General features: G+C 35.8%; 63 protein-coding genes and 1 riboswitch (2 of these 64 running past the window's edge). Of the genes, 57 read left to right on the top strand and 6 right to left on the bottom strand.

Annotated elements, in window-relative coordinates:
* The 6 genes from LG276_RS15325 to LG276_RS15300 all read left to right on the top strand — a co-directional run.
* On the top strand, positions 1–566 hold the 3' portion of the coding sequence (locus LG276_RS15325) for a stage V sporulation protein AA (protein WP_224936210.1). Its footprint begins 55 nt before the window's first position; the window shows 566 of its 621 coding nt (coding positions 56–621); the start codon falls outside the window, past its left edge; it ends in the stop codon at positions 564–566.
* Entirely contained in the window at positions 556–978 is a 423-nt protein-coding gene (locus tag LG276_RS15320) for a stage V sporulation protein AB (RefSeq protein WP_095372700.1), read from the top strand. The genes LG276_RS15325 and LG276_RS15320 overlap by 11 nt, the downstream gene beginning before the upstream one ends.
* Positions 979–1,006: 28 nt before the next feature.
* On the top strand, positions 1,007–1,573 hold the full coding sequence (locus LG276_RS15315) for a stage V sporulation protein AE (RefSeq protein WP_251161943.1): 567 nt from the start codon (positions 1,007–1,009) through the stop codon (positions 1,571–1,573).
* Positions 1,570–3,051 (top strand): spore germination protein, encoded by a 1,482-nt coding sequence (locus tag LG276_RS15310; RefSeq protein ID WP_224936071.1) that lies wholly within the window; start codon positions 1,570–1,572, stop codon positions 3,049–3,051. The genes LG276_RS15315 and LG276_RS15310 overlap by 4 nt, the downstream gene beginning before the upstream one ends.
* A 182-nt stretch (positions 3,052–3,233) precedes the next feature.
* Positions 3,234–4,553, top strand: a complete 1,320-nt coding sequence (lysA, locus tag LG276_RS15305; protein ID WP_224936072.1) for a diaminopimelate decarboxylase — start codon at positions 3,234–3,236, stop codon at positions 4,551–4,553.
* Positions 4,554–4,923: 370 nt separating this feature from the next.
* Entirely contained in the window at positions 4,924–5,286 is a 363-nt protein-coding gene (locus tag LG276_RS15300) for a GNAT family N-acetyltransferase (RefSeq protein ID WP_095372704.1), read from the top strand.
* A gap of 13 nt (positions 5,287–5,299) precedes the next feature.
* On the opposite strand, the gene LG276_RS15295 is transcribed toward LG276_RS15300, so the two are convergent.
* Positions 5,300–5,812 (bottom strand): DUF309 domain-containing protein, encoded by a 513-nt coding sequence (locus LG276_RS15295; RefSeq protein WP_224936074.1) that lies wholly within the window; start codon positions 5,810–5,812, stop codon positions 5,300–5,302.
* 112 nt (positions 5,813–5,924) lie between these two features.
* Positions 5,925–6,059, bottom strand: a complete 135-nt coding sequence (locus LG276_RS15290) for a YjcZ family sporulation protein (RefSeq protein WP_224936075.1) — start codon at positions 6,057–6,059, stop codon at positions 5,925–5,927.
* Positions 6,060–6,275: 216 nt separating this feature from the next.
* Here LG276_RS15290 and LG276_RS15285 point away from each other — a divergent pair, with 216 nt between their 5' ends.
* The 19 genes from LG276_RS15285 to LG276_RS15195 all read left to right on the top strand — a co-directional run bounded on the left by LG276_RS15285 (position 6,276) and on the right by LG276_RS15195 (position 23,684).
* Positions 6,276–7,028, top strand: a complete 753-nt coding sequence (locus LG276_RS15285; RefSeq protein ID WP_251161942.1) for a segregation/condensation protein A — start codon at positions 6,276–6,278, stop codon at positions 7,026–7,028.
* Positions 7,029–7,610 carry an SMC-Scp complex subunit ScpB gene (gene scpB, locus LG276_RS15280; RefSeq protein ID WP_095372708.1) on the top strand — a complete coding sequence of 194 codons (582 nt, stop codon included), beginning with the start codon at positions 7,029–7,031 and terminating at the stop codon, positions 7,608–7,610.
* 223 nt (positions 7,611–7,833) lie between these two features.
* Complete coding sequence (locus tag LG276_RS15275) at positions 7,834–8,190, top strand: hypothetical protein (RefSeq protein WP_251161941.1); 357 nt, start codon at positions 7,834–7,836, stop codon at positions 8,188–8,190.
* 72 nt (positions 8,191–8,262) lie between these two features.
* The gene (locus LG276_RS15270) at positions 8,263–8,751 is read left to right on the top strand and encodes a YpuI family protein (RefSeq protein ID WP_251161940.1); all 489 of its coding nucleotides are present in this window, start codon (positions 8,263–8,265) and stop codon (positions 8,749–8,751) included.
* A gap of 168 nt (positions 8,752–8,919) precedes the next feature.
* On the top strand, positions 8,920–9,801 hold the full coding sequence (locus LG276_RS15265) for a superoxide dismutase (RefSeq protein WP_224936211.1): 882 nt from the start codon (positions 8,920–8,922) through the stop codon (positions 9,799–9,801).
* A gap of 292 nt (positions 9,802–10,093) precedes the next feature.
* Positions 10,094–11,236: a D-alanyl-D-alanine carboxypeptidase family protein gene (locus LG276_RS15260; RefSeq protein WP_224936079.1), complete on the top strand. Its 1,143-nt coding sequence runs from the start codon at positions 10,094–10,096 to the stop codon at positions 11,234–11,236.
* Positions 11,229–11,816, top strand: coding sequence for a nucleoside recognition domain-containing protein (locus LG276_RS15255; RefSeq protein ID WP_095372712.1), 588 nt, complete (start codon positions 11,229–11,231; stop codon positions 11,814–11,816). Before LG276_RS15260 ends, LG276_RS15255 begins: the two co-directional genes overlap by 8 nt.
* Before the next feature lie 5 nt (positions 11,817–11,821).
* Positions 11,822–12,352, top strand: a complete 531-nt coding sequence (locus LG276_RS15250; RefSeq protein WP_095372713.1) for a spore maturation protein — start codon at positions 11,822–11,824, stop codon at positions 12,350–12,352.
* Positions 12,353–12,618: 266 nt separating this feature from the next.
* Complete coding sequence (gene rluB, locus LG276_RS15245) at positions 12,619–13,350, top strand: 23S rRNA pseudouridine(2605) synthase RluB (RefSeq protein WP_224936080.1); 732 nt, start codon at positions 12,619–12,621, stop codon at positions 13,348–13,350.
* A 134-nt stretch (positions 13,351–13,484) separates the two neighbouring features.
* Positions 13,485–14,009 carry a thiol-disulfide oxidoreductase ResA gene (gene resA, locus LG276_RS15240; RefSeq protein ID WP_224936081.1) on the top strand — a complete coding sequence of 175 codons (525 nt, stop codon included), beginning with the start codon at positions 13,485–13,487 and terminating at the stop codon, positions 14,007–14,009.
* Positions 14,010–14,028: 19 nt separating this feature from the next.
* On the top strand, positions 14,029–15,672 hold the full coding sequence (locus LG276_RS15235) for a cytochrome c biogenesis protein ResB (protein ID WP_285840839.1): 1,644 nt from the start codon (positions 14,029–14,031) through the stop codon (positions 15,670–15,672).
* Between the two features lie 2 nt (positions 15,673–15,674).
* Positions 15,675–16,862 carry a c-type cytochrome biogenesis protein CcsB gene (gene ccsB, locus LG276_RS15230; protein ID WP_404292272.1) on the top strand — a complete coding sequence of 396 codons (1,188 nt, stop codon included), beginning with the start codon at positions 15,675–15,677 and terminating at the stop codon, positions 16,860–16,862.
* 122 nt (positions 16,863–16,984) lie between these two features.
* Positions 16,985–17,701, top strand: coding sequence for a response regulator transcription factor (locus LG276_RS15225; RefSeq protein ID WP_095372717.1), 717 nt, complete (start codon positions 16,985–16,987; stop codon positions 17,699–17,701).
* Positions 17,698–19,473 (top strand): ATP-binding protein, encoded by a 1,776-nt coding sequence (locus LG276_RS15220; protein ID WP_224936084.1) that lies wholly within the window; start codon positions 17,698–17,700, stop codon positions 19,471–19,473. The genes LG276_RS15225 and LG276_RS15220 overlap by 4 nt, the downstream gene beginning before the upstream one ends.
* A gap of 157 nt (positions 19,474–19,630) precedes the next feature.
* On the top strand, positions 19,631–19,780 hold the full coding sequence (locus tag LG276_RS15215; protein ID WP_404292270.1) for a hypothetical protein: 150 nt from the start codon (positions 19,631–19,633) through the stop codon (positions 19,778–19,780).
* A gap of 117 nt (positions 19,781–19,897) precedes the next feature.
* Positions 19,898–20,449 carry an RNA polymerase sigma factor SigX gene (gene sigX / locus LG276_RS15210; RefSeq protein WP_095372719.1) on the top strand — a complete coding sequence of 184 codons (552 nt, stop codon included), beginning with the start codon at positions 19,898–19,900 and terminating at the stop codon, positions 20,447–20,449.
* Positions 20,424–21,722: a hypothetical protein gene (locus tag LG276_RS15205; RefSeq protein ID WP_251161937.1), complete on the top strand. Its 1,299-nt coding sequence runs from the start codon at positions 20,424–20,426 to the stop codon at positions 21,720–21,722. The genes sigX and LG276_RS15205 overlap by 26 nt, the downstream gene beginning before the upstream one ends.
* 296 nt (positions 21,723–22,018) lie before the next feature.
* Complete coding sequence (locus LG276_RS15200) at positions 22,019–22,666, top strand: peptidoglycan DD-metalloendopeptidase family protein (protein ID WP_373370921.1); 648 nt, start codon at positions 22,019–22,021, stop codon at positions 22,664–22,666.
* 205 nt (positions 22,667–22,871) lie between these two features.
* Positions 22,872–23,684 carry a histidinol-phosphatase gene (locus LG276_RS15195; RefSeq protein WP_224936087.1) on the top strand — a complete coding sequence of 271 codons (813 nt, stop codon included), beginning with the start codon at positions 22,872–22,874 and terminating at the stop codon, positions 23,682–23,684.
* A gap of 149 nt (positions 23,685–23,833) precedes the next feature.
* Here the strand turns inward: LG276_RS15195 and serA are convergent, their stop codons facing one another.
* Positions 23,834–25,408, bottom strand: coding sequence for a phosphoglycerate dehydrogenase (gene serA / locus LG276_RS15190; protein ID WP_404292268.1), 1,575 nt, complete (start codon positions 25,406–25,408; stop codon positions 23,834–23,836).
* Between the two features lie 262 nt (positions 25,409–25,670).
* Positions 25,671–25,836, top strand: a riboswitch (FMN riboswitch).
* A 158-nt stretch (positions 25,837–25,994) separates the two neighbouring features.
* Here serA and LG276_RS15185 point away from each other — a divergent pair.
* Positions 25,995–26,579 (top strand): ECF transporter S component, encoded by a 585-nt coding sequence (locus LG276_RS15185; RefSeq protein ID WP_224936089.1) that lies wholly within the window; start codon positions 25,995–25,997, stop codon positions 26,577–26,579.
* Positions 26,580–26,877: 298 nt separating this feature from the next.
* On the opposite strand, the gene LG276_RS15180 is transcribed toward LG276_RS15185, so the two are convergent.
* Positions 26,878–27,126 (bottom strand): ferredoxin, encoded by a 249-nt coding sequence (locus LG276_RS15180; protein ID WP_095372725.1) that lies wholly within the window; start codon positions 27,124–27,126, stop codon positions 26,878–26,880.
* 312 nt (positions 27,127–27,438) lie between these two features.
* On the opposite strand from LG276_RS15180, the gene LG276_RS15175 reads away from it, so the two are divergent.
* From LG276_RS15175 to LG276_RS15135, 9 genes are all read left to right on the top strand, one after another.
* Positions 27,439–28,494 carry a helix-turn-helix domain-containing protein gene (locus tag LG276_RS15175; protein WP_224936090.1) on the top strand — a complete coding sequence of 352 codons (1,056 nt, stop codon included), beginning with the start codon at positions 27,439–27,441 and terminating at the stop codon, positions 28,492–28,494.
* Positions 28,494–29,996, top strand: coding sequence for an ATP-dependent DNA helicase RecQ (locus LG276_RS15170; protein ID WP_224936091.1), 1,503 nt, complete (start codon positions 28,494–28,496; stop codon positions 29,994–29,996). Before LG276_RS15175 ends, LG276_RS15170 begins: the two co-directional genes overlap by 1 nt.
* On the top strand, positions 29,986–30,576 hold the full coding sequence (locus tag LG276_RS15165; protein ID WP_224936092.1) for a CPBP family intramembrane glutamic endopeptidase: 591 nt from the start codon (positions 29,986–29,988) through the stop codon (positions 30,574–30,576). The genes LG276_RS15170 and LG276_RS15165 overlap by 11 nt, the downstream gene beginning before the upstream one ends.
* A complete protein-coding gene (locus LG276_RS15160; RefSeq protein WP_224936093.1) occupies positions 30,573–31,298 on the top strand; it encodes a LysM peptidoglycan-binding domain-containing protein in 726 nt (241 codons plus the stop codon). The genes LG276_RS15165 and LG276_RS15160 overlap by 4 nt, the downstream gene beginning before the upstream one ends.
* A 62-nt stretch (positions 31,299–31,360) precedes the next feature.
* Entirely contained in the window at positions 31,361–31,819 is a 459-nt protein-coding gene (locus LG276_RS15155; RefSeq protein ID WP_095372729.1) for a YpbF family protein, read from the top strand.
* A gap of 292 nt (positions 31,820–32,111) precedes the next feature.
* On the top strand, positions 32,112–32,933 hold the full coding sequence (locus LG276_RS15150; RefSeq protein WP_251161935.1) for a metallophosphoesterase: 822 nt from the start codon (positions 32,112–32,114) through the stop codon (positions 32,931–32,933).
* Between the two features lie 35 nt (positions 32,934–32,968).
* Entirely contained in the window at positions 32,969–33,547 is a 579-nt protein-coding gene (locus tag LG276_RS15145; protein WP_251161934.1) for an adaptor protein MecA, read from the top strand.
* Between the two features lie 366 nt (positions 33,548–33,913).
* Positions 33,914–35,191 (top strand): Glu/Leu/Phe/Val dehydrogenase, encoded by a 1,278-nt coding sequence (locus LG276_RS15140; protein ID WP_224936212.1) that lies wholly within the window; start codon positions 33,914–33,916, stop codon positions 35,189–35,191.
* A 120-nt stretch (positions 35,192–35,311) separates the two neighbouring features.
* Positions 35,312–36,280 carry a YpdA family putative bacillithiol disulfide reductase gene (locus LG276_RS15135; protein ID WP_251161933.1) on the top strand — a complete coding sequence of 323 codons (969 nt, stop codon included), beginning with the start codon at positions 35,312–35,314 and terminating at the stop codon, positions 36,278–36,280.
* Between the two features lie 270 nt (positions 36,281–36,550).
* Here LG276_RS15135 and LG276_RS15130 read toward each other — a convergent pair whose 3' ends face one another.
* Positions 36,551–37,474: an asparaginase gene (locus LG276_RS15130; protein ID WP_233435385.1), complete on the bottom strand. Its 924-nt coding sequence runs from the start codon at positions 37,472–37,474 to the stop codon at positions 36,551–36,553.
* Positions 37,475–37,624: 150 nt separating this feature from the next.
* Here LG276_RS15130 and prsW point away from each other — a divergent pair, with 150 nt between their 5' ends.
* From prsW to fni, 9 genes are all read left to right on the top strand, one after another.
* On the top strand, positions 37,625–38,311 hold the full coding sequence (prsW, locus tag LG276_RS15125) for a glutamic-type intramembrane protease PrsW (RefSeq protein ID WP_095372734.1): 687 nt from the start codon (positions 37,625–37,627) through the stop codon (positions 38,309–38,311).
* A 517-nt stretch (positions 38,312–38,828) separates the two neighbouring features.
* Positions 38,829–39,605, top strand: coding sequence for a spore cortex-lytic enzyme (sleB, locus tag LG276_RS15120; RefSeq protein WP_373370920.1), 777 nt, complete (start codon positions 38,829–38,831; stop codon positions 39,603–39,605).
* A 13-nt stretch (positions 39,606–39,618) separates the two neighbouring features.
* Complete coding sequence (ypeB, locus tag LG276_RS15115) at positions 39,619–40,968, top strand: germination protein YpeB (protein WP_251161932.1); 1,350 nt, start codon at positions 39,619–39,621, stop codon at positions 40,966–40,968.
* Positions 40,969–41,197: 229 nt separating this feature from the next.
* On the top strand, positions 41,198–41,851 hold the full coding sequence (locus LG276_RS15110) for a flagellar brake protein (protein WP_251161931.1): 654 nt from the start codon (positions 41,198–41,200) through the stop codon (positions 41,849–41,851).
* 56 nt (positions 41,852–41,907) lie between these two features.
* Positions 41,908–42,093 carry a DUF5359 family protein gene (locus LG276_RS15105; RefSeq protein ID WP_251161930.1) on the top strand — a complete coding sequence of 62 codons (186 nt, stop codon included), beginning with the start codon at positions 41,908–41,910 and terminating at the stop codon, positions 42,091–42,093.
* Between the two features lie 255 nt (positions 42,094–42,348).
* Positions 42,349–43,020, top strand: a complete 672-nt coding sequence (gene cmk, locus LG276_RS15100; RefSeq protein ID WP_224937417.1) for a (d)CMP kinase — start codon at positions 42,349–42,351, stop codon at positions 43,018–43,020.
* Position 43,021: 1 nt separating this feature from the next.
* The gene (locus LG276_RS15095; RefSeq protein WP_251161929.1) at positions 43,022–43,603 is read left to right on the top strand and encodes a 1-acyl-sn-glycerol-3-phosphate acyltransferase; all 582 of its coding nucleotides are present in this window, start codon (positions 43,022–43,024) and stop codon (positions 43,601–43,603) included.
* Between the two features lie 173 nt (positions 43,604–43,776).
* Positions 43,777–44,913, top strand: a complete 1,137-nt coding sequence (gene rpsA, locus LG276_RS15090; protein WP_404292265.1) for a 30S ribosomal protein S1 — start codon at positions 43,777–43,779, stop codon at positions 44,911–44,913.
* Between the two features lie 13 nt (positions 44,914–44,926).
* Positions 44,927–45,988: a type 2 isopentenyl-diphosphate Delta-isomerase gene (gene fni / locus LG276_RS15085; RefSeq protein ID WP_251161928.1), complete on the top strand. Its 1,062-nt coding sequence runs from the start codon at positions 44,927–44,929 to the stop codon at positions 45,986–45,988.
* 230 nt (positions 45,989–46,218) lie between these two features.
* On the opposite strand, the gene LG276_RS15080 is transcribed toward fni, so the two are convergent.
* Positions 46,219–46,356, bottom strand: coding sequence for a YpzI family protein (locus LG276_RS15080; protein ID WP_224937421.1), 138 nt, complete (start codon positions 46,354–46,356; stop codon positions 46,219–46,221).
* Positions 46,357–46,462: 106 nt separating this feature from the next.
* On the opposite strand from LG276_RS15080, the gene LG276_RS15075 reads away from it, so the two are divergent.
* From LG276_RS15075 to LG276_RS15015, 13 genes are all read left to right on the top strand, one after another.
* Entirely contained in the window at positions 46,463–47,074 is a 612-nt protein-coding gene (locus LG276_RS15075) for a hypothetical protein (protein WP_224937422.1), read from the top strand.
* Positions 47,067–47,945, top strand: coding sequence for a YIEGIA family protein (locus LG276_RS15070; RefSeq protein ID WP_095372745.1), 879 nt, complete (start codon positions 47,067–47,069; stop codon positions 47,943–47,945). The genes LG276_RS15075 and LG276_RS15070 overlap by 8 nt, the downstream gene beginning before the upstream one ends.
* A 15-nt stretch (positions 47,946–47,960) precedes the next feature.
* Complete coding sequence (locus tag LG276_RS15065) at positions 47,961–48,146, top strand: capping complex subunit for YIEGIA (protein WP_224937423.1); 186 nt, start codon at positions 47,961–47,963, stop codon at positions 48,144–48,146.
* 156 nt (positions 48,147–48,302) lie between these two features.
* A complete protein-coding gene (gene der, locus LG276_RS15060; protein ID WP_095372747.1) occupies positions 48,303–49,613 on the top strand; it encodes a ribosome biogenesis GTPase Der in 1,311 nt (436 codons plus the stop codon).
* Between the two features lie 243 nt (positions 49,614–49,856).
* Positions 49,857–50,906 carry an NAD(P)H-dependent glycerol-3-phosphate dehydrogenase gene (locus LG276_RS15055; protein WP_251161927.1) on the top strand — a complete coding sequence of 350 codons (1,050 nt, stop codon included), beginning with the start codon at positions 49,857–49,859 and terminating at the stop codon, positions 50,904–50,906.
* A gap of 369 nt (positions 50,907–51,275) precedes the next feature.
* Positions 51,276–51,479, top strand: coding sequence for a DUF2768 domain-containing protein (locus LG276_RS15050; protein WP_095372749.1), 204 nt, complete (start codon positions 51,276–51,278; stop codon positions 51,477–51,479).
* A gap of 50 nt (positions 51,480–51,529) precedes the next feature.
* Positions 51,530–52,240, top strand: coding sequence for a hypothetical protein (locus tag LG276_RS15045; RefSeq protein WP_251161926.1), 711 nt, complete (start codon positions 51,530–51,532; stop codon positions 52,238–52,240).
* Positions 52,241–52,462: 222 nt separating this feature from the next.
* Positions 52,463–53,941, top strand: a complete 1,479-nt coding sequence (gene spoIVA / locus LG276_RS15040; RefSeq protein ID WP_095372751.1) for a stage IV sporulation protein A — start codon at positions 52,463–52,465, stop codon at positions 53,939–53,941.
* A 619-nt stretch (positions 53,942–54,560) separates the two neighbouring features.
* Entirely contained in the window at positions 54,561–54,833 is a 273-nt protein-coding gene (gene hbs / locus LG276_RS15035) for a non-specific DNA-binding protein Hbs (protein ID WP_066200607.1), read from the top strand.
* Positions 54,834–55,338: 505 nt separating this feature from the next.
* The gene (gene folE, locus LG276_RS15030; RefSeq protein ID WP_224937426.1) at positions 55,339–55,905 is read left to right on the top strand and encodes a GTP cyclohydrolase I FolE; all 567 of its coding nucleotides are present in this window, start codon (positions 55,339–55,341) and stop codon (positions 55,903–55,905) included.
* 19 nt (positions 55,906–55,924) lie between these two features.
* Positions 55,925–56,158, top strand: coding sequence for a trp RNA-binding attenuation protein MtrB (gene mtrB, locus LG276_RS15025; protein ID WP_095372754.1), 234 nt, complete (start codon positions 55,925–55,927; stop codon positions 56,156–56,158).
* A gap of 311 nt (positions 56,159–56,469) precedes the next feature.
* Positions 56,470–57,306, top strand: coding sequence for a heptaprenyl diphosphate synthase component 1 (locus LG276_RS15020; protein WP_404292262.1), 837 nt, complete (start codon positions 56,470–56,472; stop codon positions 57,304–57,306).
* A gap of 4 nt (positions 57,307–57,310) precedes the next feature.
* A protein-coding gene (locus LG276_RS15015; protein ID WP_281202323.1) for a demethylmenaquinone methyltransferase crosses the window boundary here: on the top strand, positions 57,311–57,671 show its 5' portion. The gene runs 341 nt beyond the window's last position; only the first 361 of its 702 coding nucleotides appear in the window; it begins with the start codon at positions 57,311–57,313; its stop codon lies off the right edge, out of view.

Here is a 57,671-nt window from a genome sequence, read left to right as displayed (position 1 = left end):
AAACTATCGTTTTATCGGATGTTGCGCAATTGATTGCAGATGACGAAGTTTACGATAAATTAGCTAATCTCTTGTTATACCGTGTGTCTAAGGAAGATAAAAATATTATCATTATTGATGTTATGCAGGTAATTAAGCATATTACAAAATGTTTTCCGAGTTTGGAAATCCAAACGGTTGGACCGACACAGATTATTGTTGAAGTTGCCGTGAAAAGAAGAAAAGTCTCACTTCCATTGTTTATGCTAATATGGTTTTTATTATTTTTTGGTGCCGCTCTCACCATCATGAATTTTCATGAAGACGTTAGTATGCAAGAAGTTCAACTAAAGATTTATACATTGATTACAGGTGAAGTCGATAGTCGGCCATTGATTTTTCAAATCCCATACTCAATAGGATTAGGCTTAGGAATGATTCTCTTCTTCAATCATGTATTTAAAAAGCGTTTAAATGAAGAACCTAGTCCTTTAGAGGTAGAGATGTTTAATTATCAAATGGATTTGGATAATTATGTTGCCCTACATGAAAACAAAGAGAGTATGAAGAATATTGATGAGCGGTAAAATTATCTTTGCCATCTTTATAGGCTTAGCGAGTGGTATAGCTGTAGGTGGTGGAGTAGTTGCTTTCTTATCTGTCTTAGGAATTATTCCACGACTTACACAACTAACAAAAACAATGAAGATGATTCATGCTTATGAATGGGCAGCGGTGTGCGGGGTGATCGCTGGGGCTGTAGCTTCCATGTGGGAGCCAGTACTACAAGCACCGCCCTTTATACTTATTCCGATTGGTCTATTATGTGGAATCTTTGTAGGAATGCTTGCAGCTGCACTCACGGAAGTTCTAAATGTCTTCCCTATATTGGCTAAACGCATTGGTGTAGAAGGAAAAATTGTCTATTTGTTAATGGCTTTTGTTTTTGGGAAAATTATCGGATCTTTATTTCAATGGATATATTATGTCAATCTGTAGGTTTGCTCACTTAGAAAGGGAAATGGCGATGAAAGAACGGAGAAAAGTCATATTGATTACAGATGGAGATGAGTTTGCAAAGCGAACGATTGAACTCATTGCTCATGATATAGGTGGTAGTTGTATTTCTGCTTCTCAAGGAAATCCAACGATACTGTCTGGTGAAGAAATGGTGCAATTAATTAAAAAAGCACAATCAGATCCTGTTTATATCATGTTTGATGATAGTGGTTATATCGGAGAAGGTCCAGGAGAGAAAGCGATGACTTTCGTTGCCAAGCATCCTGATATTGAAGTCATTGGTGCAATAGCTGTAGCGTCAAGGACTCACCACGAGGAATGGACAAAGGTAGATGTAAGTATTGATCGCTTTGGTGAATTGACAGAATATGGTGTTGATAAATCTGGCATAGCAGATATGGATGAAGGAAGAATAGTAGGGGATACCGTTTATTGTCTTGAGATGTTAAATATCCCTTTTATCGTCGGTATTGGTGATATTGGTAAAATGGCAAGAATTGATTCAATTGAAGCCGGTTCACCCATTACGAAACAAGCTGTTGAACTTATATTGGAAAGGAGCGGTATGTTATGAGCGAAAAAGAAAAAATAAGAAAGAGACCATTGCCGACATCCGTCAAAGAAGTTGAAGCGTACATGCAGGACCATGTAGGTCTTGGAACAAGCTTTGACCTTGGAGTGAGAAAGCTTAAAGTATTAAAAAAGGATGTTCATTTATACTTTATTAATGGTTTAACAGAGACACAATTTATCATTGAAATTGTTGAAGAGCTTGTAGGGATCAATGATAAAGAAAAATTATCGACCCATCTCTTTGATATTGTAGAGAACCGTATCGTTCATCAAGCAGTTGATCGTATTAAGACAATTGATGAGCTCGTTGACCAAGTATTATCAGGGCTTATTGTTATCGTGATGGAAGGCGAAGGTACCGCTTTAGTAATAGACGTAAGAAGTTATCCAGGGCGAACACCACAAGAGCCTGATACGGAGAAGGTAATTAGAGGTTCTCGTGATGGTTACGTAGAAAACATAATTGTCAATACCGCTCTAACAAGAAGAAGAATTCGTGATGAACGATTAAGGTTTGAAATGCTCCATGTTGGTGTAAGGTCAAAAACTGATATTTCCTTAGGCTATATTGAAGGGTTAGCTGATCCCAACCTAGTAGAAGTGTTACGTAAAGAACTTAATGAAATTGATATCGATGGGCTACCCATGGCTGATAAAACGGTAGAAGAATTCATCCTTCATCAAAGTTATAATCCATTTCCACTTGTTCGGTACACTGAAAGAGCGGATGTTGCGGCCACTCATTTGATGGAAGGTCATGTCGTGGTTTTTGTGGATACATCGCCTAGTGTGATTATCGCCCCAACGACTTTATTTCATCATTTGCAACATGTAGAGGAATATAGGCAAGCCCCGGCTGTCGGTACTTTTGTTAGATTCATGAGGTTTATCGGACTTGCTGCTTCTTTATTTTTCCTACCATTGTGGTTTTTATTTGTCTTAGAACCGTCTTTGCTTCCGGATGCTATTGATTATATCGGTCCAAATGAACAGACAAATATCCCTGTTCTTATTCAATTATTATTAGCGGATTTAGGAATAGAGTTTTTAAGATTAGCTGCTATCCATACACCGACCCCATTATCAACAGCAATGGGACTAATAGCCGCAATACTTATAGGGGAAATTGCGATCACTGTTGGGTTGTTTGTACCTGAAGTTATTCTCTATGTTTCTGTTGCGGCAATTGGGACTTTTGCCACTCCGAGCTATGAATTAAGTGTGGCAAATAAACTTATTCGTATGCTCTTGTTAATATTAGTTGCAATTTTTCATACACCAGGTTTAGTTGTTGGAATTACGCTATTTATTCTTTTCCTTGTGTCCATGCGTTCGTTTAGAACCCCATATTTATGGCCATTCATTCCATTTTGCCCTGGCGCTATCGTTCATATTATTTTTAGAAGAGCCGTACCAGGGTCAAAAATTCGACCAAGTATTACCCATTCTCGCAATCGTTTTAAGCAGCCACCAAAATAATTGGGTAAATGGCGATTGCAGGCATATGGGAATTATGGTAAAGTATGTTCAACTGAATAAAGGGTTAAAGGATAACAGAATAGACAGTTTCTTAAGGATTCTGTCTATTTCTTCATTTTAGTCCGATAAAAATAAGCATCAATTCTTTGATTAGAGAAGTAATGGACGAAAGAGGGGAAAGCATGTTTTTTCACGGTACATCAAAGGTAAATGACAAAGGACACTTAGAAATTGGCGGTGTTGATACAGTAAAATTAGCTAGTAAATATGGCACACCTGTTTATATTTATGATGTAGAGTTAATAAGAAGAAGAGCACGTGGATTTAAGAAAATGTTTGAGGAAAATAATATGAAGGCACAAGTAGCCTATGCAAGTAAGGCTTTCTCTTCTGTAGCGATGATTCAGTTAGTGGAAGAAGAAGGATTGTCTTTAGATGTTGTTTCTGGAGGAGAACTATACACTGCCATTAGAGCGGATTTTCCAGTTGAACGTATTCATTTTCATGGGAATAATAAAAGCCGTGAAGAATTAGAAATGGCGCTTTCCTATAATATCGGTTGTATCGTCATAGATAATTTCCATGAAATGAACTTATTAGAAGAAGTAGCTTTATCAATGAATAAGCGCGTCGATGTGTTACTACGGATTACTCCAGGAATAGAAGCACATACACATGATTATATTTTAACTGGGCAAGAAGATTCTAAATTTGGTTTCGATTTACAAAATGGACAGGCAGAGGAAGCATTAAAAATCGCCCTTAATTCCCAACACATCCATTTACTTGGCTTCCATTGTCATATTGGTTCACAAATCTTTGAACCAACTGGTTTTATCCTTGCCACACAAAAAATCTTTGCCAAGTTGAAAACGTGGAGCCAAGAATATGATTATGAATCTGAAGTTCTTAATTTAGGTGGAGGATTTGGGATTAGGTATACAGAGGAAGATGAACCACTCGCCCCAGAAACGTATGTAGAGGAAATTATCAAGGAAGTTAAAAAACAAACAAGCCATCACGGGATGACTTTACCTGAAATATGGATTGAACCTGGAAGATCACTTGTTGGTGATGCTGGTACAACCATCTACCAAATTGGTTCATCAAAAGATGTTCCGACTGTAAGAAAATATTTGGCTATTGATGGAGGAATGAGTGATAATATCCGTCCGGCTCTTTACCAGGCACAATATGAAGCTGTTCTTGCTAATCGTGTACTAGATGAAATAGAGGAAAAAGTCTCTATCGCAGGTAAATGTTGTGAATCCGGAGATATGCTTATTTGGGATTTGCCACTTCCGAAGGCTGGAAACAACGATTTGTTAGCTGTTTTTTGTACAGGTGCATATGGTTATTCAATGGCAAATAATTATAATCGTATCCCTCGTCCACCTGTTGTGTTTGTGGAAGATGGAGAAGATCGATTGGTCATTAAAAGAGAATCTTTTGAAGATATGGCACGGCTAGATTTACCTTTAAAAAACAAGGTTAATCAGTAATTAACATGAACCAAGAAATTTAGGTGGGTTTCTAGAATCTTCATAAGGGACTCACCTATTATTCTCCTTATTTGGCTAACTCCTTCTTTTAACATATTGGAATGTAGAAACCTTTCATGTACAATGAAGGTGAATGTATATCAAAAGGGGAGCTACTGAAGAAAGTATGGATAAAAAAAGTAATATTATGTTATTTGTCTTTATTTTAGGTATAGCTTTTATATGGGGGCTTATTTATTGGTTATTTATTGCCCCGCAATCATAACTAGTTCCATTTCAATCCATAGATACATATGATAAAATAGTTTAAGTTAGTTGTGAAATGGAAATAATAGCAAATAAACGGTTTTACTAATAATGAGGGGTTATCATGTTAATACGCTATAAAAAGTCTTTTGAAAAGATTGCTATGGGACTTTTATCTTTTATGCCAAAAGAAAAAGTATTAAAGCAGTTGTTACAGACGATTAAAGAGTATGAAAGTGAAGAAAATCTGCAATTGTTTTTGTGGAAAGAAGACGAAGATATTATTGGGCTAGTTGGTGTATGCTTATCTGATCATCATATTGAAGTTCGTCATATATCAGTCAACCCTTCTCATCGTCAGCAAGGAGTCGGTAAGTCGATGATAAAAGCATTAAATGACACTTATCCACATAAAGAACTAACAGCGGACAATGTAACAGAAGCCTTTTTACAGAAATGTGAAGAGATAAATAAAGGCAGCGAATAATTTTCGCTGCCTTTTAGCGATGTCTTTGGAGGGCTTTCTCTCTCTCTGCGATGACATTTGATCGATCTCTTTTCATATGTCGATGTACAATTTCTGCGTTTTCAAGATTGCTTTCCTGTCCCCATCTGAATCCCTTAGAATCACATGTCTTTTTGACTTCATCTAATAAGGAAATATCGTTTATAGGGAAGTAATAGCTTTTATAAGGAAGGGCCTTATCAATTTCTTTTTGTATTTTGTGTATATCATTTAACAATTGTTGATGGTCAATACCAAGTTGTTTGACTTCATTTGGATATGACGAAAGAATCAATGCTGCTTTTTGCAATGTTTTTTTAGCACCATGAAAATTCCCTCTACGATGATGATAATTAGATACGGCTACTTGAATCAAGCCAACCCAGAGGGATTGCTTGTTTCGATTGTCTACTTCTTTCCAATACTCCTCTAAAATTTCGTGGCATTCAAAATAATCACGATCTCCGTGATAATGAGCTAAATAGTCAATAAAAGCTTGGGGATGCAAAGTTACACTCCTCCTCTCAAACATACAGTCGATTAATTTCATGGTATCATATAATAATGTTGGAAAAAAGAAATGCCTGGCAAATTACAATGCCAGGCAATGTCTATTTACATTAAAATAACCAAGAAGCGCCTACGATAATAAGTAGGATGAATAGAACAACGATTAAAGCAAAGCCTGCACCGAAACCGCCACCATAGCACTCTTCTTCTCTATGATGATTGTCACCACAATTTTCTCTGGACATATTTATACCTCCAATAGTACCTAATTGTCATTACCTTCTCATTGTATGTGCGTAGTTTGTCTCATGTTTGGGCTTAGGATAAAATAAAAAGTAAGTTTCTAAAAGTTGATAAAAGAGTCCGTTGTGGAAGAAAAGAATTATGTTGGATTCGCTACGTTGAATCATCTATACTGTATAGAGTAAAGAAATAATTTTATAGAAATTTTGGTGGAACATATGGAGCATTATAATGTGAAGATTAACGCCTTCGAAGGGCCGCTCGATTTATTACTGCATTTAATTAATCGGCTCGAGATTGATATATATGATATTCCAGTAGCAGAAATTACTGAACAGTATTTAATCTATATACATACCATGAAAGAATTAGAGCTGGATGTAGCAAGTGAGTATTTGGTTATGGCTGCCACGTTACTCGCTATTAAGAGTCAAATGCTACTCCCAAAGCACGAAGAAGATAACTATGACGAAGATATTGATATGGAAATGGAAGAAGATCCACGAGATGAACTCGTTGAAAGATTAATAGAGTATCGCCGTTTTAAAGAAGCAGCCGAGGACTTAAAAGAACTTGAACAAGAAAGAAGCTTATTATACACAAAAGCACCGAGTGACCTTTCTGACATGGCAAAAGAAGTGAAAATGGAACAGACCCATGTCGACGTATCGCTTTACGATATGTTAGGTGCGCTGCAAAAGTTATTAAGAAGAAAAAAATGGAAAGAACCGCTTGCAACGAAAGTAGCCAGGCAGGAAATTCCGATTGAAAAAAGAATAGACGAAGTTATACGTACACTTAGGAAAAGTAATGGCCGTAAAAACTTTAATGATTTATTTACTGCACATTCTAGAGAAGAAGTTGTTGTAACCTTTCTAGCTGTTCTAGAGTTAATGAAAAGACAGGCTGTGCTCGTTACGCAAGATAATAACTTTGCAGAATTGTATGTAGAAGTAGCGGAGGGAAAGTAAGTGAGTAAGAAAGAAAATTGGAAAGCCATTTTAGAAGGGCTTTTATTTGCAGCAGGAGATGAAGGACTTAATTTGAAATCGATCGCTTCGGTATTTGAAGTGAGTGATCAAGAGGCAAGTGAAAGAATGAATCAATTAATGACTGAGTTAGCAAATAACCAAGGACGGGGATTACAAATCATTGAAATTGGTGGGTCGTATCAACTAACAACTAAAAAGGAATTAGCTGACTATTTAAAGAAACTAGTGGAAGCTCCTTCTTCCCATTCTTTATCGCAAGCTTCTTTAGAGACATTAGCGATTATTGCTTACAAGCAGCCCATTACAAGAATTGAAATCGAGGAAATTCGTGGAGTGAAGACAGAAAGACCATTACAAACACTTGTGGCAAAAGCGTTAATCAAAGAAGTAGGAAGAGCTGAAGGTAATGGTCGTGCATATTTGTATGGCACGACAAAGGGTTTCTTAGATACATTTGGATTAAAAAGTTTAAAAGAGTTGCCAAAGCTACCTGATCAAGGAGACGAAGAGTTTGAGCAAACAGAAGCAGATTTGTTCTTTGATACATTAAATAATGTATAAGTGGAATAATTCTGAACAATCAACAGCTCATTTATGTTAATATAAAAACATTAAGGGTGATTTACTTGTTTAGCATAATTAAACATCAAAGGCATATATACATAATGTCAGATGGTACAAACGAAAATGAATCCCTTAATAACAATTATGTCATCAGCAAACTTCATTATTATCAATCACGAAGCTTATCAAAAAGTAGATTGAATCTGAAGGAGGGTTCTGATTGTTCATTCTGCAATTGAAAGGATGGTCGCTTGAAAAAACTCTTCCTAATTCCTTCGAAGATTTTTTTAATAAAAGTGAAGTCATTTATGAGGAAGATGGAGAGGAAAGAAAATTCACATTAACTTATTTGCAGTACTTTGAAGAAAAGCTTGATGAATTGACATCATTTGAACAGTCAGTAAGTGATAGAACTTTTAAGGATATTGCAGCGCTAGCTTCTCTTCTCAATCATCCGGAATTGAAGCTGAGAAAACGGTTATTTATAAGTGATGAGACCGCTTTTATACGCTTATTTGAGGGATTTGATTTTAAGCAAATATCTAACATAATAGAAACAATGATGCAGAATAAATGAAGAGCTGATATAAACAAATTGGCTGAAGAACAAAATGGATAAAAGAGTAGCTAAATACACGGGAGGAAAATGATGGGAAATTCTATAGTTGAATCACAAATGGAAGATGTGCAACAATTCCTTAATAATACGGTAAGCACTTTTGAGAACTTCTTAAATGAAACAACCTTGTCGGTACTTAAAGAGGAAGGACAGGGTGATGAGCGATATTATAAAAGCATTTTATCCAATTTGAGAAAGCTTCTAGTGTTTTGCGAGGAAGGTCATGAAGCATGTCGCATCATACTCATGAGTGATCAATTTCAGCGGGGAGCAGCTGAGCAAACATTGTATAAACTTTACCATCATTGTATTGAAGAGTTTTTTTCACCTAAAAATGATGCGTGGTATGAGAATAGTCGTTCAGCGTATACAGGAAAGAATTCAATTCGTTTTCATCACGAAGTACCCGTTCGCCTTGAGAACTTATTTAGAGGATTAGAAAGCGATTTCCAAAAGATAAGAGAAGAACTAGAATACTACGAAACAGATTATCGTACTAAAATGATGCAATCAAAATAAATATTGAAATACTTTAGAATGAGCTAAGGCACGGACAAATTTGTTCGTGCTTTTTTGTGCCTATAGCGTTCAAATGATAAGCATCAGTAGAATGGCAAAAAACGATATTATTTATCATTACTATACATATGATGTAATGAAGAGGAGGGATGTAGCTTGAATCATCGCATGAATGAATACTTAAAGAATGTGTTTCAATGGAATGAAGATATGAGGGCTTTTTTAGAGAGTGAAAATATTGAAGAGAGCAATGAGCTATGGGATAAACTTGATCATATGACAGCCATTATGGAGACAATTGATCATAATATGGGAGACAAGGAAATAGAAGAAATTCACGAAAAAGTAGAAGAACTTCACGGTGAGATGGAACAGTATTTCAATCACCGATTATCTCTTGGACAAATTTATGTCAATGAAGTAAGTGTTCAAGCAGGAAAGCATGAACTTCCACCTTTACCTTATGGATATAATGCGTTAGAGCCGTATATCTCAGAAGAAATCATGAGATTACATCATGATAAGCATCATAAAAGTTATGTGGATGGACTGAATAAAGCAGAAAAAGAATTAGAAAAGGCGAGGAATTCGGGCGATTTCTCTCTAGTTAAACATTGGTCAAGGGAATTGGCTTTTAATGGATCAGGACATTATTTGCATACGATATTTTGGGGAAATATGAGTCCGCAAGGTGGTGGAGAACCTACGGGGGAATTGAAAAAAGAAATAGTCAAATACTTTGGTAGCTTTGAAGCTTTTAAAAAACATTTTACAGAAGCGGCAAAGCAAGTAGAAGGTTCAGGTTGGGCCATTCTTGTTTGGTCTCCGAGAGCTAGACATTTAGAAGTATTACAATCTGAAAAACATCAAAACTTAACACAATGGGACACGATTCCGTTACTAGTGTTAGATGTTTGGGAGCATGCCTATTATTTACAATATAAAAATGACAAAGGTGCTTATATTGATAGTTGGTGGAATATTGTAAACTGGGACAATGTTTCAAGAAGATTTCAAAAAGCACATGAAATGAAATGGCAACCTTATTAAGAAAGTAGCACAAGAAAACAGGCAGTTGCTTATGTTTTTACACCCCGCAAGAGTATTGAGCTCTCAACTCTTGCGGAACCTCAATCATAGTCAGTCAACAAAGTCCAAGTGATGCAACAGTTTACAATACCCGTATCCTTACCCCAATTTGAATGGATAGTTCAACTCCTTTTGATGAACGGTTGATAAAATACAGACTACTAATTTATGAACCGATCGCCATGAATCTGTCATAACAGAACTTGTCCTGCATAGAATTGTACAAACCATAAAATGAGACGGGGTTTGTGCGATGAAGAAATGGAAAAACCTAATCACTATTCTCATAATGTCCACCTTATTGCTTAGTTTAAGTCCACAACTAGTAGAGGCGAAACCCTCTGTTAGTGCTAGAAATGCAGTATTAATCGAACAGGAATCAGGTAGAATCATTTATGATAAGGCAGCCAATGATAAAAATCGGATAGCTAGTATAACAAAAATTATGACAGCAGTATTGGCGATTGAATCAAATAAGCTAGACGAAGAAGTAAAAGTAACTGATACGATTTTAAAAGCAGAAGGCTCATCCATTTACTTAAAACCGGGGGAAGAAATCAAACTAGAAGATTTAGTTTATGGCTTAATGCTTCGCTCGGGTAATGATGCGGCAGTTGCGATTGCAGAGTATGTAGGTGGAAGCTTAGATGGCTTTGTGTATTTAATGAATCAGAAGGCTGAAGAAATAGGCATGACAAATACGCATTTTGAAAATCCACATGGGCTGGATGATCATGAAAATCACTATTCAACTGCCTATGATATGGCGTTGCTTACTCGCTATGCAATGAAAAATGAGACGTATCAAAAAATAGCAGGGACAAAATCGTATCGATCTGAAAACAGAGATTATAGCTGGAATAATAAAAATCGTTTATTAACCCAGCTTTATAAATATACAACTGGTGGAAAGACTGGTTATACAAAAAGAGCAAAAAGGACTTTAGTAACAACAGCGACAAAAAACAATCTTGATCTAATTGCTGTTACGTTAAATGGACCGGATGATTGGAATGATCATATTGCCATGTATGAGGGAGCATTTGATCAATATGAACAAGTTGAAGTATTGAGCGAAGGGAGAATTAAGGGAGTAGAATATGCTTTCTACAAAGATAAAGTATCACTACACTCTTCCTTTTCGTACCCGGTAACAGAAAAAGAGAAAGAATCTTTTCGGATTAAATATCATTTTATTGAACCGAAAGAGAGTTGGAGAAAAGGTGAAAAATCACCTGAAATAGTAGGAAAAGCAGTTGTTTACTTAAATGATGAAGCAATTAAAACTTTGCCTATTCACTATAATCAGGATGGAGTAAAAGAAGAAAAAGGAAGATTTTTTGATTACTTTAAACATCTGTTTATAAGGATATTAGGAGTACAACAACATGATTAATGTAATATGGGCAGGATTAGCGATCATTGGTATCGTTTTTGCCATGATTAATGGAACGATAAGTGATGTAAATGAAGCGATATTTAAAGGGGCAAAAGAAGCAGTCACATTATGTATTGGTTTAATCAGCATATTAGTCTTTTGGCTAGGAATGATGAAAATAGCCGAACATGCAGGTTTGTTAGACAAGCTGGCTAAACTATTTAAACCATTCATATCAAGACTTTTTCCGGATGTACCGAAAGATCATCCGGCAATGGGCTATATATTATCGAATATGATGGCCAATTTGTTCGGCTTAGGGAATGCTGCTACCCCTCTAGGGATTAAAGCAATGGAACAATTAAAAGCATTAAATGGTGAAAGTACAGAAGCAAGTCGTTCTATGATCACATTTCTTGCCATAAATACATCTAGTATTACATTAATTCCAACAACAATTATCGCCATCCGTATGAATTACGGGTCAGCTAGTCCAACTGACATCGTTGGTCCTACCCTTATAGCGACAATTTGTTCGACCATTTCCGCTATTTTGATTGATAGATACTTTTATTACAGGAGATCACGAAAAGGATGAGATAGATGGAAATAGTATCTTTAATTTCTCTTTGGTTTATTCCCGTACTTATAGGTTTTATATTGGTCTACGCGACGTTTAAAAAAGTACCGACTTATGAGAGTTTTGTAGAAGGTGGGAAAGATGGGATTAAAATTGCTATCTCAATCATTCCTTTTTTAGTAGGTATGATGGTAGCTATTGCAATCTTTCGAGCATCAGGTGCATTAGAATACTTCCTTGATTTCATCAGGCCATTATTTGTGGCTATCGGTATTCCAGCAGATGTTGTTCCGCTCGCTATTATTCGTCCAATATCAGGTAATGCAGCCTTAGGAATGACGACTGATTTAATAGCTGAACACGGACCAGATTCATTAATTGGAAGAATGGCATCTGTCATTCAAGGGAGTACAGATACAACCTTTTATGTATTGACTGTTTATTTTGGCGCAGTCGGTATTAAGAAGATGGGTGATGCGTTGAAAGTAGGTCTATTAGCAGACTTAGCAGGTTTTATCGCTGCCATCCTTATTGTATTACTTGTCTTTTCATAATGTAGTCTTTAATTTATAAAAGAGGAAGCTGAACAAATGAGGATCATTTGTTCAGCTTTTTTTTGTGCAGTGTGATAACAGCTTACTACAACGCTTCTTTTATGTTAGAATTGCCTACTAACTGTTCAAATTCAAAAAGAAGGGAATAACTATTGTATACTTAGTTTAAAAATGTACAATTTGGTTAAAAAATGCGCTCTTTGAAAAAACTTGAACTTATGGCATAATTCATATGGACAGTAATAGAGATTTTGAGGTGACTGATAATGGAAAGATTACAGAAAGTCATAGCCCATGCAGGGGTTGCATCTAGGAGAAAAGCGGAGCAACTAATTGTAGATGGCCGTGTAAAGGTTAATGGTAAGATTGTAAAAGAATTAGGGGTGAAAGTGACACCTTCTGATAAAGTCGAAGTCGATGGTATCCCGGTTGAGGGTGAAGAGCCGGTTTATTTTCTTCTATATAAGCCAAGAGGTGTATTATCAAGTGTTGCGGATGACAAAGGTAGAAAAGTGGTAACCGATTACTTTGAACATGTGAAACAAAGAATTTATCCAGTGGGTCGATTAGATTATGATACATCAGGATTATTATTATTGACGAATGATGGTGAATTCGCGAACTTGCTTATGCATCCAAGAAATGAAATTGAAAAAGTATATGTAGCGAAAGTAAAGGGCATTCCTTCTAAAGAAAGTTTAAATCATTTACAAAGAGGTGTCCGCTTGGAAGATGGAAAAACGGCTCCTGCACGAGTAAAAGTGCTTAGTAGTGATAAACAAAAACAAACAGCGATTATCGAATTAACGATTCACGAAGGCAGAAACCGTCAAGTGAGAAGAATGTTTGAGGCTGTAGGTCATCAAGTGCAAAAGCTCAAACGAGAAAGATATGGATTCCTTCAATTGAACGGGCTGTCAGCAGGTGACGCAAGAGAACTTACAGCACATGAAGTAAAGCAATTTAGGGCATTAGCTAAAAAGAGTACAGGTAAATAAATGAAAAAGTCATAGAGTTGTCACATTTCCTTCACACCGTTTACAAGGACTGTTTTCATACTAGTGATATAATAAATACCAAATTGTTAAAATAATGCTAAAAATTTGTGTCTTAACTTTGGGAGGAATTTTTTATGAAAAAACGACGGCTCGTTATGAGGACAGCGATATTAGTGATTCTATTTGCAGCCGTTGCTTACACGCTATATGCAAACTTTAATAAGGATAATGTGCATAAAGTACAAATAGGTAAAGAAGCTCCTGATTTTGTATTAGTCGATATGGATGGAAAAGAACATCAATTATCTGACTATAAAGGCCAAGGCGTTTTTTTGAACTTTTGGGGTACTTGGTGTAAGCCTTGCGAAAAAGAAATGCCATTTATCAACAATCAATATGAGCAATTTAAAGATCAAGGGGTTCAAACAATCGCAGTAAACATAAGTGAATCGAATCTAGCAGTGAACAAGTTTATTGAAAGACATGGCATGAATTTTCCAGTAGTCATTGATAAAAATGAAGATGTAAAGGCAGCATATGGCATCGGTCCATTGCCTGCGACTTTTCTCATTAATCCTGAAGGTGAAGTCGTGAAATATCATACGGGGACTTTGACCGAACCAATGGTAAAAGATTTTATGACGCAAATCAAACCGTAATTATTGGGGAGTTTTTATGATGAAACAAGTAAAGTGTGAATGTGGCCATGTAAATCCTCATGGTACAGTCCTATGTGAATCATGCGGTCGTGTGTTAGTAGAAGAAGAGAAAAGTAAAAAGCTCGTTGATATGCGTTATGAAGGCAGTGCGAGAAGGTCACAAACGTACAACAAAACAATCATCGATAAAATATGGAACTTCTTTTCTTCTGTTAAAGTAGGGGTAACTTTAATCATTATTACATTAGCCGCTTCAGCAATTGGTACCATTTTCCCACAAGAAATGTATATACCGCCTACAGAAAATGCATCCGTTTATTATGAGGATCAATATGGGTTTGCTGGGGAAGTGTATTATACGTTAGGGTTTCACAACCTGTATAGCTCATGGTGGTATTTATTACTCATTGCTTCAATTGGCGTATCTCTGGTTATATGTAGTCTTGACCGTGTCGTACCTCTATATCGTGCCTTGAAAAAACAAAGAGTCGATCGGCATGAAGGGTTTTTAAAACGACAAAGATTATATAGAGCCACAACCTTGGCTTCTATTGAAGAGGATTCATTTGAGAAAATCAAGGTGAAATTAAAGGAAAAACGCTACAACATAAGAGAAGAGAATGAGAGTATACTTGCTGAGAAAAACCGATTTTCAAGATGGGGCCCTTATATAAACCATATTGGGTTAATCATTTTTTTAATTGGAGGCATGTTGCGTTTTGTGCCTGGGATGTATGTTGACGAATTGCTATGGATCCGTGAAGGTGAAACAGTCGTTATCCCAGAAACAAAAGGCGAGTATTATCTGGAAAATCACGAATTTATTCTAGAAACTTATGAAAAAGAAAAAGAAAATGAAGCGTTTACAACAGCGATAGAAAACAATGGTACAGTCGCGAAGAACTTTCAAACAAATGTGAGCCTTTACAAAGAATCTGGAGAAACAATTGCAGGACAAGAGCCAGAACTAGAAAAGGTAGAAGATTACGAGTTAAGGGTAAATGAACCTTTAAAGTTTGAACAGTTTGCTCTCTATCAACAAAGCTATAAATTAGGTGAGATAAGCGAAATGTCATTTGCTTTAACGAATAAAGAAACAAATGAAGAATTTGGTCAAATGACGATTGATTTACATAACCCACAAGATGAATATACATTTGAAAATGGATACAGTGTTGAGCTAATGAGCTATTTCCCTGATTTTGAATTTGATGAAAATTCAGAGCCAGTCACGAAATCACGCGTGCCGAACAACCCAGCGTTTATCTTTAAAATGTTCTCACCTGAACATCCTGATGGAGAAGTTAGCTTCGTTGCTATTCAACAAACGATTGAACCATATGGTGATAATGACTTAAAGATGGCCTTTAAAGGAGTAGACACGCAAAATGTTAGTGCTTTGACCGTAAGAAAAGACTTAACACTCCCTATTCTAGCTATAGGTGGTCTCATCTTCATGATTGGTGTCGTGCAAGGTGCATACTGGAACCATCGCAGAATATGGATTAGAAGGTTAGGAGATCAAGTTTTAGTTGCGGGTCATACAAATAAAAACTGGCACGGACTTAAGCGAGAGATCACCCATGTATTTGATGGTAGTGGTATTCAAGAACCGATTGACCAATCAGATGAAACAACAAATAAGAAGGGTAAGGAGGAGTAATAATGGTTGCATTAAGTGGAAATTTATTATTTATCGCCTTTTTGCTCTATTTAGTAGGCACAGCTTTTTTTGCCGGTTCGATTAAGGACAAGAAAGCAAGAGAAAAAGATCATGGACCAAATAAGTGGGCAAAAATAGGTGTTACGATAGCAATTGCCGGATTTATATGTCAAGTAGGTTATTTTATTACAAGATGGGTAGCAGCTGGACATGCACCAGTAAGTAATTTATTTGAGTTTACAACATTCTTTGGCATGTGTTTGGTTGGGGCGTTTATTGTCATTTATTTTGTTTATAAGCTTCCTGCCCTTGGGTTATTTACATTACCAGTGGCACTTCTCCTTATTGGGTATGCTGCCATGTTCCCAAGAGACATAACACCATTGGTCCCTTCTCTTCAAAGTAATTGGCTTCATATCCATGTAACAACAGCAGCGTTAGGACAAGCGATTTTAGCGATTAGCTTTGTTGCTGGCTTAATCTATTTAATCAAAGCAGTGGATCATACGAAAAAAACAAAAGAGGCAATCTGGTTAGAAGTTGTTCTCTTTGGGGTTGTTTGTACACTTGGCTTCATTATCATTTCTTCCGTATTTGGGGCAACAGGCTACAAGTCAGAGTTTCATTGGATTGATAATAATAATGTAGAAGAAACGTTAGAATATCACTTACCTGCTCTCGTTGGGCCTCATGAAGGTGAACATTTAACGCCGGATAAATTTAGCCCATTGGTGGAGACTCCTGGTATCATTAATGCCAAAAAGTTAAATACTGTTTTATGGTCATTGTTTACAGGAGTAATTATCTATTTGCTCTTTAGGTTATTTGTTAGAAAACGAATGACACTAGCGTTGCAACCACTAACGAAGAGAGTAAATTTAGATTTAGTCGATGAAGTAGGTTACCGGTCTGTCCTAATTGGTTTTCCGGTGTTTACATTAGGAGCGTTAATTTTTGCCATGATATGGGCACAGATCGCTTGGTCGCGATTTTGGGGCTGGGACCCTAAAGAAGTGTGGGCATTAATTACTTGGTTATTCTATGCAGCATACCTCCACCTCAGATTATCCAAAGGTTGGCATGGTAAAAAATCTGCTTGGCTCGGTGTAATTGGGTTTATTATTATCATGTTTAACTTAATTGTTGTCAACTTAGTTATTGCCGGGTTGCATTCCTATGCAGGATCGTGAAAATTTTGCTAAAATAGAATTGAGCATTAAGGTAGTGCTAGATTTTATGCCTTCACTTCACATGTAGTGGAGTGAAGGCTTTTTTCTATGAAAATAATCTTCATTCTAAAGGAGTGCTATAAATGGATAATGAAGTAAAAGTTTTAGTTGTTGATGATGAAGAGAGAATTCGCCGATTATTAAAAATGTATTTAGAGAGAGAAGACTATGTTATTGAAGAAGCAGAAGATGGTGACGAGGCACTAGATAAAGCCCTAACAAATGAATATGATGTCATTCTTTTAGATCTAATGATGCCAGGTAAAGATGGGATAGAAGTTTGTAAAGAAATAAGAGAAAAGAAAACAACACCAATCATTATGCTTACGGCAAAAGGAGAGGAAGTAAATCGCGTCCAAGGATTTGAAGTAGGTACAGATGATTATATCGTCAAGCCTTTTAGTCCTAGAGAAGTGGTTTTAAGAGTGAAGGCATTACTAAGAAGGTCGTCTAAATCTTCTTATGTCCCACCAGAAACGACTGCTAAAGATATCATTGTCTTTCCTTATTTAACAATAGACAATGATGCCCACCGTGTATTAGCGGATGGTAAAGAAGTAAGCTTGACTCCTAAAGAATATGAGTTGCTTTACTTTTTGGCTAAAGCACCAGATAAAGTATTTGATCGTGAACAGTTATTAAAAGAAGTATGGCATTATGAATTCTTTGGTGACTTGCGTACAGTAGACACACATGTAAAAAGGTTGCGAGAAAAATTAAACAAAGTATCAGAGCAAGCTGCTAGAATGATTGTTACTGTTTGGGGAGTGGGTTATAAGTTTGAGGTTGTAAATGAATGAGGTTATGGCATAGTGTTGTAGGGAAACTATGGGCAACTTTTCTTATACTGGTCTCCTTTGTCTTATTTATTTTAACGGTTATGTTGCTGCAATTCTTTGAGAATTATCATATTGATCAAACAGAAAAGGGATTGAAGGCAACTGCCAATAAAATAGCATTGATCTTGGAAAAACATGATCGTGAAATAGGACTGGAAATTGCTTGGGAATTAGTAGATGAAGTGACAAAAGTAATTATTATTGCTGATGATCAAGTGTACTATTCTCCCAATGAAAATCAAACATTTGAGTTGCCACTATCCTATTTACATGGTGATCCAGATTTAAAAGCTGTTTTTACAAAAAATGAATCAGTTACTAAGGTTTCTTCTTATTTAACGGATGGTGGAGAAGGAAATATAGATAATCCTGATATACTGATTAGTGGGGTCCCACTTCCGCCATCAAATGAAAATGATGGTGCAGTATTTATATATCAATCTTTGGAGGTTATGCAAGAAACAACAGAGTCAACGACTAAGTTTACTTTATTAGCCGCTGGGGTAGCGATTATTTTAACAACTATTTTTGCCTTCTTCTTGTCAACGAGGATTACTGCACCACTTAGGAAAATGAAAGAAGCCGTCACAGCAGCATCACGAGGGAATTTTGATACAAAAGTACCTTATCTTTCTAAAGATGAAATAGGTGATCTAGCGATTACCTTTAATCGGATGGGCCGGCAGTTGAAATATAATATTGATGCTTTAAGTCAAGAGAAAGAACAATTATCTAGTATTTTAAGCAGTATGGCAGATGGTGTATTCACCTTTAGTAAAGATGGTGAAATTGTGATAACAAATCCACCAGCGGATCGTTTTCTGCGTCATTGGTCCTATGAACGTGAAGATGGTCTCGTTGATAGTGTACCTGCTTATGTAATGGAATTGTTCCAAACAGCTGTAAATACAGAAAGTGAGAGTATAGGTGAAGTAAATATTCAAGGGCGAACTTGGGTAATGGTTATTAGCCCTTTATATAATGAAACCTTTATTCGGGGTGCAGTTGCAGTTATCCGTGATATGACAGAGGAACGGCAACTTGATAAATTACGGAAAGATTTTATCGCCAACGTTTCTCATGAATTACGGACACCAATTGCTTTAATGCAAGGATATAGTGAAGCAATTGTCGATGACATCGCTGGTACTGAGGATGAAAAGAAAGAAATGGCTAAGGTTATTTATGATGAATCGTTAAGAATGAGTAGACTTGTGAATGAACTACTAGATATCGCAAGAATGGAAGCTGGGCATATTCAGCTTATTCGTGAAGCTGTAGAAGTAAAATCATTTATTCTAAAAGTCACCAGAAAGTTTCAAAGACTGGCGGCTGAAAAGAAAATTATATTGGCTGAGTCATTGGAAGATAAAGGGGTTTGGGCAAGCTTTGATCCTGATCGTATGGAGCAAGTGTTGACAAATCTGATAGATAATGCTATTAGACATACTCCAGAAAGTGGACAAGTCACTGTCGTTCAGCGTAGTAACGAAAAAGGACTAATGATAGAGGTTGTTGACTCTGGATCTGGAATCCCAGAAGAAGATTTACCATTTGTATTTGAAAGGTTTTATAAAGCAGATAAAGCACGAACAAGAGGAAGATCTGGAACAGGACTTGGCCTCGCAATCGCCAAAAATATTGTCGATACCCATAAGGGGCAAATCACTGTTCAGAGTAAAATTGGACATGGTACGACATTTTCCATCTTTCTTCCGAAAAGTCATGAATGATCAGCGCTGTTCTTGACGAATTCTCTTGATTCATAAGGAACATTCCAATCATAAAAAGAAAAAAAGTAACTGAAATTCAAAACCGGACATGAAACTCCTAAATGAGAGTGCATGTTCGGTTTTTTGTTTTCCTTTATACGTATGATGTCAATACCACATGGGATTAACAAAAAGCCATCGTTTGAATCCTTTCTCTAACAAGGGTAAAAGAGCTAGATATGTGATGATTCAGACAATAGATTGTATATGGCAAACCATTCATGTCAGAAAACAGCTTGATTCTAAAAGGCAAACAGAAGCGAAATAAGCAAGAAGAGATTTCCTAAAGAAACCCTTCCATTTTAATTTCATTAATACTATAGTTAGAGTGTAACTTTTTTAATTCTAATAACGACTATTATTTATGAACGGGGAGGGGAAGTTATTGGACTCCGTTTTCGATGAATTATATACAAAATACCATCAGGATGTATTTCAATTCTTATTTTATATGGTGAGAGATCGAGAGCTGGCAGAAGATCTTATGCAAGAAGTATATATAAGAGTTTTGAAGTCATATGATAAATTCGAAGGCAAGAGTAGTGAAAAAACATGGTTATTCTCAATTGCAAGGAATGTGGCCATTGATTCATTTAGAAAACAAAAAGGCTGGAAACAAAAAATAATTGAAAAATTTGATTGGTCAAAGCAACAGATTAAAGATGAGCACCCTATGCCAGAGGAAGTAGTTATGCAGAGTCAGGAAATCCAAATGATTTATCGGTGCATGGAAAAGTGTTCAGTAGACCAGCGAACGGTTATTATAATGAGATATATTCAAGAATTATCCATTGCTGAGACGGCAGCAACTCTAGGCTGGACGGAAAGTAAAGTGAAAACTACGCAACACAGAGCATTAAAGGCTCTGAAGAAAAACATGTCTGACATGTGGGAAAAGGAGGGGTTAAATAGTGAAAAAACAAGATTGGAAAGATGATCACATCGAAGAACTATTGAAACAACTTCCTAAAATCACCAACCACATAAGTAAGCAAGATATGTATCAACAAATGATGATATATAAAGAGCAGAAGAAAAGAAAAAGGTGGTTAACCCCATCTGTAGCCTCTGCAGTTGCTGTTTTACTGTTATGTATTCTCGTTCCGACCATGATTAATTTTCAAGATTCAGCCGGAAGTAATATAGATGATAGCGAGCAAGAGAATCAATTGGCATCGAATGCGACTCAACAAAAGGAAGAAAACGATGAGATAACAAATGATGAGAGTAATCATACGCAAGGAAATACAGAAGATATAGTAAAGGATGAAGAGGTAGATCCGCAAGAAGATATAGATCAGACGGGGGATATTTATGCTCAAAATGACCAGTCAGAAGATACCACTGCCAATGATAATAATGAGCAACCAGTGACACAGCAAATTGAACCAACTGCAGTCTATGCGGAAGATATTAAAGATCAAGAGGAAGTTTTAACATATTCTATACCGGATCATAATGTTCAAAATTTTATTCCGATTAGTGTGATGGTAAATAAAGAAGCAGATCTTTCTAAAATGGAATTATTCATAAATCATATGTCAGATTTAAAAGAAGCTGAATGGGGGTTAGGGGAGCTAAACCCATTTAATGCGGACTTTCATTATGATACATCAAATCAAGTGCTAGCAGTAGATTTTCCTGCTGCAACAAATATTTCATCAAGCAGTCAATCAGAAGCTATTAAAGAAATATTAACGGATATGATGGCTGATTTTAATATAGAGAAAATCGATTTATTAACAGATGGTGAACAAGGGGTAGAGATGGGAAATGAAGGCTTTACAGAAAAAATAGATCAAGTTGATACGTCTAATAAATCTGCTTACTATTTTTACTATCCTAACGAAGAATGGACAACGCCTTTCCTTGTTCCGTTTAGAGAAAAAATAAACTCGGTGACAGATGCTTTTGCAGCAATGAAAAAAGGGATTGAAACTTATAACCTGAAAGCTTCTATACCTAATGACATAGACTTTGAAACGGAAGTCGTTTCCGATGAACAATTATTAATTACTTTTGAAGATGATGCCGATATAAAGAATGATGAGGAAACTTTATATACGATTGAAGCGATTCTATTAACGGCCAAGGAATTTGAATATAATGAGGTTAAGTTGGAAAATACCGAAATTGATCAAATTGGTCGATTTGATTTAGAAAAAGAAATTCAAGTGCCAGTAGCACCTAATAAAAGGGATTTACCATAAGAAAGAATCAAGAGTTGGTAATTATGACTGTAAAAGTCTAATATTACCAACTTTTTTTGCGCTTTTGACAAAGGTAATATTGAAAAAAGTAAAATACTCATAACTATAATTTTAAAATAAGGTGCCATTAAAAAAAGAAAAATTAATTTTTATATACATATTTTTTAAAAACTCGTACATAGTAATGGATGTGTTTTTTGGCAGGATTTGTCGTAATCATAGAAGTAATTAATTTGTCTATATAATAGAACGCTTTAGGAGGCAAAGTTTTGAAGTATAAAGTAGGCCGTTTGTTCATGTTCGGAAGTATATGTTTTCTTTTTTTTATATTCAGTAGTGAAAAAAATGCTTTAGCAGACTCTTGGCCAGAAAAAACAAAAAATTGGGTATGGCCAGTAGAAGGGGTCATCACAGATACATATGGAACTAGAGGAGGACATCATAAAGGGATTGATATTGCTGCTGAGATAGGTACACCTGTTCACTCAGTGGATAGTGGAGTAGTTACAAGATCATATTACTCTGATACCTATGGTAATGTTGTGTTTATACAGCATCATAACGATACAGAAACCATTTATGCTCATTTGAAAAAGCGTTTAGTATTGGAAGGTGAAGTGATTTCAGCAGGCGATACAATAGGAGAAATGGGCAATACCGGTGATTCCTCAGGTGTACATTTGCATTTTGAAGTTCACGCAAACGAGTGGACCTTTTCTAAGGAGAATGCGCTTGATCCTTTTTTAGTATTTAATCACGATGAGGATACGATGCTTGTTTCAGGAAAAATGAACGGACCTCATATGGATACGTATGAAGTGAAAACAGGAGATACATTATGGTCGATTAGTGAAAGGTATAATGTGACGGTAGCAGAATTGGTAAATAAGAATGGATTGCGGACAGAAAACATATATCCTAATCAAATATTACAGGTTCCCTAAATGGAAAGGAATACATACAAGGCACGTACATTTAATATGAAAATAAATAAAAGGTTGTTTTTTTAAAAAAAATCGTATCTATTTTTCGATCAAAATAGTTTGACGCCATTTAAGTATTGATTATTCTAAAAAAATAGTTAAATCTCATTGTCCATGCCTCTTTTAAGGCGTATAATTGTTACATACAATTGAGGAGGCAGGCAAAATGTTAACGGATTATCATAATCATTTAGAGAACGGTACACTTACATTAGACTATTTAGAACAATTTACAAACGCGGCTAATAATAAAAATATTGGTTCATTTGGTATTTCTGAACATGCTTATCACTTTTACCAAACAGCAGATATTCTGCAAAATAAATGGGTGAATGAAAGACGATATTATGATATGAAGGATTATGTTTCATTATTTCACCAAGCATGGAATAAAGAAATAGATGTAAAGATGTCCATTGAAATGGATTATACACCTGGAAAGCATAAGGAAATGGAAAAATTCATTCAATCATATGATTTTGATTATGTGATTGGCTCTGTCCATTGGGTAGGTGACTTTGGCATAGATTTAGCTGAATACAAAAACGAATGGGAACGACGCGATCTTTATGATGTATATCGTAAATATTATGATCAGATAGTTACTTTGGCTCAATCTAATCTATTTGATATTGTCGGCCATATTGACTTAGTGAAGATTTTTAAGTATGTTCCACAAGATGAAGAGTTTCTATTAGAACAATACGAAAGAGCAACTGATGCTTTAGCACAATCAAAAACATGCGTGGAAATTAGTAGTGCAGGTTTAAGAAAACCTGTGGGTGAGCTTTATCCAGATCCAAGATTATTACGAAAATGTTTTGAGAAGAATATACCAATCGTTTTATCATCTGATGCTCATTTTCCCGAGCATGTTGGTGCAGACTTTGATCAATCGCTTGCATTAGCAAAGGAAATTGGATATTCATCCATCATGACTTTTTCAAAAGGTGAACGTAAAGAATATCCTTTAGGCTAGGAATAATGATGACTAGTGTTCAATTTAAAAAGTCATTCATAAAATGAACAGGTTCTAATTGGAAACTGTTTGTGTTGTGAATGACTTTTACTTTTATCCAAAATATAAAAAAGAGTGGTCGACTGAGGGCCACTCTCTACAAAAAAGAATTATAAAATAATAGGATTAATAGAAACAATCTCATCTAAGTTGTTCAATAAGGAAAGCTCTTTGTCACTTAGTGGTTTGTCAAAAGCTAGAACCATAATCGCTTCTCCACCTGCTTGTTTACGCCCTACTTGCATTGTGGCAATATTAATATGGTGATCGCCGAGGACTTGACCTACGTGGCCAATAACACCAGGTCTGTCCATATGTTGAATATAAAGAAGGTTACCCTCTGGTAAGAAGTCAATATTAAACCCGTTTAAATAGACAATTCTTGGCCCATAATGATCAATAAAGGTTCCTCTAACTGTAAATGCATTTTCTTCTCCTTTTGCTGTGACCGAAATGCAGTTGTCATAGCCAAATGCATCGGTGGAAATCTTTTCTCCAACAGTGATACCACGCTCTTTTGCAGTGAGTAATGCATTAACCTCATTCACGTTAACGTCAATTCTACCTTTGAAGAAACCGGACAGCATTGCTTTTGTTAAGTATGCAGTTTCTAAATCTGTCACTGAACCAGAGTAAGTAATAGAGAGTTCATGTACCCCTTCTTTAACACATTGAGTTAAAATATTTCCGATTTGTTTAGAGATTTGGTAAAAAGGTTGTATTTTTTCATAAATGTCTTTGGAGATAGCTGGTAAGTTAATTGAATTAGATACTGGATTTCCTTCAAAGTAAGTCCGAACTTCTTTGGCGACTTGTGTTGCTACATTTAATTGTGCTTCTTTTGTTGACGCACCTAAATGTGGAGTTACAATGACATTATCATATTTTAAAAGTGGGTGTTCACCAGGTGGTTCAGTTTCGAATACGTCTAATGCAACTCCTCCGACATGTCCATTAGCCACATATTTAGCTAAATCCTGCTCATCAATGATACCACCACGGGCGCAGTTGAGTAAGCGAACGCCTTTTTTTGTTTTTTTCAATGCCTCTTCATTGATAATCCCTCTTGTTTCGGGTGTAAGTGGAGTATGAACCGTAATAATATCAGATCTTTGCAGTATTTCATCTAATGAACTAGATTCTACACCGAGTTTTGCTGCACGTTCTTTGGTTAAAAAGGGATCGAATACTAACACACTCATGCCAAATACTTTTGCTCGCTTGGCGATTTCACTCCCGATTCTTCCCATACCAACAATACCAAGACTTTTACCGAATAGTTCAGTACCTACATACTGATTTCTTTTCCATTCCAAATTCTTAACTGAGCTATGTGCTTGAGGAATATTTCTCATAAGGGAGGCCATCATAGCAAAAGTATGCTCTGCCGTAGAAATTGTGTTTCCGTCTGGTGCATTTATAACGATAATGCCTCTTTTAGTTGCTGCTGGAACATCAATATTATCGACACCCACACCTGCTCTTGCAATAATTTTTAACTTTGGCATCTCCGCCATTAATTCATCCGTTACTTTCGTGGCACTCCGTACTAACAAAGCCTCAATAGTTGATAAATCAACCTCAGGATCGTCGGTTTTCTTTTGAATAATTTCAGCATTTGTGTCGTTAAGTAAAGGGTATAAGCCTTCTTCACTAATGGCATCAGCCACTAATATTTGATACATGTATGAACCCTCCTAAGTTGGTTACTTAATTATCTGATTATTTTACAAGACGAATATTATTCTGTCAATTGGATTTATTGTTTGTGTTTAAAATGGAAACGCTTTAATGTAGTAAAATAAAACGATCTTCGTGCAAACAAAATTTTATCTCTTGAAGACATATGTGCATAATGAAAGGAATGTTTTTAATTCGAGATATTTACTATTTTAGGCTTCACAAATGAATTATTTTTCAGTATAATGAAGTTGTCAAATAAATATGGTCTATCTTCGGGGCAGGGTGAAATTCCCGACCGGCGGTGATAAGTATTTATACTTTAAGCCCGCGAGCCTAAAAGTGGAGTGCAATTAGCACGAAGCGTTTGTATTGGGCAGGATTTGGTGAGAATCCAAAGCCGACAGTAAAGTCTGGATGGGAGAAGATGGAGGTTCTGCTAACGTTCAAAGTATACACTACAAGAACGTTTATTAAGAATGTCTTTGTTCAATTCTCCCTCAAGTTTACTTGAGGGTTTTGTTATGCAAAGACGCTTATTTGCTGAACCTTTCTTCTATAGGAGAGATAGCCTAAAAGGAGAGAGGAAAATTGAAGAAGTTAAATGTCAAAGCTTTTGTTGCAATCGGTATGTTGAGTAGTATCGCGTATATTCTTATGTTGTTAAACTTTCCATTACCACCGTTTCCGAACTTTTTGATGATTGACTTTAGTGATATTCCTGCTTTAGTGGCTGCGTTAATATTTGGTCCGATTGCGGGAATACTGGTCGAATTGTTTAAAAATGTGTTGGATTATTTTATGACGGGAAGTGCTACTGGCGTACCTGTTGGTCATATTGCTAACTTTGTAGCAGGTTTATTATTTATTTTGCCAACCTATTATGTTTATACAAAGATGAAATCCAAAAAAGGTATGACAATAGGATTAATCGTTGGCACAAGTGTAATGGCTGTATCCATGAGTTTGCTTAATTATTTCGTCTTTTTACCTGCCTATACAATGTTTTTAAATATGCCCGCTATGTCAGGACCAGAAATGCGTTCAACTGCAGTCATGTTTATTCTACCTTTTAACTTTATTAAAGGAATTTTAATGGCATCGGTATTTATGCTTGTATTTGCTAAGATGAGTAATTGGATTAATAAACAAAGATCACTAAATACGATTGCTTAATTTATAAAGGAGGCATCTAACTTTGAAAAGTTAGATGCCTTTTAATATATAATTTTATGCCGCTTAAGTAGAATTGTCATTCTTATCCAACATTTTTCATCATTCGTAAAAGCACCAATGAACTCACTTGCATTCTTCGATAACTACTATTTAAGTTCCAACTGGATAATTGATTGGGAAACGATCTTTATTCGAATGAGTATACGAGTATGTGATTCCTGTAGCTCATAGAAAAACGAGTAAATCCCTAAATTAGGATTTACTCGTTTTCTCTTTTACCATTAGATTTCTTTTTGTTCTATTCGTATTTTAACGGATCACCATCAAAGGCATCGTCTGCGACTTTTATTGAGTCAGTTGGACAGCCTTCAAATGCATCCATCATATCTTCTATAAGAACATCAGGAATTTCAACAATTCCTTCATTATCATCTAGTGTTACAAATGCGATGCCCTCATCATCGTAATCATAAATGTCTGGAGCTGCCGCACCACATGCGCCACAAGCAATACATGTTTCTTTGTCAACAATTGTATACTTCGCCATGGAATAACCTCCTATTTAAAATCTTTTTCATGTTAAAGCACGAAAATATCTGCCGAAACACTTACCACATGTTCTATTGTAAATCTGTCTTGTAAACATTTCAATAAAAATCTACCATCTAGAATAGTCTATGGTGGGACTTTTCATCTGGTTCATGATGAAAAATTGACTGATATTATCACGTATATAACGGTTTCATGATACAATAAAATTCAACAAAAAAAATTAAAATAATGTCGAAAAAGTCTGCAAATTCACCACGGAAATGCTATTCTAAAAACTAATTAGTCAATGAATAAAGGGGAGAGAAATGTGAGCGTTATTCAGAAATTGGTCTTATTTTGTCTAAAATCAATTGAGAATCAGAGAACTGCTTATGCCATTTTACATTTGCTTAATGGCAAAAAGTCTTCTCAAACAATACAAGATGCTCATTTATTTCACTTGAAGCGATACTTTCATGTGTTACCCCATTTGGCAAGAGAGGAATTTAATCAAATATTAGATGATCTTTTAGAGGAGAATTATGTCACTTGTCTTGGTGAGGGGTCTTATCGAATGACGGAAAAAGGGGATATGTATCTCCAAGAGTATGATGAACCAATCATACCTAGATATCTCAATGGCTGGTCATATAACCGGATGGACAAACTTTTTTGGGAGCGCCTTTCTCTTATGGTTCAAGTAATTTCTAACCTAGTCGCATATAACGGGAGGTATCTCCCTATTCAAAATAATAAACCTCATCTTGATTGGTTAAAAAACTTTATTCAAAGGAATAGAATCAATCGTCATGAGTTGGCAACACAACTGTTTAAGGAGTTACAACATATTTTAACGAATAAAAAAATTGACCCCCTTATTCTCATTCTAAGGTTAACAGGAAGTAATCGAATTGGCTTAACACAACAGCAGGCAGCCGAACAGTTGCAAATGTCAGTGTTAACCTATCAGTTACACTTTATAAATGTGATTCACATGATATTAACTGAAGTAAAAGAAAATAACACCTCTTATCCTTTACTCGAGCAAATATTAGAGACAGAAGAGAAAAATGAGTGGTTACAGCTAACACAATCAACAAGAAAAACAGCTATCTATTTAAATCAAGGATACGATATTGAGGATATTATTAAAATAAGAAAATTAAAACAAGGAACAATTGAAGATCATATTGTGGAATTGGCCATTGTTGATTCGTCATTTAATATAGATATATATGTTCCACCAGAAGTACAAAGAAACATTATAAAAACTTCAACGAACGGAATAAAGCAGTTAAAATATATCCGTCAATTAGTTCCCGAAGCAAGCTATTTTCAGATACGGCTTGTACTAGCTAAACAAAAAAGTGCGGTGAGCGTATAATGAAACAATTACTGAGAGAAAAATTTGGTTATACGTCTTTTAGAGATGGACAAGAAGAAACAATAAAAGCGGTAGTGGCCGGTAAGCATACGTTAGCCATGCTCCCTACTGGTTCTGGGAAGTCTTTATGTTATCAACTTCCAACATTTATGCTCCCAGGCACAACTTTAATTATTTCTCCACTTCTTTCCTTAATGCAGGATCAGGTAGACCAATTACTATTGATTGGGGAAAAACGAGCAATCGCATTTAATTCTTTTTTAAATTATCAAAAAAAAATGTATGCACTTAAAAACTTGCACCAGTATAAGTTTATTTTTACTTCACCTGAAATGCTGCAATCAAAATTGTTCATGGAGAAATTAAGTGAGCTTAATATTACATTACTTGTTGTCGATGAAGCGCATTGTATTTCTCAATGGGGACATGATTTCCGACCGGACTATTTAGCTATTGGCTCTGTAATGAAAGAGTTAGGGCATCCGCCTATATTGGCGTTAACGGCTACGGCAACTGATAAGGTGAAACAGGATATTAAAAAATCTTTAAACATGCAAAACAGTATGGATATTCTATATTCAGTTGACCGACCAAATATCTCATTACATGTTGAGAAAGTAGAAAGTTATCAAGAGAAAATAGATGTGTTAATTAAGAAGATAAGAGCCTTACACGGTCCAGGTATTATTTATTTTTCTAGTAAAAAAACGGCAGAAGTTTGCGCACAATCATTAAAAGAGAATGGCATAAAAAGAGTGAGCATCTATCATGGCGGATTGAATCATGAAGAAAGAATACTTATTCAGCAACAATACATTCATAACCAACTCGATGTGATATGTGCAACAAGTGCATTTGGCATGGGGATTAATAAAGAAAATATCCGTTATGTTATTCATTTTCATATGCCTATGAATATGGAATCTTATTTACAGGAAATTGGTAGAGCTGGGAGAGATGGCAAACCTAGTCTTGCTTTACTGTTATATGCACCTTTTGATGAACAGCTGCCGATGCAGTTGGTAGAATCAGAACTAATTAATGATAGTCAAATGGAAAATTTAAAACGTTTTTTTTTAACAGATTCCCTAAGGTGGTGGGAGTTAGAAAAATACGAAGAGGATATTACAGTAATTGCCAACCTTAGCGAAACATCTATGCGAATATTAAAGGATTTTCATCGTCATGCTATCCTTGATTATAAGGAGGCGACCTCCTTAGATGAACTAAAGGTGATTATGAACAAACAATTCCAGCTTAAATTAGAAGCCATTCAGACTGTTTATCAATATATTCATAGTTCCACATGTAGACGAGAAAAAATCTTACACTATTTTGGTGAACTGCCGACAATAAATATAGGAGACTGCTGCGATCATTGTAATGGTAGCAACTACCCTGATCTGCAAACTGAAGAGCTGGAGATAATACCCTTATATGAAAATTGGGAAGAGATTTTAAAAGACATTTTATTAAGTGAGACATCCAAAAATGAAGAGTAAATATGAAGAAACCATTCGTTTGTTATCTGATAAAGAATTAAGATTTCATTTATATTTAACACAATTGTTATTACTTTTCATTGCATTGGTTATTGGCCTATTTCTCTTTCATTCATGGGATTCTTTTTTTGCGCTATTCCAATGGGATGGACCATCTATTGCGATTGGTATAATATCAGGATTAGTCATTGTTATGCTTGATATAATAGGGATGCGGGTCCTACCTCCCTCCTATTATAATGATGGTGGGGTAAATATAAGGATATTCAGCTCACTATCACCGGCCCATATCGTAGTAATTACGTTAATTATTGCCTTTAGTGAGGAAGTGTTATTTAGAGGTGTGCTGCAAACTCATTTTGGGTTGATAGTGACTAGTTTAATCTTTGCTCTTGTCCATTATCGTTATTTATTTCAATGGTTTTTATTTATAAATGTCGTTTTATTAAGTTTCTTCATTGGTTGGATATATGATTTAACAGGTAATTTGTTAGCGACAATTATTATGCATTTTATTATTGATTGTTTATTGGGGTTATATATATATAAAAGTCAAAGAGCAGGAAGGGAAGATAGATGAATAGAGAGGCATCATATCGGGAGAAGGCAAAGAGAGATCGCCAAAGATTACAAAAAGTAAATGTAAGTGAAGAGTTGGCAATGGCGGAAATCAGCAGTACAAAAGAAAAACAAACATTGGATAAAAAGTTGGACTACCCACTCATTCGTTTACTTGCAGCATTTTTTATTATGGTACCAATAGTGGCTTTGTCTGTTTATTATCTTGTTCCTATGCTAGCTGATCAGTCTTCAACATCAGCAGAAAAAGAAGATTTTGAAACGGTTGGTATATCAAATAACAGTAATAATGGGTCATCACAAAATGTTGCAGCTGCCCCTGATGATAAGGAAGAAGAGAAGGAAGAACAAGAAAAGGAGAAAGCAGCTGAAGAGGCAAAATTAAAAGAACAAGAAGAAGCTGAACGAAAAAAACAAGAGGAAGAAGAGAAGATAGCAAAAGAAGAAGCAGCCAAAAAAGAAAAGGAAGAGGCTGAAAAGAAAGCACGGGAAGAAGCTGCACAAAAAGAGAAGGAATTAGCAGAACAAAAGGCGAAAGAAGAGGAAGCAAAAAAACAAGCAACAAAAGTTGTTCAGCATACGGTTCAATCACAAGAAACAATGTATAGAATTGCTATGAATTATTATAAGTCACCCGATGGGATTGCTAAAATTAAGGCTGCTAATAATTTGCCATCTGAGGAAATTTACGTTGGCCAAGTATTAAGGATTCCCCTCGACTAGTCATGAATCTACTCCACCAATCATATAATGTGGGCAAGCATAGCTATGATTGGGGGGAGTTTATGGAAACAGCAATTAATCAACTAGATGAAAGAACAGACCAAGCAACGAGACAAATGCTTCAAAAAGTAGTTGAAAGAAAAGCGAAATATGATCATTTGAAAGAGTGGCATTTGGTTATTATGTGGCTAGTTGTATTTCTATCATTTGCTTATGTTATTTTTGTGTATTATCAATTTTATTTACCTTATTCCTATTCATTTGCTTCTGTTTTTTCTGTTTATATTAATCACCCATTCAATTTATACAGTATGGTAACGTTAATTGGCTTTTATGGATATATGGTTCTGTTACAACAGAAGCGTGATAAAGCGGAAAAAGAATATCATGCACTTAGATGCGAGATTATCGATAAGAGTAAGGACTTGTGGAAAAAAGAGGATGAGTGGAAAAACAGACATCATGTCTTTAATATGATGAAGAAAAATTATGATATTAATCTGTTTCATGAGAACAAATAATCAAAGTTAGGGAATAAAGACATTTAAGTCTATTTCATACGAATGAAGAGAATGAGGAACTGCTCCTAAAACCTACCCCAGTTTGTGACTGTATGACATGAATCATGTGAAAATCTAAGAACTTCTTACAGAACACAAACGGTGATTCAAGGCATCAGTGACAATCGGGCAAGTTCACATGAAATATAAGAGTTGTAGAAACAAAATAAATGATATTTAGGTTGTTCGCTTATAGAGCATCCTTTTTTTATTGACTAACTTAAATTTTAGTACATATAGATGAGGTGGAGTCATGTATATTATTTTAGCAGGTGCATTACTGTTTATTATCGTTGGTGTCGTCGTTTATATGTATAAGGAAGCACATAAAGATACAATTGAAGTGAGAAAGGTTGCAATACAAGGTGTACCAGATAGTCTTGCAGGGTTGAACATTTTTTTCATTTCTGATATCCATCGTAGAGAGCTATCAGGAAAGTTGATTCAAGCTGTTAAAGATAGAAAGGTGGATATCGTATGTATTGGCGGAGATTTAACAGAAAAGGGAGTACCTTTGGCAAGGACGAAACGGAATATAGAAAACCTTGTTTCTATTGCTCCGACTTATTTTGTATGGGGGAATAATGATTATGAAGTGGATTTTCATGAGTTAGATGCATTGCTATTAGATCTCGGAGTGAAAATTCTTGATAATTCAGCAGTCAGTTTTGAAGGCTCAGATGGTAAACGTATCGTGTTGCTTGGAACAGATGATTTTAGTAGAGAAAGAGACCAGATTGATCTTGCAATTGAGGATGCTGGGAATGGCTGTCGTATTCTCATGAGCCATGATCCTGGTATTGTTGACTATTTATTACCAGAATATCAAATCTCGTTTATGATGTCAGGACATACCCATGGTGGGCAAATCCGTATCTTAAACTGGGGACCTTATGAAAAAGGTGGGATGAAACATAAGAACGGTATACCTTATTTTGTAAGTAATGGTTATGGGACAACAGCCTTGCCTTTAAGGCTAGGCGCACCTGCACAAACACATATCCTTTCTTTATATCCAAGTTTAGAAGGAAATGTTAAGGACGACTCACCAACTAAAGTATATACCATACACTAATCACAAGAGTCGGTTCTGGGCAGGGGGCAGGAGAAATGCAATTGGAGCGTTTGAATGATAATAAAATTAAAATTTTGCTTACTTTAGATGATTTGTTTGAGAGAGGCTTGTCAAAGGAAGATATTTGGAAGGACTCTTTAAAATGGCATCAGCTTTTTCAAGATATGCTTGAGGAAGCAAGTGAAGAATTTGACCTTGATATATATGGCACAATCAGTATCGAGATTTTTTCAATGCAAATACAAGGAATGGTTATGATTGTAACGATACAAGAAGAAGTAGAAGAAGAATGGCTTAAGGATGGAATCATTGATTTTCAAGTAGATGTAGACAAACAAGACTATATTTTATATGAATTTGATGATTTTGAGAATATTATTTCATTAAGTCACCGGAAAATATGGAAAGAAGAAGTGGTAAATTCTTTATATGTGTATAACGGACTTTATTATGTATTGATTGAATGCAATAGAAAACAAACGGAAGAAAAACTGATTTCAATTTTAGCTGAATATGGTACCGTTTCTTTTGTGAGTTTATATATTATTAAAGAATACGGAAAAGAATTAATTAGGGACCATGCATTAGAAAAGATCGAACATTATTTTAAATAATGATATTACATTCAAGCAAATAGGATTTAAGTGATCCTATTTGTTTGAATATTCAGGTGCCTTGATGTTTATCGTATTAGTTCTTTGGGAATAGGATGTAATATGGAGCCTATCGCTGAAATGAATTCAACCTAACTCGATAAATACACATGTGTATTTTATGAATGAAATCAGCTATTAAAGGCAAAATAAAATAGATGTAAATATTTTAGAAAATAAGGAAAATACGCAATATTATAGCTTTGGTAGCGTTTACATAAAAATAAGAAAAAATTGCTTTTTCTCCTTGCATAAATAGAGTAAAGGTGTATACTATGTCTTGAAAGCGGACAACTAAAGAATGTGAATTTTTCTAGGAGGTTTCAAATAGTGGCCGATAAAGGTACTGATCATACGAATCAAGAAGATAAAATGGATGTTTTGAAGTCAACTCAAATCGTAATCCACAAAGCGTTGGAGAAACTTGGATATCCAGAAGAGGTTTTTGAACTGTTGAAAGAGCCAATGCGTTTATTAACAGTGAAAATTCCTGTTAGGATGGATGATGGGACGGTGAAAATTTTTACTGGTTACCGTGCTCAGCATAATGATTCAGTCGGTCCTACAAAAGGGGGAATTCGTTTTCACCCTAATGTAACAGAAAAAGAAGTGAAGGCACTATCTATATGGATGAGCTTAAAATGCGGAATAGTCGATCTACCATATGGCGGAGGTAAAGGCGGTATTGTTTGTGATCCAAGGGATATGTCTTTCCGTGAGCTTGAGAGATTAAGTAGAGGGTATGTTAGAGCGATTAGCCAAATTGTTGGTCCTACAAAAGATATTCCAGCTCCAGATGTATTTACAAATTCACAAATTATGGCCTGGATGATGGATGAATATAGTAGAATGGATGAATTTAATTCCCCAGGATTTATTACTGGTAAACCACTTGTACTTGGTGGTTCTCATGGTAGGGAATCAGCAACAGCTAAAGGGGTAACGATCTGTATTCATGAAGCAGTCAAGAAAAAGGGTATTAATTTAAAAGGTGCTCGCGTGGTTGTACAAGGTTTTGGTAATGCAGGTAGCTTCTTAGCGAAGTTTATGCATGATGAAGGCGCAAAAGTCGTGGGTATTTCTGATGCATACGGTGCGCTTCATGACCCTAATGGTTTAGATATTGATTATTTACTTGATCGCCGTGATAGTTTTGGAACTGTAACAAAGTTATTTAATGAGACGATTTCAAATAAAGAGCTACTCGAGCTCGATTGTGACGTATTGGTTCCTGCAGCAATTGAAAATCAAATTACTGAGGAAAACGCACATAATATTAAAGCAAGTATAGTAGTAGAGGCAGCGAATGGCCCAACAACATTAGAAGCGACGCAAATATTAACAGAAAGAGATATTCTTCTTGTGCCTGATGTGCTTGCATCATCCGGTGGTGTAACAGTTTCTTATTTTGAATGGGTACAAAATAACCAAGGCTACTACTGGTCTGAAGAAGAAGTAGAAGAAAAATTAGAAAAAATACTAGTGAAATCATTCAATAATATTTATGAAACCGCTCAAACACGTAGAGTAGATATGCGCTTAGCTGCGTATATGGTTGGTGTACGTAAAATGGCTGAAGCATCAAGATTTAGAGGTTGGATTTAATTTTCACAATTTCTTACATTTGAAAGAAGGTAAAAAATCTCCTATTATATACATTAGGAGATTTTTTTCAATTCTACATATATAAAATATCATACGGGTCAGTCCAAGAGGTGAATCATCATGAATAAAAAAGATGCGATTGTGGTTGGTGGTGGACCATGTGGATTAGCCGCAGCCATTTGTTTAAAAGAGTTAGGGAAAGATGTTTTAGTCATTGAGAAGGGCAACATTGTTAATGCCATTTATCGTTACCCGACTCATCAAACTTTCTTTAGTTCCAGTCAAAAATTAGAAATTGGTAATATACCGTTTGTAACGGTTGAACATAAACCCAATAGAAATCAAGCACTTACCTATTATAGAGAAGTGGTCAAACGAAAAGCAATCAATGTCAATGCATATGAAAAGGTTGAAAGCATCACAAAGAAAAAAGATAATGATTTCTCTGTGCAAACGGACAAAGCGGAGTACCAATCATCTTATGTTATTGTTGCAACTGGGTATTATGATCAACCAAACTATATGGGGATCCCTGGTGAAGATTTAGATAAAGTCTTTCATTACTTTAAAGAAGCCCACCCGTTTTTTAATAAAGATGTTGTTGTTATTGGTGGGAAAAACTCCAGTGTTGATGCGGCCATTGAATTAGAAAAGGCTGGGGCAAATGTGACGGTTCTCTATCGGGGCGAGGAATATTCAAAAAGCGTTAAGCCGTGGATTTTACCGCAGTTTGATTCACTTGTTCGTCATGAGAATATTCAAATGGAATTTAATGCAAATGTTCAGGAAATAAGAGAAACTTCTGTTGTCTATGAGAAAGAGGGGCAAATCAAGGAAATCGCGAATGATTTTGTCTTTGCCATGACTGGTTATCATCCAGATCATCCATTTTTACAATCAATAGGCATTAAAAAAGACGAAAAAACTGGAAAACCTGAGCATCATCCTGAAACAATGGAGACCAATGTAGAAGGTATATATATTGCTGGCGTGATTGCAGCGGGTAATAATGCCAATGAAATATTTATCGAGAATGGTAGGCATCATGGAGAAATCATTGCCAACGCGATAAAAGAGAAAGAACAATAAACAAACAAATTCAGACGAGAATATGAGCTTAAGTAAACCCGAACTTTATGCAAAACACTTTTCAATGGTGCTTTGCTTTGTTCGGGTTTTCAAATGATATGGCATCACTTGTCAATACCATTAGCCTTTTGTAAAGGCTGATTTCTCCATATGTTGAAATTTTGTCGCTTACTATCATTAAGATCTTCACAACTGCCAAAGGAGTTAGCAATCAACTCAGTACACTTTCCATCTAATAGATGCAATAAAGAAATTCAGTAAATCATACTTTTATAGTTGAAACATTTCTTCAAGTTTTTCGAAAGGCATCCTACTTTCCAAAGCGATTAATAGTTTAATACGAGCTTTTTGCCCATTTAATCCATTAGAAAAAATGAGGCCAAGCTCTTTTAATTCTTTGCCCCCTCCAGGATAACCATAAACATCTTGGGCAATGCCATTAAAGCATCTTGATACGATAATAATAGGAATCTTTCTAGCAAGTAAATCTTTTATACCAGGAAGCATGGCTGGAGGAAGGTTTCCTTGCCCAAGCGCTTCAATCACCAATCCATCGCATGTAGTTTGTGCAATGGCTCCTAATAGGGTAGAGTCCATGCCGGCATGAGCTTTAATGAGCATCACTTGTTTATCAGCTTGTTCGATTTCGAAATGTGCATGTTGAACAGGGAGGTGATGAAAAAGTACACCCCTTTTTGTGACTATACCTATGGGTCCATATTGAGGACTTTGAAAGGTCGAGACGTTGCTAGTATGTGTCTTTGTCACATTTTCAGCTGTGTGAATCTCATCATTCAGCACTACTAAAACGCCCTTTCCATCCGCTTCATCACAAATGGCTACACGAATAGAAGAAATCAGATTATATAATCCATCTGAGCCAATTTCATTACTAGAGCGCATAGCCCCAGTCACAACAATCGGCAAAGAACCCTTTACTGTTAAGTCAAGAAAATAAGCGGTTTCTTCCAATGTATCAGTACCATGTGTAATGACAACACCAGATACCTTATCCTTGTAAGAATGAATTAAGTTTCGTAATATAAGCATTTCTTTTTGCGTAATATGGGGAGAAGGTAATTGAAATGGTTCTTCGACGATCAAGTGCGCAAGCTCATTTAACTCTTTTGTTTGTCTTGTTAATGGGTTTTCTTCATTTGTTAATACTGCACCTGTTTCAACATCCTCACTCATTGAAATGGTCCCACCTGTATGAATTAGGAGTATTTTCTTTTTATCCAACTTGGTACCTCCAATTAATATGTAATTATTTTGGTAAATTTATTTTCAATCTTACCTATACATGATACGATTAAAGAAAAGCTTTGAAAAGAGGAACAGCCCATGCTGGGATTAATATCTGCTGCCATTGCTCCTGGCTTGGCATTATTAAGTTACTTTTATTTAAAAGATCAATATGAGACTGAGCCCTTTTCGATGGTTTTTAGAACCTTTTTATTTGGGGCACTTCTTGTGTTTCCCATAATGTTTATCCAATATGTATTTGAAGTAGAACAAGTGTTTACTTCTCATTTTGTTTCTGCTTTTCTTTCTTCTAGTATGCTTGAGGAATTTTTTAAGTGGTTTATCCTACTTATTATTATTTACCCCCATGTGCACTTTGATGAACCGTATGACGGCATTGTTTATGGCGCAGCAGTATCACTTGGGTTTGCAACATTGGAGAATATCTTTTATTTATTGACACTTGGTATAGAGCATGCGCTAGGTCGTGCGTTATTCCCGGTTTCTAGTCATGCTCTTTTTGGTGTAATTATGGGCTATTATTTAGGAAAAGGAAAGTTTTCGAAAAAATCTAGAGGGAAATGGCTATGCCTATCTCTAGCAACTCCTTTTCTTTTGCATGGAACATATGATTATATTTTATTAACATTAGAAAATTGGTTGCTGTTTATTGTTCCATTTATGATCTTTCTTTGGTGGATGGGGCTAAAAAAAGCCAAACAAGCGAGAATACTAAGTGCTAAATATAATCAATCATTAGAAGATACAAGAACAAATTATGGTTAACATAGGTTAAAAAGAGGCTATGAGTAATGAGTTTCAGATAAAGTAAGAAGGTGGATTTGAGTACACTCAAATCCGCCTTCTTTTCTTTTTGTCAAATCACCAAGCTTCCTACGGCTGACGGATACCTTCTAAAGGAAAATAAGTAATCAGAACATTTAACATAGAAGTTGAATTTTATAAAAATCGTTAAATCTCAAGCGTACTAGCCTCTATTTGATGACCACCCTGTAAATGCTATATTTATCCAAATGATTTTCTCATTGAATTTGTATAAAAAGCCAATTGGAACAAAAAATAGATGTATTGTTAGCTTCCTCGCTGATTAGTAAACGTGAAAAAAGATGAGATCGAGGATTAACTGTTACAGCCATCATTTTTTGCCTGCAAAACGCCATATTAGGTTACCTGATTGTTTAACAGATGAAAAGATGTATTTTTGGAGGTTAGTACGATGAAACAACTATTGATGTTTACTAAAGTGATGCTAATACTACTGCTTATAGCGACGACTATTCCAATGGCTGAATTGGATAAGTCGGCAAATGCTTTTTCGAATCAAGTGATTAGACAAGGAGCGATAGGCGATGATGTCATTGAGCTACAAGCAAGATTGCAATATTTAGGATTCTATAATGGTAAAATCGATGGGGTCTTCGGATGGGGCACATATTGGGCATTACGTAATTTCCAATATGAATTTGGCTTGGATATAGATGGGCTTGCTGGTTCTGGTACGAAGGAAAAGTTGGTGAGTGCGTCAAATTATGATAAGCAATATGTGAAGAATCAAATTAATCAAGGGAATTCATTTACACATTATGGCGGCACGGATTTAAGTCAACAAGCACCTGCTAATAATAGTGGATCAAATCAAAATGATGGTAATGCATCAAGTGGTAATTCCGGTGGTACAACTTCAGCAAATGTTCCTAGTGGATTCTCGGAAAACGACATACAAATGATGGCAAATGCGGTATACGGTGAGGCGCGTGGCGAACCTTATATAGGGCAGGTAGCGGTAGCGGCAGTAATATTGAACAGAGTAGAAAGTGCGTCTTTTCCAGATACGGTTTATGGTGTGATCTTTGAACCAAGAGCATTTACGGCGGTTGCAGATGGGCAAATTTGGCTAACACCTAATGAAACAGCGAGGGAAGCAGTGATAGATGCTATTAATGGCTGGGATCCGAGTGGAGATGCCCTTTATTACTTTAATCCAGATACTGCAACAAGTCCATGGATTTGGACAAGGCCACAAATTAAAAAAATTGGACAACATATTTTCTGTAAATAAGGAGTGAAGTCACGTGTTAAAAGGAATACTCATAACTGTTCTTTCAGTTGGTGTTATCGGAACTGCTGTCTGGGGTTATCAAGAACATCGTGAGAAAAATGCGATATTAATTAACGCAGAAAACAATTATCAACGTGCATTTCATGAACTCACTTATGAAATCGATGTATTACATGATAAAATCGGATCTACATTGGCAATGAATTCTAGAAGTTCACTGTCTCCTGCGCTTGCGGATGTTTGGAGAATTACCTCTCAAGCACATTCAGATGTAGGTCAACTGCCACTATCCCTTTTACCATTTAATAAGACGGAAGAATTTTTAGCACAAATTGGTGAGTTTAGTTATAAGGCAGCGATTAGAGACTTGGATAAAGACCCATTGACTGATGAAGAATATCAGTCTTTACAAGGGTTATATAAGCAGGCAGCAGATATTCAATCAGAATTACGGAATGTGCAACATATGGTCGTCAAAAATGACTTACGTTGGATGGATGTAGAAACAGCGCTTGCTACAAATAATGAAGCAGCCGATAATACAATTATAGACGGCTTTCAAACCGTCGAAAAAACAGTTGAGGGATACGATGAAACGGATTTAGGTCCCGCATTTGTAAATATGCAAAAGAAAGATGAGAACTATCAATACTTAGAAGGAAAAGAAATATCTAAAAAAGAAGCTGTATCAGAAGCGAAGAAATATGCGCAATCCCCTGATGATGTTAAAGCAACCGTGGCAGAAAATGGCGAAGGATCGGATTATGGATTTTTTAGTGTATCACTAAGGTCTCCTAAAGAAAGTATAGAAACCAATTTAGATATTACTAAAAAGGGCGGTTATCCTATTTGGCTTATCACAGCAAGAGATGTAAAACAACAAAAAATTAGTCTGGAAGATGCCCATCAATCAGCAGTGAAATTTTTAAAAGATAATGAATTTGAAGATCTTGATCTATTTGAAAGTGTGCAATATGATCAAATGGGCGTGTTTACATTTGTGTCTAAACAGGACGATGTAAGAATTTACCCAGATTCAATTAAGATGAAAGTAGCATTAGATAATGGGCAAATTTTAGGGTTTTCAGCAGAGGATTATTTGAAATCCCATCATAAGCGAGATATTCCTCAAGCTGTGTTAGCAAAAGAGGAAGCAAGAGAAAAAATCAATAGTCAGCTTAAAATTATGGATGACCGTTTAGCGATTATATTGAATGATAGTAATGAAGAAGTACTTTGTTATGAATTTACTGGGACATTAGGTGAAGACACGTATCGCATCTATATTAATAGTGAAAATGGAAGAGAAGAAAAAGTAGAAAAATTGCAAAATGCAGAACCGATTTATGAAGATGTGGTATAAGGCAAATAAGGACCCGAAAAGGGTTCTTTTTGTTTTTTTTATGGAAATCATTGGCTAAATAAAGACATGAAGATGAAATATAAACGCAGAAAAAAATTAGGACTAAATAGAGTAATGCGATTATACCATGATGTTAATAAATCTCATCTCATTCAAATAAAAATATAGTTCTTTTGTAACAGTTAAGTGATAAAATAAGGAAAAGTAGAAAAGATTAGGAGGGAATACATTGTCACCAGGTGATCAATTGTATATAGAACATTATCTATCAAGTGAGGGCAAGTACATATCTAGAATTGCTGAAATTAAAGAGGATATAATACATATTCATTATCCCGTTTGTTTACAAACGAATCGGAAAATGTACTTAGTAGATGGAAGAAGAATTAAGTGTGTTGCTTACAATGCAAATGGGAAAATGTTTTTCTTCTCTGGAAGAGTGGTCGGTCGAATGATGCAGTCAACACCATTATTGAAAATTGCTTATGCAAAAGAATTTACTCATGAGAAGGAACAAATGAGGGAGTATGTTAGAGTTGATTTCAATGAATCTGTTGAAATTCAACCCGTAGGTGAAGGGATGTCTCACTCTATTATAGGGATAAGTAGAAATATAAGTGCAGGGGGAATAGCTGTAGTTGTTAATCATTTCACCTATTTGTATAAACCATCGCCCTATTTATTGCGTTTTACACTTGTGATAGAAGGTAAAAAGCGTTCCTTTGTTTTAGCGTCAGAATATGTAAGGAAAGAGGCATTAGCAGATGGGCGTCTCGTTATATCATTTAGATTTCCACAAATAAATGCAGAAGATAGACAAGCAATGATGAGGTTTTGCTTCGAACAACAGTTACTTCATATGAAGAAAAGTAAACAATCTTAAGCAGAACAGCATAAAATCTCTTTTGTGTCTCCATAATGATTAATGGGGGTGGAAGGGTGAAAGTATTCGAACGTACACTCATACTATTAATCATTTTTCATCTTGGGTTGTTACTATTATTTCAAACCGTTTTTCATCATTTACATCTATTTCCGGATTTTAATGAAGTGACAAGATATGAAGGAGTGAATCATCATTTAGAATATAATGATGAGGAAGTATTTTACTTAAATAGGCCTTAACTTGATTTTATGATGAAAGTCAGGCCAACAGAAACAATAGCTTTACAGACCTTTTGGATTGTTCTTCCTGAGAACATCCTTTTTTAGTGTTTCTCTTATTTTTTTAAAACGACCATATTATTTTAATTAATAAAAAGACTCCTTATTAGAAGAGGGGATTATTAATGACACATAATCATTACAACTAATTAAGTGAATTTATGATAGAATATAAAACGTAAAGAATATATTTGTATAGGTATTTCAGGAGGGTTTATGAATAAAATATCAATTGCCATAGATGGACCTGCAGCAGCGGGGAAAAGTACAGTTGCTAAAATCATAGCTGAGAAGCTTCATTATATTTATATAGATACAGGGGCGATGTATCGCGCGTTAACATTTAAAGCGTTGCAGTCAGAAATAGATATAAATGATGAAGAATCATTAATTCATTTGTTAAAAGAGACAGACATTGTCTTAAATCCTGGAGAATCTGGCCAACGTATTCTTTTAGATGGGTTAGATGTTTCTACGGAAATTAGAACAGCTGAAGTAACTAATTCAGTGTCTACGGTTTCTAAACATAAGCAGGTAAGAGAAGAAATGGTTGCCCGTCAACAACGCTTCGGTCAAGAAGGTGGTGTAGTGATGGATGGCCGTGATATTGGTACACATGTTTTACCTGATGCAGAAGTAAAAGTGTTTCTTTTAGCATCAGTGGATGAACGAGCAGCTCGACGCCACGCTGAAAACTTAGAAAAGGGTTTTCCTTCAGATTTAGCTCTTTTAAAAGAGGAAATTGCTAATAGAGATAAGTTAGATTCGGAAAGGGAAGTTGCACCACTCAAAAAAGCTGAGGATGCAGTGGAATTGGATACAACATCACTAAGCATTCACGAAGTTGTTGATAGAATTATGAAGTTGGTTGAGGAAAGGATTCAATAATATGAGTGTATATACATTTGCACGCTCTTTAGTATACGGCTTATTAAAGCCCGTTTATCGCATGGATGTGAAAGGTAGGGAGAATGTCCCAGCAGAAGGTGGCGTCCTTTTATGTTGCAATCATATTGATAACCTGGATCCGCCAATTGTAGGGATTACAGCGCCACGAGACATTCACTTTATGGCAAAAGAAGAGTTGTTTAACGTGCCAGTTTTAGGGAAGTTATTACCACATCTGAATGCTTTTTCTGTAAAAAGAGGAATGAGTGATCGTGAAGCATTGAGAAATGGGTTAAAGGTTCTTAAAGAAGGGCATGTTTTAGGTTTATTTCCAGAAGGGACGAGGAGTAAAACGGGAGAAGTTGGTAAAGGTCTTGCTGGTGCAGGGTTCTTTGCTCTTCGTTCTGATGTTGCTGTCGTACCTTGTGCCATCATTGGCCCGTATAAACCTTTTAAGAAATTAAAAGTTGTCTACGGAAAGCCTATCCCAATGGATGAAATCCGGGCAAACAAAGTCAACGCAGAAGAAACAACGGATATCATTATGAATGAAATTAAAAAATTAATCGAACAGAATCGCTAAACCTTCTTACTTGACAAAAGGTGCTATTTGTAAGAAGTTTATAAAAAGGCATTTTATATTTCAGGATCAAAGTGGTTTTACAACTCTAGTTTATTTAGTGCAATTTACACTTTGTAAGATTGCATTTTATAAGTGGAAAATGAAATTAGCCATTGGATTAAGGAGGAATACATATGTCAGAAGAAATGAATGAAATTGAAGTAGCAAATTTTGAAGTTGGCGATAAAGTAAATGGTAAAGTGACAAAAGTAGAAGAGAAGCAAGTGATTGTCGATATCGAAAATAGCAAATTAGATGGTATTATTCCAATTAGTGAACTATCAAGTCTTCATGTAGAAACAGCTAGCGATGCTGTTGCAGAAGGTGATGAACTACAATTAGAAGTGTTAAAAGTAGAAGAAGAAGCGCTCGTGCTATCTAAGCGCAAAGTAGATGCTGAAAAGTCTTGGGAACAGCTAGAACAAAAATTTAATGACGGTGAAGTTTTTGATGCTGAAATCAAAGATGTTGTTAAAGGTGGATTAGTCGTAGACCTTGGAGTTCGCGGATTTGTACCAGCTTCTTTAGTTGAAGCACATTTTGTTGAAGATTTCTCAGATTATAAAGGTCAAACATTAGCTTTTAAAATTGTTGAGTTAGATAAAGATAAAAATCGTTTAATTCTTTCTCATCGTGTAGTTGTTGAAGAGGAACAAGGAAAGCAAAAGAAAGAATTACTTGGTTCGCTTGAAGCTGGAAGCGTGATTGATGGAACTGTACAACGTATTACAGATTTCGGTGCTTTTGTTGATATCGGTGGTGTTGATGGTTTAGTCCATATTTCACAACTTTCTTATGAGCATGTTGCTAAGCCTTCAGATGTTGTTACAGAAGGTCAATCTGTCAAAGTAAAAGTACTAAGTGTAGATAAGGATAATGAACGAATTTCACTATCTATTAAAGATACTTTGCCTGGTCCATGGGATGGTATTGCTGAAAAAGCCCCTAAAGGTAGTGTGTTAGAAGGCACAGTGAAAAGACTTGTATCTTATGGTGCTTTTGTAGAAGTATTCCCTGGAGTGGAAGGACTTGTTCATATTTCTCAAATCGCACATAAACATATTGCCACACCGCACGAAGTATTAAAAGAAGGTCAAGCAGTGCAAGTGAAAGTCCTTGATGTGAATGAGAACGATGAAAGACTTTCTCTAAGCATTAAAGATCTTGTTGAAAAAGAAGAAGAAACAATTGATTATGAACTGCCTGAAGAGTCTAAAGGGTTCCAATTAGGTGAAATGATTGGTGAACAGTTAAAGAAATTAAATAAATAATGGTGGTAGTATAGTGACGAGAGCAAAGAGAAAATGGGATCATATTCAATATGCGCTAACAACTGGTCAAACGAATAACGCTGGATTTGATTGTGTTTCTTTTGTACATCAAAGCTTACCTAACACATCTCTCTCAAAGATTCATTTGGGAACGAAAATAGGCGAACTACAACTCAGTTCGCCTATTTTTATCAATGCAATGACCGGTGGCGGTGGTGCAAAGACACTTGAAATTAATCGCCTGCTCGCGCGGGTGGCTAAAGAGACAGGGGTAGGGATGGCAGTAGGCTCGCAGATGGCAGCAATAAAAAATTCAGAAGAACGCTTTTCGTATGAAATTGTAAGGAAAGAAAATCCAGATGGACTAATATTTGCCAATTTGGGTAGCGAAGCCACGGTAAATCAAGCCAAAGATGCTGTAGAGATGATACAAGCAGATGCATTACAAATTCATGTAAATGTCGTCCAAGAGCTAACGATGCCAGAGGGAGATCGTGATTTTTCGCATGCCCTCATGCGTATCGAGAAGATTGTAAATCACTTAGATGTACCAATTATCGTTAAAGAAGTAGGATTCGGTATGAGTCGTGAAGCAGTAGAAAAGCTAAAAGGTGTTGGCGTTAATATTGTGGATGTTGGTGGTTATGGTGGCACTAATTTCTCTAAAATTGAAAACGAACGAAGAGAGAGGGTACTGTCGTTCTTTGATGGATGGGGGATTCCGACTGCTACTTCCATTGTTGAAGCACAATCACATAGTGATATAACGATACTTGCATCTGGTGGAATTCAGACGAGTATGGATATTGCAAAAGCTATTGCGCTTGGTGCTAACGGTGTAGGAATGGCAGGGTATTTCTTGAAGATCTTAGTGGATTCTGGTTATGAAGCAGTAGTAAAAGAAGTGACTTCCCTTCATGAAGAATTAAAAATAATTATGACAGCTATAGGTGCAAGCAATCTTAACGAATTACAACTTGCCCCCCTTATTTTTAAGGGAGAAGTGCTTGAGTGGCTGCAACAGCGACAAATGGATACACATACATACAGTTCAAGAATGATTCATTCAAAATAATGTTTAAAAAAAGAGGCTACTTACAAAAGTAGTCTCTTTTTTTACGTTAAAAGTCTTTTGATTTTTAAACTATATCATTAATCAAAGTCATAAAAAAGAAGAGCGCGACTTTGTTGACTGAATACAAAACAAAAGTCGCGCTAATACCCGAAAAGGACAAAAATACTTAAAGTAAAACAGTTAAATAAAGAGTATTCGCGTTACTAAGAGGTTTACACAATTCTTTTAAGTTATTCATTATTATTTAATTTGCGTGCATTTTCTGGACTTTGCATTGATGTTGCCCCGTCGTATTGAATACTTTGGTCACGATCTGATTCTACTCTCTTACTGCTTTTTAGTTTTTTTTCCTGACGATCTTTTCCCATATCTACACCTCCTAATTATTAAGATAAGAAATCAGACATTTTTTATTCAAATAGATTAAACTACATATTTTCTACCCATAATGGGAATAGTAGGAGGTGTATTTATTTGGAAGGTCTTTTCTTTTATTGGATTGCTTGGTCGCTTTGGATTATTGTCACATTTTTCGTAAGTAAGGCAAATACATACCGTTATTTAGCGTCATTCGCACTATTATTGCTTATTATCATTACGCCTTATCATTTTTCAATTGGAACGACAGAAATTGGTGTGAGTTTCTTTCTTCTCTACATTGCCGCTAGTTTTCTCTTTGTAAAATCGCAATGTGGTCATCCTCTCTATTTGGTTACATGTATGCTCATTGTCTCATTTGCTTACTGTGCTTTTCTCTGCTTTGAGATGTTTGATCCAATTTGGGTTGTTTTTAACCGTGACTGGATGTTAGCCGGTATGTTAGCGTGTTTAGTCATACTTCTTCATAAGCAAGCGTTAAGCCGTATTTGTATATTAATATTTGCTGCATTAAACGGGGAGGTAATATTTGCCCTTATTATTCAAAAGTATGGCTTTCCTTTCCAAATTGGATCTTTTGGCTTTCTTGATGTCCTAAGTATGGCATTTGTAGTTGTTTCTGGATGGAATATGATTGAATATTTGGCTGCTTACCTAGAAAGAAACTTAAACCCATTAGTAAAGGAGAAGCAAAATTATCATGAATGAATATATCTATCCAGTTGTTTTAGGTGTAATTGTTGGCACATTAACAAGGATTTATATGTTAAGAACAGATTATCGACAGTACCCAACCTATCTACATGGGAAGATTATTCATATTGCTTTAGGTTTTATCGCTGCTGGATTAGGCAGTGTTGCCATCCCGTCAATCATGGAGGAGGATTTTACTGCAATTACCTTCTTAACCGTTGCTGCTTCACAGTTCCGTGAGGTTAGAAATATGGAAAGAAATACGTTAACTGAGTTAGATAGTTATGAGATGGTTCCCCGAGGTAGGACTTATATAGAAGGAATTGCTATTGCCTTTGAAAGCAGGAATTATTTAGTCATGTTTACATCTCTTATTACTACATTATTTTACCTCTTATTTAATCTTTGGGTAGCAATTATCGCTGCTGCTATTGCCGTCGTGTTATCAAAAGTAATGATGAGTGGTGGTAAGTTATCAGATATCGTGGAAATCAAATATGTAAAGCCGCATTTCGACGGAGCCGGATTATATGTTGATAACATTTATATTATGAACATTGGACTTCCGGAAAGACAAGAAGAAATTTTAAAGTATGGGATGGGTTTTATTCTGGTTCCGAAAAATTTTAATGTAAATACGACCATTGCAAATTTAGGGCAAAGACAAGCGATATTACATGATGTTTCAACGGCTCTAGGGGTCGTTACGGATTCCGGTGCCCCAGCACTTGTGCCATTAGCTAAACGGGATTTAGATGATGGGCGGGTAGGGGTATTCATTCTTCCTCAGGAAAGAACAGTTGAAAAAGCAATTAAAGTAATTGGTGGTGTACCAACTCTGGAAAATGCAATAAAAATGCCAAAAGAAATGCATGTACCGAAATAAAGGGAGGGACAAATGATGGAAATCAATAAATTTGTACTTGCAGTTATTACAACAAACCCAAAGAAAGTCCCTAGTGGTGCAGCCGTGTTTCATTGTGAGGATAAAAGAGAAATGGAAGTGATTGCTACAAATTTAGAAGCTATTTTAGACGGAATCGCTCATATGCTGACTGAAGAAATGTACGTGATTGTCCGCCATTAAATAATGAATATGCAGCTTCTCCTTGTAAGGAAGGTGGCTGTTTGGTAATATATTATAGTTGAACCCTTCATTAGTTGAAGGGTTTCTTTTAAATCAAATTTGCTTACATTAAATTAATATAAGCAAGTATTTTAATGAAATTGAGGGGTGATGTTCGTGACAAAACCAGTACTGGCAATTGTCGGACGTCCAAACGTAGGAAAATCTACTATTTTTAACAGAATTGTTGGTGAACGAATTTCAATCGTTGAAGATATTCCTGGCGTTACAAGAGATCGCATTTATAGTTCTGCAGAATGGTTAACTCATGACTTTAATATTATTGATACAGGTGGCATAGATATTGGGGACGAGCCCTTTTTAGAACAAATTCGTCAACAAGCTGAAATCGCTATCGACGAGGCTGATGTGATCGTTTTCTTAGTAAACGGTCGTGAAGGTGTGACATCTGCGGATGAAGAAGTAGCGAAAATTTTGTATAAAGCAAAAAAGCCTGTTGTTCTTGGAGTCAATAAAATTGATAATCCAGAAATGAGACAAATGATTTATGACTTTTATTCCCTAGGCTTTGGTGAACCGTTTCCAATCTCAGGATCACATGGTTTAGGTTTGGGTGATTTATTAGATGAGGCAGCTAAGAGCTTCCCTAATCATGAAGAAAATCAATACGATGATGATGTCATAAAGTTCTCGCTTATAGGCCGTCCAAATGTAGGGAAATCATCTTTAGTAAATGCTATTCTAGGAGAAGATCGCGTCATTGTTTCTAATGTAGCAGGAACGACAAGAGATGCGATTGACTCACAGCTTAAGTATAATGGTGATGAGTATGTCATTATAGATACAGCGGGTATGCGGAAAAAAGGTAAAGTGTACGAAACGACTGAGAAATATAGTGTGTTACGTGCTTTAAGAGCCATAGAACGTTCTGACGTTGTTCTCATTGTACTAGATGGAGAAGAAGGTATCATTGAACAAGATAAGCGAATTGCAGGCTATGCACATGAAGCTGGTAGGGCTGTCATCATTGTTGTGAATAAATGGGATGCTGTTGAAAAAGATGAGAAAACAATGAAGAAGTTCGAACAAAATATTAGGGATCATTTCCAATTCCTTGATTACGCACCGATTGTTTTTCTATCAGCATTGACAAAGAAAAGAATTCATACATTGATTCCAATGGTGAACATTGCTAGTGAAAATCATATGATGCGCGTGGAAACAAATGTTTTAAATGATGTTATAATGGATGCAGTGGCAATGAACCCAACACCAACAGATAAGGGAAGAAGACTGCGAATATATTATGCTACCCAAGTAGCAATCAAACCGCCGACCTTCGTCGTATTTGTTAATGATCCTGAGCTTCTACACTTCTCTTATGAAAGATTTCTTGAAAACAGAATTAGAGATGCTTTTGGATTTGAAGGGACGCCAATTAAAATTATTGCAAGAGAGCGAAAATAAACTATTCACTATTAGCATAGTAAAAGCGGACAGCTGTACGATTTGATGTCTCATCATTTCATAATAGCTGTCCCTTACATAATGATGTTTCTAGCTTTATGGGACCAGCGGCTCTTTAGTATATGCCAATTAATAAAGGTAAAAAAACGACTATTCTTCCGCTGTACTAACGTTTTTCTCAGATTGGCGGTTCCTTTCCTTCTTTTAAATAGGCGAAATGAATTGAAATGAGGTGAATGCAAGATGAGTCAAAAAGAAAAAATAGCTGTTATTGGTGCCGGAAGTTGGGGTACAGCCCTTGCGATGGTGCTGGCAGATAATGACCATGAAGTGCGTTTATGGGGTCACAAGGAAAAACAAATCAAAGAAATTAATGAAAACCATACAAACGAGGCATATTTACCTGCGATTTCTTTACCAAAAAATATCGTAGGTTATACAAAGCTTGATCAAGTATTAGAAGGTATCGAAACAATCATTTTAGCTGTACCTACGAAAGCGATTAGAGAAGTTTTACAGAGCATAGCTGAAGTGAGAAAAGAACCACTGACCATCGTACATGTGAGTAAAGGGATTGAACCAGATACTTCAAAAAGAATTTCCGAAATGATTGAAGAAGTGACACCTAAAGCCCTTTTAAAAGATGTGGTTGTTCTATCAGGGCCTAGTCATGCAGAAGAAGTGAGTTTGCGTCACCCGACAACTGTAGCTGTCTCCTCTAAAAATATGAAGGCAGCTGAAAAAGTCCAAGATTTATTTATTAACCAAAACTTTAGAGTATACACTAATCCGGATATTGTTGGCGTTGAAATTGGTGGCGCATTAAAAAACATTATTGCATTAGCAGCCGGCATTTCAGATGGACTTGGTTATGGAGATAATGCTAAAGCAGCGCTAGTAACTAGAGGATTAGCAGAAATCACCAGACTAGGTGTAAAAATGGGCGCAAGTCCGCTAACTTTCTCAGGTCTAGCTGGCATAGGTGATTTAATTGTGACTTGTACAAGTACTCATTCGAGAAACTGGCGTGCAGGGAATCTTCTAGGCAAAGGCAAAAACTTAGATGAAGTATTAGAAAATATGGGTATGGTTGTTGAAGGTGTTCGAACAACAAGGGCAGCCTATCAATTAGCAGAGAAATACGATGTGCAAATGCCCATAACTTCTGTTCTATATGACATTTTATTTAATGATATCGATGCTAAAGATGGAGTTGACCGTCTAATGGCGCGTACAAAAACAAATGAAATGGAAGATATTGCGGATATTTTTATGGCGCAAAATCAAGATTAACTAATAATTTGGTGCTGTTTATAAAAATATAGGCATATGAGGAGACGGGCGGCTTATCCTTTGCATACAATGCCTTTGAAGCAAACTGGTAAAATGAACAGGGTGAATAGGGTATTTTAGTCATTTGCCGAGGATAAGGGAGCCCCTTCTTATTCCTCGGTTATTTTTTATATTTTGACTTGCTATGTTACCATTCATATAAATGGAGAATAAGAAGTCAAAGAGGTGATTCCTACAATGGATATTGAGAATGTTCAATTAGTCAAATAATTGCTTGCCTTTTACTGCAATACATAAAATTATCTGATAATGCTGTCAAAGCGAACGAACTGTATGGTATAATACAATTCGGAAAAAGGAGTGAATGAGATGTCACCTGGTTTAATGAAAATGTGGATTGCCCTTGCTTCAATGGGCTTTATGTTTATTGCTATTTTACTTATTTATTTAAGTCGGTTTAAGTTGAAAAATGGGGTATTGAAAGGGGTAACTGCTCTATTTGCCTATAGTTTTATGGTAGTAAGTGGTCTCATTATTTTTCTAGTCGTATTTAGCGGTCCCGTTTCAGAATAGAACATCGCAAGGGGTTTTCCCTGAAAATACATAATTAAAGGTTGATGTATATGAAAAAAAAGAGCTATTTAACTAGCTTATTTATACTCATAACCCTTCTTTTATCTGGATGTATGTATCCAGAAGAAGAAAGAGCAAAAAATCAAATTCCTTACGAGGATGAAATTAATCGCGTACAAACAGCCATCAAGCAATATCAAGATGAGACAGGTGGTCTATTACCTATAAAAACGACCGAAGAAGATACACCGCTTTTTCAAAAATATCCAATTGATTTTAAGAAACTTGTACCAAAGTATATGGCTGAGTATCCTAGCAATGCATTTGAATCCGGAGGCGTTTTTCAATATGTACTGATTGATGTTGAAGATGATCCGAAAGTGAAATTGTCTGATTTACGTATTGCTGATGAAATCAGAGATATTACTCTTCGAATTCGCATGGAAGGATATCCACCATATAAGGATAATATCGGTGAAAATGTATACTCATTAGATTTCTCTAAAATCGGTTATAATGACGAACCGAAAGCTGTTAGTCCGTTTAGTGGTAACGAACTATCGTATGTGGTGACAAGCGACGGAGAAGTGTTCGTTGATTATCGTACCGACTTAATGCAATTAATGGAGGCTGGGGATCTTAAAGCTGAAAACAGTGATATTCGCTTCCATTTAGTTGAAGATTCACCTTTTGTACCATCTTATTCATTACCGTATACAATAGATGAAAAAAAGAATGAACCAATATTTTTAGTGAATTAGTCATAACCCTCTCTCTACAAAATATATTGTAGAGGGAGGGTTTTTTTCTCTTTTAATACAATAATGAAAAGCAACAATTGATTGCATAAAGAAAAAGTGAGAAAGGGGATTTTTTTAAAAAGTTGGCATATTCATATCGGACAACATCATAGATATATAGTGTACAAATATAAATTATTGGATAATATTATCCCACTAACTCATGATTCAGGAGGGGATCACTTGGAAAAGGTAGATATTTTTAAAGATATTGCCGAACGAACAGGCGGTGATATCTATTTTGGAGTAGTAGGTGCAGTCCGTACTGGAAAATCGACATTTATTAAGAAATTCATGGAGCTAGCAGTCCTCCCAAATATGGACAATGAGGCTGATCGAGCACGTACCCAGGATGAGCTCCCTCAAAGTGCAGCAGGAAAAACAATTATGACTACAGAACCAAAGTTTGTGCCGAATCAAGCTGCTAATGTCCATGTAGATGAAGGCTTGGAGGTAAATATCCGTCTTGTTGATTGTGTTGGATATACAGTCCCAGGAGCAAAAGGATATGAGGATGAAAATGGTCCAAGAATGATCAATACTCCTTGGTATGAGGAGCCGATTCCATTTCACGAAGCTGCTGAAATCGGTACAAGAAAAGTCATTCAAGAACACTCTACAATTGGTGTCGTCATTACGACAGATGGTACAATTGGAGAAATTCCTCGCGCAAACTACATCGAGGCTGAAGAAAGAGTAATTGAAGAGCTGAAAGAAGTAGGAAAACCATTTATTATGGTCATCAATAGTGTGCAACCACACCATCCGGCAACGGAGGATCTTCGTTTGAAGCTATCAGAGAAATATGATATCCCTGTACTTGCTATGAGTGTAGAAGGAATGAGGGAATCTGATGTATATAGCGTGATGCGAGAAGCGTTGTACGAATTCCCTGTTTTAGAAGTAAATGTAAACTTGCCAAGTTGGGTAATGGTCCTCCACGAAGATCATTGGTTACGTGAGAGTTATCAAGAAGCCGTAAAAGAGACTGTCAAAGATATTAAGAGGTTACGAGATGTTGATCGTGTTGTACATCAGTTTAGTGATTTCGAATTTATTGATCGTGCAGGCTTAGCCGGTATAGAAATGGGTCAAGGGATCGCTGAAATTGATTTATATGCGCCTGATGATTTATATGATGAAGTATTAAAAGAAATTGTCGGTGTTGAAATACGTGGCAAAGATCATCTTCTTGAACTGATGCAAGAATTTGCCCATGCAAAATCAGAATATGATCAAATCTCAGATGCGCTTAGAATGGTGAAACAGACAGGATATGGCATCGCAGCTCCATCACTGTCTGATATGAGTTTAGATGAGCCTGAAATAACAAGGCATGGTTCAAGGTTTGGGGTTCGTTTGAAAGCTGTTGCTCCGTCTATTCACATGATCAAAGTTGATGTCGAATCTGAATTTTCTCCGATTATCGGAACAGAGAAACAAAGTGAAGAATTAGTTCGTTACTTAATGCAAGACTTTGAAGATGATCCCCTTTCAATTTGGAATTCAGATATCTTTGGTCGATCGCTTAGTTCGATTGTTAGAGAAGGAATCCAAGCGAAGCTATCATTGATGCCTGAGAATGCTAGATATAAACTCAAAGAGACTTTAGAAAGAATTATAAACGAAGGCTCTGGGGGACTCATTGCCATTATTTTGTAGAAATAAAAGGCGACTTTCATTCTATTCGGATGAAAAGTTGTCTTTTTTTATGGTAAAAAAAGTATGAACGGATGAGTGGTTAAATAGAGAATTATTTAAAACGAAAGAAGCGTGGAATTTCGGTAGAAGCTTTACTTGAATTCCCTTCTAAAAAGACCATTCAAACTTTCGTCTACATAGAAACGAATAAAAATACAATATGGTTACTTTGAATTGTTCTTTATAAAGAATTGTATTATTAAAATGAAAGAGCTTACATTTTTTATCTCTACAAATTTGTCAAGCTTTAAGCCTAGATTGACGGGTTTTCTCTCCCCTTATTACAAATTTGTTTCAAATAAGAAAAGATTGCCATCAAATCATGAAATATCCTTGATATGCTCAATTGATTATGATAATCTTTTAAGCAGAATTAACGTTGTAACGGTAAGAACCCTTATGAAATAAGGCTTTTTGCATCAAAAAAGTTGAAATTCTTCTTTTTTTGAGATATGATAAGTTTCTGCTTCAACAAAAATGCGTTACAACGTATAGAATTCAGTAATTTTGTTTACAAATGAATGTAAGGAATCTTTATTTTACTGGGTTTACGATATTTTTTTGGGAGGAGGTGAAAGTAATGAACAAAACTGAACTAATTAATGCAGTTGCAGAAGCTAGCGAGCTTTCTAAGAAAGATGCTACTAAAGCAGTTGATGCTGTTTTCGATACAGTGCTTGATGCACTTAAAAATGGTGATAAAGTACAACTAATTGGTTTTGGTAACTTTGAAGTTCGTGAACGTGCAGCACGTAAAGGCCGCAACCCACAAACTGGCGAAGAAATCGAAATCGCTGCAAGCAAAGTTCCTGCTTTCAAACCAGGAAAAGCGCTTAAAGATGCAGTAAAGTAATTAATTACATAATTAATTGCTTAAGGAAAAACCGCGAATTTTTTTCGCGGTTTTTCTTATAAATTTACGATTAATTTCAAACATTGCCTAGTCCTATACAACAGTAGTGCAATCCACAAAGGTAAAGGGGCTAAAGTCTACGGATTCTTTTACTCTTCGTTAAATGATTAAGAAGACCCCAATAACTGACTGACAATTAAAATGAATGATTCACGTTCTTCATTCTCTTTACAAAATCAATGCACATTCCACCATTTCAAGTGAATGACCATTTTATGAATGAGTTATAAAAAACTATGTTTTTTGCTACTATTTGTACTTAACATATAGATTTCTTTTCAAAACCATCATAGGAGTTTGACGGTACTTGTGTTCATTTATATAATAGTATCCTAAAAGGAAGAAAGTTTATCCTTTATTTTTTCTATAACTTTTTGTCTGTTAGGAAATAATTATGCTAGCATGTAAGATAATAGTTTATAGTTCCGTAATAGGAGGTAGCTGAATGTCAGAAGTAAATCGCGCTCAAATTGAAGAAGCTGTAAAGCTTATATTAGACGCTATTGGAGAAGACCCGAACCGAGAGGGGTTATTAGATACACCAAAAAGAGTAGCAAAAATGTATGAAGAGGTGTTTTCGGGCATACACCAGGACCCTGAAGAATATTTTGAAACCGTTTTTGGTGAAGACCATGAAGAACTTGTCCTTGTAAAAGATATTCCATTCTTTTCAATGTGTGAACATCATCTTGTCCCTTTCTTTGGGAAGGCGCATGTTGCTTATATTCCTAGAAATGGTAAGGTGACGGGATTAAGCAAGTTAGCAAGGGCTGTAGAAACTGTTGCAAGAAGACCACAACTTCAAGAGCGCATTACAGCTACAGTAGCAGATGCAATATTACATAAATTAGATCCTCATGGTGTGATGGTAGTCGTAGAGGCAGAACATATGTGTATGACGATGCGTGGTGTGAAAAAACCTGGTAGTAAAACAGTCACCTCTGCGGTTAGAGGTGTTTTTGCGGAAGATGGAAATACAAGAGCAGAAGTGTTGTCATTTATAAAAGGGTAATAGGATAGAGGTGACTCAAATGGAGAGAACAAATCCTGGCAATGAATATGTCGTCATTAAAGCAAAAGAAGATGGCGTAAATGTGATTGGTTTAACAAGAGGCTCGGACACGAGGTTTCATCATTCGGAGAAATTAGATGAGGGAGAAGTCATGATTGCTCAATTTACGGAGCATACTTCTGCTATTAAAATACGAGGGCATGCGTCCATCGTAACAGCATATGGAGAAGTAGAAAGTGAAAAGAAAGCTTAAAGGTATGATCGATTGATATGAATTTATATGCCTTTCCTTTATATTCCCCTAACAAGTCACTTTGTTTTATGATATAATTGTCACTGGCTTATCATTGAAGTCAAGCGCTCTACCATTCAAGTTAAATAAGCTTTAAAAAAGGAATGGAAGCAATGATTTTATAAAAGTGAGAGGCTTTTTTTATGTCTAATGGAGAACAATTAAGTCACTTTTTGGGCAATGTAAAAGGGAAGTGCTACTATAAATAATCTTTAGTAAATGATTGGTTCATATGTCGATCATAAGGATTGCCCGTATCGGGGGAATATATAATGAATGCAAACAAGAACGCCAAACTACAAGATATGAATACACGATTAATGAACTTAAAGGAAGTTCTTCAGAAAAAAACGCGTCAACCTTATATGTCAAAGATCATTCAACAACCATATATTGACGAAGACAAGCTTCTTTTAATCATGTTTATTGTCGATAACCTGCAAATACCGAAATCCAAAGCAGATAAATATATCATAACGACCATGCTTGTGCAAATCGCCCTTGATACACACGAAAGCGTTCAAAATGAACCTCTGCCATTAGAGCGTCTAAAGGGAAGGCAGCTCACCATTTTAGCAGGAACTTATTATAGTGGATTATACTACCAAATTTTAGCTGAAATAGATGATATTTTTATGATACGAACTTTAGCTGAAGGTATTATGGAAGTAAATGAACATAAAGTTTCTGTTTATAGCCATGCCAGAGTTACTGTAGAATCGTTAATGGAGTCTATAAAAAAGACGGAGTCCTCTTTATTTGATCGTATTACTCACTTTTACAATAGAGGTGAGCTTGGTGAATTGGCAGCAAATCTTGTTTTTATTAATAGAGTGTTACTCGAGAAAAAACAATTTTTAGCTGGTAAACCGTCCATTTTATTTGACGCTTTATCTAAATTATTTGAGACTGAGCAAAGTGTACCATTTACTTTGCATAACAATAAACAAAGTCTTATTCATATTTGTGATAAATACGTCTCCTTATCCTTTAAAGAAATTGAGCAATCCATTGATAAATGCGAACATACAGAGCTATTTAGAGAAAAACTAAAATGGATGAAAAGCCAGCAACAAGAAGCTGTTCAGTCATTTGTAGAGGAAGGTTAAATACATGGTACAATCGAAAGAAGAACGTGTGCATAAAGTATTTGAAAAAATATATGGTAATTACGATAAGATGAATTCAGTCATTAGTTTTCAACAGCACCTGCGCTGGCGGAAAGATACGATGAAACGAATGGATGTAAAGCCTGGGGCAAAAGCGCTCGATATTTGTTGTGGAACGGGCGATTGGACGATAGCATTATCAGAAGCTGTAGGTGAAAAAGGGGAAGTCATTGGTTTAGATTTTAGCAAAAATATGCTTAAGATTGGTGAAGAGAAGGTGAGCAATCACCCAATCAAGAACATAGAATTAGTCCATGGAAACGCGATGGAATTACCATACCCTGATAATAGCTTTGACTATGTAA

Origin of the sequence: Cytobacillus kochii (assembly GCF_044790165.1) — a bacterium.
GTDB lineage: Bacteria > Bacillota > Bacilli > Bacillales > Cytobacillaceae > Cytobacillus > Cytobacillus kochii.
This window is presented reverse-complemented; position numbering and strand designations above follow the sequence as displayed.

What these genes read in the sequence shown, in the direction of transcription:
- LG276_RS15320 (WP_095372700.1), top strand. Translation starts at nt 556, where the DNA reads ATGAGCGGTAAAATTATCTTTGCCATCTTTATAGGCTTAGCGAGTGGT.
- LG276_RS15315 (WP_251161943.1), top strand. Translation starts at nt 1,007, where the DNA reads ATGAAAGAACGGAGAAAAGTCATATTGATTACAGATGGAGATGAGTTT.
- LG276_RS15310 (WP_224936071.1), top strand. Translation starts at nt 1,570, where the DNA reads ATGAGCGAAAAAGAAAAAATAAGAAAGAGACCATTGCCGACATCCGTC.
- lysA (WP_224936072.1), top strand. Translation starts at nt 3,234, where the DNA reads ATGTTTTTTCACGGTACATCAAAGGTAAATGACAAAGGACACTTAGAA.
- LG276_RS15300 (WP_095372704.1), top strand. Translation starts at nt 4,924, where the DNA reads ATGTTAATACGCTATAAAAAGTCTTTTGAAAAGATTGCTATGGGACTT.
- LG276_RS15290 (WP_224936075.1), bottom strand. Translation starts at nt 6,059, where the DNA reads ATGTCCAGAGAAAATTGTGGTGACAATCATCATAGAGAAGAAGAGTGC.
- LG276_RS15285 (WP_251161942.1), top strand. Translation starts at nt 6,276, where the DNA reads ATGGAGCATTATAATGTGAAGATTAACGCCTTCGAAGGGCCGCTCGAT.
- LG276_RS15270 (WP_251161940.1), top strand. Translation starts at nt 8,263, where the DNA reads ATGGGAAATTCTATAGTTGAATCACAAATGGAAGATGTGCAACAATTC.
- LG276_RS15265 (WP_224936211.1), top strand. Translation starts at nt 8,920, where the DNA reads ATGAATGAATACTTAAAGAATGTGTTTCAATGGAATGAAGATATGAGG.
- LG276_RS15260 (WP_224936079.1), top strand. Translation starts at nt 10,094, where the DNA reads ATGAAGAAATGGAAAAACCTAATCACTATTCTCATAATGTCCACCTTA.
- LG276_RS15255 (WP_095372712.1), top strand. Translation starts at nt 11,229, where the DNA reads ATGATTAATGTAATATGGGCAGGATTAGCGATCATTGGTATCGTTTTT.
- LG276_RS15250 (WP_095372713.1), top strand. Translation starts at nt 11,822, where the DNA reads ATGGAAATAGTATCTTTAATTTCTCTTTGGTTTATTCCCGTACTTATA.
- rluB (WP_224936080.1), top strand. Translation starts at nt 12,619, where the DNA reads ATGGAAAGATTACAGAAAGTCATAGCCCATGCAGGGGTTGCATCTAGG.
- resA (WP_224936081.1), top strand. Translation starts at nt 13,485, where the DNA reads ATGAAAAAACGACGGCTCGTTATGAGGACAGCGATATTAGTGATTCTA.
- LG276_RS15235 (WP_285840839.1), top strand. Translation starts at nt 14,029, where the DNA reads ATGAAACAAGTAAAGTGTGAATGTGGCCATGTAAATCCTCATGGTACA.
- ccsB (WP_404292272.1), top strand. Translation starts at nt 15,675, where the DNA reads ATGGTTGCATTAAGTGGAAATTTATTATTTATCGCCTTTTTGCTCTAT.
- LG276_RS15225 (WP_095372717.1), top strand. Translation starts at nt 16,985, where the DNA reads ATGGATAATGAAGTAAAAGTTTTAGTTGTTGATGATGAAGAGAGAATT.
- LG276_RS15220 (WP_224936084.1), top strand. Translation starts at nt 17,698, where the DNA reads ATGAGGTTATGGCATAGTGTTGTAGGGAAACTATGGGCAACTTTTCTT.
- LG276_RS15215 (WP_404292270.1), top strand. Translation starts at nt 19,631, where the DNA reads ATGGGATTAACAAAAAGCCATCGTTTGAATCCTTTCTCTAACAAGGGT.
- LG276_RS15200 (WP_373370921.1), top strand. Translation starts at nt 22,019, where the DNA reads ATGTTCGGAAGTATATGTTTTCTTTTTTTTATATTCAGTAGTGAAAAA.
- LG276_RS15195 (WP_224936087.1), top strand. Translation starts at nt 22,872, where the DNA reads ATGTTAACGGATTATCATAATCATTTAGAGAACGGTACACTTACATTA.
- serA (WP_404292268.1), bottom strand. Translation starts at nt 25,408, where the DNA reads ATGTATCAAATATTAGTGGCTGATGCCATTAGTGAAGAAGGCTTATAC.
- LG276_RS15180 (WP_095372725.1), bottom strand. Translation starts at nt 27,126, where the DNA reads ATGGCGAAGTATACAATTGTTGACAAAGAAACATGTATTGCTTGTGGC.
- LG276_RS15170 (WP_224936091.1), top strand. Translation starts at nt 28,494, where the DNA reads ATGAAACAATTACTGAGAGAAAAATTTGGTTATACGTCTTTTAGAGAT.
- LG276_RS15165 (WP_224936092.1), top strand. Translation starts at nt 29,986, where the DNA reads ATGAAGAGTAAATATGAAGAAACCATTCGTTTGTTATCTGATAAAGAA.
- LG276_RS15160 (WP_224936093.1), top strand. Translation starts at nt 30,573, where the DNA reads ATGAATAGAGAGGCATCATATCGGGAGAAGGCAAAGAGAGATCGCCAA.
- LG276_RS15155 (WP_095372729.1), top strand. Translation starts at nt 31,361, where the DNA reads ATGGAAACAGCAATTAATCAACTAGATGAAAGAACAGACCAAGCAACG.
- LG276_RS15150 (WP_251161935.1), top strand. Translation starts at nt 32,112, where the DNA reads ATGTATATTATTTTAGCAGGTGCATTACTGTTTATTATCGTTGGTGTC.
- LG276_RS15145 (WP_251161934.1), top strand. Translation starts at nt 32,969, where the DNA reads ATGCAATTGGAGCGTTTGAATGATAATAAAATTAAAATTTTGCTTACT.
- LG276_RS15135 (WP_251161933.1), top strand. Translation starts at nt 35,312, where the DNA reads ATGAATAAAAAAGATGCGATTGTGGTTGGTGGTGGACCATGTGGATTA.
- LG276_RS15130 (WP_233435385.1), bottom strand. Translation starts at nt 37,474, where the DNA reads ATGAGTGAGGATGTTGAAACAGGTGCAGTATTAACAAATGAAGAAAAC.
- prsW (WP_095372734.1), top strand. Translation starts at nt 37,625, where the DNA reads ATGCTGGGATTAATATCTGCTGCCATTGCTCCTGGCTTGGCATTATTA.
- sleB (WP_373370920.1), top strand. Translation starts at nt 38,829, where the DNA reads ATGGCTGAATTGGATAAGTCGGCAAATGCTTTTTCGAATCAAGTGATT.
- cmk (WP_224937417.1), top strand. Translation starts at nt 42,349, where the DNA reads ATGAATAAAATATCAATTGCCATAGATGGACCTGCAGCAGCGGGGAAA.
- LG276_RS15095 (WP_251161929.1), top strand. Translation starts at nt 43,022, where the DNA reads ATGAGTGTATATACATTTGCACGCTCTTTAGTATACGGCTTATTAAAG.
- rpsA (WP_404292265.1), top strand. Translation starts at nt 43,777, where the DNA reads ATGTCAGAAGAAATGAATGAAATTGAAGTAGCAAATTTTGAAGTTGGC.
- LG276_RS15080 (WP_224937421.1), bottom strand. Translation starts at nt 46,356, where the DNA reads ATGGGAAAAGATCGTCAGGAAAAAAAACTAAAAAGCAGTAAGAGAGTA.
- LG276_RS15070 (WP_095372745.1), top strand. Translation starts at nt 47,067, where the DNA reads ATGAATGAATATATCTATCCAGTTGTTTTAGGTGTAATTGTTGGCACA.
- LG276_RS15065 (WP_224937423.1), top strand. Translation starts at nt 47,961, where the DNA reads ATGGAAATCAATAAATTTGTACTTGCAGTTATTACAACAAACCCAAAG.
- LG276_RS15055 (WP_251161927.1), top strand. Translation starts at nt 49,857, where the DNA reads ATGAGTCAAAAAGAAAAAATAGCTGTTATTGGTGCCGGAAGTTGGGGT.
- LG276_RS15050 (WP_095372749.1), top strand. Translation starts at nt 51,276, where the DNA reads ATGTCACCTGGTTTAATGAAAATGTGGATTGCCCTTGCTTCAATGGGC.
- LG276_RS15045 (WP_251161926.1), top strand. Translation starts at nt 51,530, where the DNA reads ATGAAAAAAAAGAGCTATTTAACTAGCTTATTTATACTCATAACCCTT.
- hbs (WP_066200607.1), top strand. Translation starts at nt 54,561, where the DNA reads ATGAACAAAACTGAACTAATTAATGCAGTTGCAGAAGCTAGCGAGCTT.
- folE (WP_224937426.1), top strand. Translation starts at nt 55,339, where the DNA reads ATGTCAGAAGTAAATCGCGCTCAAATTGAAGAAGCTGTAAAGCTTATA.
- mtrB (WP_095372754.1), top strand. Translation starts at nt 55,925, where the DNA reads ATGGAGAGAACAAATCCTGGCAATGAATATGTCGTCATTAAAGCAAAA.
- LG276_RS15020 (WP_404292262.1), top strand. Translation starts at nt 56,470, where the DNA reads ATGAATGCAAACAAGAACGCCAAACTACAAGATATGAATACACGATTA.